The organism is Flavobacterium enshiense DK69 (genome assembly GCF_000498495.1).
In the GTDB taxonomy this organism is placed as follows: Bacteria; Bacteroidota; Bacteroidia; order Flavobacteriales; family Flavobacteriaceae; genus Flavobacterium; species Flavobacterium enshiense.
This window is the reverse complement of sequence record NZ_AVCS01000005.1, coordinates 1-57,671: the sequence shown is the minus strand read 5'-3', so window position 1 is coordinate 57,671 and position 57,671 is coordinate 1. Positions and strand designations below refer to the sequence as shown.

43 protein-coding genes and 1 pseudogene (1 of these 44 running past the window's edge) are annotated in these 57,671 nt (G+C 39.4%); 27 read left to right on the top strand and 17 right to left on the bottom strand.

What is annotated here, in order from left to right; all coding sequences use genetic code 11:
- Positions 1-1,362, bottom strand: the 5' portion of a protein-coding gene (gltX, locus tag FEDK69T_RS02745) for a glutamate--tRNA ligase (RefSeq protein WP_023572616.1). Its footprint begins 150 nt before the window's first position; only the first 1,362 of its 1,512 coding nucleotides appear in the window; it begins with the start codon at positions 1,360-1,362; its stop codon lies off the left edge, out of view.
- Positions 1,363-2,244: 882 nt separating this feature from the next.
- On the opposite strand from gltX, the gene FEDK69T_RS02740 reads away from it, so the two are divergent.
- The 6 genes from FEDK69T_RS02740 (at position 2,245) to FEDK69T_RS02715 (ending at position 12,061) form a co-directional block, all read left to right on the top strand.
- The gene (locus FEDK69T_RS02740) at positions 2,245-5,559 is read left to right on the top strand and encodes a DUF4175 family protein (protein WP_023572614.1); all 3,315 of its coding nucleotides are present in this window, start codon (positions 2,245-2,247) and stop codon (positions 5,557-5,559) included.
- A complete protein-coding gene (gene ybeY / locus FEDK69T_RS02735; protein ID WP_023572613.1) occupies positions 5,546-5,965 on the top strand; it encodes an rRNA maturation RNase YbeY in 420 nt (139 codons plus the stop codon). Before FEDK69T_RS02740 ends, ybeY begins: the two co-directional genes overlap by 14 nt.
- Before the next feature lie 50 nt (positions 5,966-6,015).
- Positions 6,016-7,893: a tRNA uridine-5-carboxymethylaminomethyl(34) synthesis enzyme MnmG gene (mnmG, locus tag FEDK69T_RS02730; RefSeq protein ID WP_023572612.1), complete on the top strand. Its 1,878-nt coding sequence runs from the start codon at positions 6,016-6,018 to the stop codon at positions 7,891-7,893.
- A gap of 143 nt (positions 7,894-8,036) precedes the next feature.
- Positions 8,037-8,885 (top strand): class I SAM-dependent methyltransferase, encoded by an 849-nt coding sequence (locus FEDK69T_RS02725; protein ID WP_023572611.1) that lies wholly within the window; start codon positions 8,037-8,039, stop codon positions 8,883-8,885.
- A gap of 257 nt (positions 8,886-9,142) precedes the next feature.
- Positions 9,143-9,709 carry an OmpH family outer membrane protein gene (locus FEDK69T_RS02720; RefSeq protein WP_023572610.1) on the top strand — a complete coding sequence of 189 codons (567 nt, stop codon included), beginning with the start codon at positions 9,143-9,145 and terminating at the stop codon, positions 9,707-9,709.
- A gap of 81 nt (positions 9,710-9,790) precedes the next feature.
- A complete protein-coding gene (locus FEDK69T_RS02715; RefSeq protein ID WP_023572609.1) occupies positions 9,791-12,061 on the top strand; it encodes a helix-turn-helix domain-containing protein in 2,271 nt (756 codons plus the stop codon).
- 20 nt (positions 12,062-12,081) lie between these two features.
- Here FEDK69T_RS02715 and FEDK69T_RS02710 read toward each other — a convergent pair whose 3' ends face one another.
- The 3 genes from FEDK69T_RS02710 to FEDK69T_RS02700 are packed head-to-tail and all read right to left on the bottom strand — an operon-like array spanning position 12,082 to position 15,976.
- On the bottom strand, positions 12,082-14,388 hold the full coding sequence (locus FEDK69T_RS02710; protein ID WP_023572608.1) for a hypothetical protein: 2,307 nt from the start codon (positions 14,386-14,388) through the stop codon (positions 12,082-12,084).
- A gap of 49 nt (positions 14,389-14,437) precedes the next feature.
- Positions 14,438-14,824: a hypothetical protein gene (locus tag FEDK69T_RS02705; RefSeq protein WP_023572607.1), complete on the bottom strand. Its 387-nt coding sequence runs from the start codon at positions 14,822-14,824 to the stop codon at positions 14,438-14,440.
- Positions 14,825-14,827: 3 nt separating this feature from the next.
- Complete coding sequence (locus tag FEDK69T_RS02700; protein ID WP_023572606.1) at positions 14,828-15,976, bottom strand: DNA polymerase III subunit; 1,149 nt, start codon at positions 15,974-15,976, stop codon at positions 14,828-14,830.
- A gap of 270 nt (positions 15,977-16,246) precedes the next feature.
- Between FEDK69T_RS02700 and FEDK69T_RS02695 the strand changes: the two genes are divergently transcribed.
- The 4 genes from FEDK69T_RS02695 to FEDK69T_RS02680 all read left to right on the top strand — a co-directional run bounded on the left by FEDK69T_RS02695 (position 16,247) and on the right by FEDK69T_RS02680 (position 20,891).
- A complete protein-coding gene (locus tag FEDK69T_RS02695) occupies positions 16,247-17,434 on the top strand; it encodes a phosphoglycerate kinase (RefSeq protein ID WP_023572605.1) in 1,188 nt (395 codons plus the stop codon).
- Positions 17,435-17,541: 107 nt separating this feature from the next.
- On the top strand, positions 17,542-19,422 hold the full coding sequence (locus FEDK69T_RS02690; RefSeq protein WP_117612562.1) for a LysM peptidoglycan-binding domain-containing protein: 1,881 nt from the start codon (positions 17,542-17,544) through the stop codon (positions 19,420-19,422).
- 30 nt (positions 19,423-19,452) lie between these two features.
- Positions 19,453-20,448, top strand: coding sequence for a DUF4837 family protein (locus FEDK69T_RS02685; protein ID WP_035630675.1), 996 nt, complete (start codon positions 19,453-19,455; stop codon positions 20,446-20,448).
- A complete protein-coding gene (locus FEDK69T_RS02680; protein WP_023572603.1) occupies positions 20,445-20,891 on the top strand; it encodes a GNAT family N-acetyltransferase in 447 nt (148 codons plus the stop codon). Before FEDK69T_RS02685 ends, FEDK69T_RS02680 begins: the two co-directional genes overlap by 4 nt.
- Here FEDK69T_RS02680 and FEDK69T_RS02675 read toward each other — a convergent pair.
- The 4 genes from FEDK69T_RS02675 to FEDK69T_RS02660 all read right to left on the bottom strand — a co-directional run bounded on the left by FEDK69T_RS02675 (position 20,888) and on the right by FEDK69T_RS02660 (position 26,303).
- Positions 20,888-21,781: an OmpA family protein gene (locus FEDK69T_RS02675; protein WP_023572602.1), complete on the bottom strand. Its 894-nt coding sequence runs from the start codon at positions 21,779-21,781 to the stop codon at positions 20,888-20,890. The two genes, FEDK69T_RS02680 and FEDK69T_RS02675, sit on opposite strands and share 4 nt — an antisense overlap.
- A 12-nt stretch (positions 21,782-21,793) precedes the next feature.
- Complete coding sequence (locus tag FEDK69T_RS02670; protein ID WP_023572601.1) at positions 21,794-22,606, bottom strand: OmpA family protein; 813 nt, start codon at positions 22,604-22,606, stop codon at positions 21,794-21,796.
- Position 22,607: 1 nt separating this feature from the next.
- Positions 22,608-24,593: a KUP/HAK/KT family potassium transporter gene (locus FEDK69T_RS02665; protein ID WP_035630676.1), complete on the bottom strand. Its 1,986-nt coding sequence runs from the start codon at positions 24,591-24,593 to the stop codon at positions 22,608-22,610.
- Positions 24,594-24,662: 69 nt separating this feature from the next.
- Positions 24,663-26,303, bottom strand: a complete 1,641-nt coding sequence (locus FEDK69T_RS02660; protein WP_035630677.1) for a S41 family peptidase — start codon at positions 26,301-26,303, stop codon at positions 24,663-24,665.
- Between the two features lie 242 nt (positions 26,304-26,545).
- On the opposite strand from FEDK69T_RS02660, the gene FEDK69T_RS02655 reads away from it, so the two are divergent.
- Positions 26,546-27,649 carry an acyltransferase family protein gene (locus FEDK69T_RS02655; RefSeq protein ID WP_023572598.1) on the top strand — a complete coding sequence of 368 codons (1,104 nt, stop codon included), beginning with the start codon at positions 26,546-26,548 and terminating at the stop codon, positions 27,647-27,649.
- A gap of 76 nt (positions 27,650-27,725) precedes the next feature.
- Here the strand turns inward: FEDK69T_RS02655 and FEDK69T_RS02650 are convergent, their stop codons facing one another.
- Entirely contained in the window at positions 27,726-28,595 is an 870-nt protein-coding gene (locus FEDK69T_RS02650; protein ID WP_023572597.1) for a DUF4349 domain-containing protein, read from the bottom strand.
- A gap of 62 nt (positions 28,596-28,657) precedes the next feature.
- Entirely contained in the window at positions 28,658-29,041 is a 384-nt protein-coding gene (rnpA, locus tag FEDK69T_RS02645) for a ribonuclease P protein component (protein ID WP_023572596.1), read from the bottom strand.
- 301 nt (positions 29,042-29,342) lie between these two features.
- On the opposite strand from rnpA, the gene FEDK69T_RS02635 reads away from it, so the two are divergent.
- The 4 genes and pseudogenes from FEDK69T_RS02635 to FEDK69T_RS02625 all read left to right on the top strand — a co-directional run bounded on the left by FEDK69T_RS02635 (position 29,343) and on the right by FEDK69T_RS02625 (position 30,798).
- On the top strand, positions 29,343-29,771 hold the full coding sequence (locus tag FEDK69T_RS02635) for a hypothetical protein (RefSeq protein WP_023572594.1): 429 nt from the start codon (positions 29,343-29,345) through the stop codon (positions 29,769-29,771).
- Between the two features lie 103 nt (positions 29,772-29,874).
- Positions 29,875-30,126 carry a hypothetical protein gene (locus tag FEDK69T_RS15340; RefSeq protein ID WP_051385057.1) on the top strand — a complete coding sequence of 84 codons (252 nt, stop codon included), beginning with the start codon at positions 29,875-29,877 and terminating at the stop codon, positions 30,124-30,126.
- A gap of 80 nt (positions 30,127-30,206) precedes the next feature.
- Positions 30,207-30,359: pseudogene (locus FEDK69T_RS15770) on the top strand (acyloxyacyl hydrolase); the annotation flags it as partial.
- Between the two features lie 220 nt (positions 30,360-30,579).
- A complete protein-coding gene (locus FEDK69T_RS02625) occupies positions 30,580-30,798 on the top strand; it encodes a hypothetical protein (protein WP_023572591.1) in 219 nt (72 codons plus the stop codon).
- A 27-nt stretch (positions 30,799-30,825) separates the two neighbouring features.
- Here the strand turns inward: FEDK69T_RS02625 and FEDK69T_RS02620 are convergent, their stop codons facing one another.
- The 4 genes from FEDK69T_RS02620 to FEDK69T_RS02605 all read right to left on the bottom strand — a co-directional run bounded on the left by FEDK69T_RS02620 (position 30,826) and on the right by FEDK69T_RS02605 (position 36,017).
- On the bottom strand, positions 30,826-32,697 hold the full coding sequence (locus FEDK69T_RS02620; RefSeq protein WP_023572590.1) for a M1 family metallopeptidase: 1,872 nt from the start codon (positions 32,695-32,697) through the stop codon (positions 30,826-30,828).
- A gap of 60 nt (positions 32,698-32,757) precedes the next feature.
- The gene (locus FEDK69T_RS02615; RefSeq protein WP_023572589.1) at positions 32,758-34,359 is read right to left on the bottom strand and encodes a S8 family peptidase; all 1,602 of its coding nucleotides are present in this window, start codon (positions 34,357-34,359) and stop codon (positions 32,758-32,760) included.
- 256 nt (positions 34,360-34,615) lie between these two features.
- On the bottom strand, positions 34,616-35,047 hold the full coding sequence (locus FEDK69T_RS02610; RefSeq protein ID WP_035630679.1) for a MarR family winged helix-turn-helix transcriptional regulator: 432 nt from the start codon (positions 35,045-35,047) through the stop codon (positions 34,616-34,618).
- Between the two features lie 109 nt (positions 35,048-35,156).
- Positions 35,157-36,017, bottom strand: a complete 861-nt coding sequence (locus FEDK69T_RS02605) for an MBL fold metallo-hydrolase (RefSeq protein ID WP_023572587.1) — start codon at positions 36,015-36,017, stop codon at positions 35,157-35,159.
- A gap of 176 nt (positions 36,018-36,193) precedes the next feature.
- On the opposite strand from FEDK69T_RS02605, the gene FEDK69T_RS02600 reads away from it, so the two are divergent.
- From FEDK69T_RS02600 to sufD, 4 genes are read left to right on the top strand one after another with little or no spacing between them, the layout of a single operon-like run.
- Positions 36,194-36,523, top strand: coding sequence for a HesB/IscA family protein (locus FEDK69T_RS02600; RefSeq protein WP_023572586.1), 330 nt, complete (start codon positions 36,194-36,196; stop codon positions 36,521-36,523).
- Positions 36,524-36,542: 19 nt separating this feature from the next.
- Complete coding sequence (gene sufB / locus FEDK69T_RS02595) at positions 36,543-37,991, top strand: Fe-S cluster assembly protein SufB (protein ID WP_023572585.1); 1,449 nt, start codon at positions 36,543-36,545, stop codon at positions 37,989-37,991.
- 30 nt (positions 37,992-38,021) lie between these two features.
- Complete coding sequence (gene sufC, locus FEDK69T_RS02590; RefSeq protein WP_023572584.1) at positions 38,022-38,774, top strand: Fe-S cluster assembly ATPase SufC; 753 nt, start codon at positions 38,022-38,024, stop codon at positions 38,772-38,774.
- 1 nt (position 38,775) lies between these two features.
- Positions 38,776-40,092 carry a Fe-S cluster assembly protein SufD gene (gene sufD / locus FEDK69T_RS02585; protein ID WP_023572583.1) on the top strand — a complete coding sequence of 439 codons (1,317 nt, stop codon included), beginning with the start codon at positions 38,776-38,778 and terminating at the stop codon, positions 40,090-40,092.
- A gap of 166 nt (positions 40,093-40,258) precedes the next feature.
- Here the strand turns inward: sufD and FEDK69T_RS02580 are convergent, their stop codons facing one another.
- Positions 40,259-42,361, bottom strand: a complete 2,103-nt coding sequence (locus tag FEDK69T_RS02580) for a patatin-like phospholipase family protein (protein ID WP_162147235.1) — start codon at positions 42,359-42,361, stop codon at positions 40,259-40,261.
- A gap of 208 nt (positions 42,362-42,569) precedes the next feature.
- The gene (locus FEDK69T_RS02575) at positions 42,570-43,991 is read right to left on the bottom strand and encodes a membrane dipeptidase (protein ID WP_023572581.1); all 1,422 of its coding nucleotides are present in this window, start codon (positions 43,989-43,991) and stop codon (positions 42,570-42,572) included.
- 207 nt (positions 43,992-44,198) lie between these two features.
- Between FEDK69T_RS02575 and FEDK69T_RS02570 the strand changes: the two genes are divergently transcribed.
- The 6 genes from FEDK69T_RS02570 (at position 44,199) to FEDK69T_RS02545 (ending at position 48,215) form a co-directional block, all read left to right on the top strand.
- Positions 44,199-45,413 carry an aminotransferase class V-fold PLP-dependent enzyme gene (locus FEDK69T_RS02570; protein WP_023572580.1) on the top strand — a complete coding sequence of 405 codons (1,215 nt, stop codon included), beginning with the start codon at positions 44,199-44,201 and terminating at the stop codon, positions 45,411-45,413.
- A gap of 12 nt (positions 45,414-45,425) precedes the next feature.
- Positions 45,426-45,908 carry a hypothetical protein gene (locus FEDK69T_RS02565; RefSeq protein ID WP_023572579.1) on the top strand — a complete coding sequence of 161 codons (483 nt, stop codon included), beginning with the start codon at positions 45,426-45,428 and terminating at the stop codon, positions 45,906-45,908.
- A 1-nt stretch (position 45,909) separates the two neighbouring features.
- Positions 45,910-46,329: a SufE family protein gene (locus FEDK69T_RS02560; protein ID WP_023572578.1), complete on the top strand. Its 420-nt coding sequence runs from the start codon at positions 45,910-45,912 to the stop codon at positions 46,327-46,329.
- A gap of 39 nt (positions 46,330-46,368) precedes the next feature.
- Complete coding sequence (locus tag FEDK69T_RS02555) at positions 46,369-46,692, top strand: SUF system Fe-S cluster assembly protein (RefSeq protein ID WP_023572577.1); 324 nt, start codon at positions 46,369-46,371, stop codon at positions 46,690-46,692.
- 69 nt (positions 46,693-46,761) lie between these two features.
- Complete coding sequence (locus FEDK69T_RS02550) at positions 46,762-47,265, top strand: DUF2480 family protein (protein ID WP_035630681.1); 504 nt, start codon at positions 46,762-46,764, stop codon at positions 47,263-47,265.
- Positions 47,266-47,342: 77 nt separating this feature from the next.
- Positions 47,343-48,215, top strand: coding sequence for a DUF3078 domain-containing protein (locus FEDK69T_RS02545; RefSeq protein ID WP_023572575.1), 873 nt, complete (start codon positions 47,343-47,345; stop codon positions 48,213-48,215).
- Between the two features lie 38 nt (positions 48,216-48,253).
- Here the strand turns inward: FEDK69T_RS02545 and hflX are convergent, their stop codons facing one another.
- The gene (gene hflX, locus FEDK69T_RS02540; protein WP_023572574.1) at positions 48,254-49,483 is read right to left on the bottom strand and encodes a GTPase HflX; all 1,230 of its coding nucleotides are present in this window, start codon (positions 49,481-49,483) and stop codon (positions 48,254-48,256) included.
- Between the two features lie 191 nt (positions 49,484-49,674).
- Here hflX and FEDK69T_RS02535 point away from each other — a divergent pair, with 191 nt between their 5' ends.
- Both FEDK69T_RS02535 and FEDK69T_RS02530 read left to right on the top strand, forming a co-directional pair.
- Entirely contained in the window at positions 49,675-57,027 is a 7,353-nt protein-coding gene (locus FEDK69T_RS02535; RefSeq protein WP_023572573.1) for a choice-of-anchor J domain-containing protein, read from the top strand.
- A 67-nt stretch (positions 57,028-57,094) separates the two neighbouring features.
- Positions 57,095-57,671, top strand: a 577-nt coding sequence (locus FEDK69T_RS02530) for a PorP/SprF family type IX secretion system membrane protein (RefSeq protein WP_035656293.1), incomplete at its 3' end; no start/stop codon positions are given.

Below are 57,671 nucleotides of genomic sequence, written 5' to 3'. Positions count from 1 at the left end.
CGTCATCCAGTCTTTTACAATCGTTTCGATATTTACCGAAGTGAAATCACCAATGTTTTCCAAAACCGAAATCAATTCCTGCATTAAATGCGGTGTTTCCTCTTTCCAGTTTTTAGAAGCTTTTTCATCATAAGAAGTTGGTGCCACAAAGAAGAAATCAGACAACTCATATAAATCGGTTACGAAAGTCGCTCGTTCTTTCACTGAAGCTACAACTTTAGTAACGTAATCAATATTGGTTTCAATTCCTTTTTCGGTTAAAATAGGCATGAATTTCTCCGCTAAAGAGGCATCCGACTGCAATTTAAGATAATGTTGATTGAACCATTTGTTTTTCTCAGGATCAAATTTCGCTCCGGCCTTGTGCACTCGGTTTAAGTCGAATTTCGCAACCAATTCTTCCAACGAAAACAATTCCTGATCTGTTCCGTCGTTCCATCCCAATAACGATAAGAAGTTAACAACTGCTCCCGGGAAAAATCCTTTTTCTCTATATCCTGATGATTTTTCACCCGAAGCAGGATCATTCCAATCCAACGGGAATACCGGGAATCCTAATTTATCTCCGTCGCGCTTCGATAATTTCCCATTGCCCACCGGTTTTAAAATCAGCGGTAAATGTGCGAATTCAGGCGCTTCCCAACCAAAAGCTTTGTACAATAATTCGTGTAATGGCAACGAAGGCAACCATTCTTCCCCACGAATCACATGCGATGTTTCCATCAAATGATCATCTACGATATTCGCCAGGTGATAGGTTGGCATCCCGTCACTTTTAAACAATACTTTATCGTCCAATAAATTCGTGTCAAATTTAATATCACCACGAATGATATCTTTCAGCTGTAACGTTTCGTTTACCGGGGTTTTAAATCGGATTACATATTCTTCTCCGTTGGCAATTCGCTCTGCTACTTTCTCGGCAGAATTTGTAAGCGAAGTATCCAAATGTTCACGAACAGTGTGGTTATAGATGAACGTTTTACCTTCTTCTTCTGCATTTTTACGCAACTGATCCAAATCTGCAGCCGAATCAAAGGCATAATAAGCCCAACCGCTGTTTATTAACTGATCAGCATATTGTTTGTACAATGGTTTACGCTCGCTCTGACGGTAAGGTCCGAATTTCTCGTTTTTGCCTACGGTTTCATCCGGAGCAATCCCCAACCATTCCAAAGCTTCCATAATATATTGTTCAGCTCCTGGAACAAAGCGGTTCTGATCGGTATCTTCCACACGTAAATAAAAGGTTCCGCCGTGTTTTTTAGCAAATAAATAGTTGAATAAAGCGGTACGGACACCACCTATGTGTAAAGGTCCTGTTGGACTGGGTGCAAAACGCACTCTTACCGGTTTTGACATTTTATATCTATTTTTGTTTTTATTTCACACTAAAGTTGTAGAAATGTGATGCAAAGATACTATTTCGATATGGCAATTGAAACGATAGTGAATTTGAAATATGATTAACACCTATATATTATTAAAAATAGATAATCCTGAGTGTTTAACTAAATAGGAAATGTTCATTAAAACGTATTGTTGCAGTAATAGCTTAATACTACGGTAATTATACAACCATTAGCTTTTTTTAGATTATCAAATACTTAATAAAATAGCTGATTTTCAGTTAATTATATAATCAATTAACAGCAGATATCAACATTGTTAATTAAAATTCAGTTATCGTTGAAAAACAAGCTTTTACCGATTAACAACATTTGTTGATAACTTCGAATAGAATTTTACAACTGTTTTTTGTTTGTATCGGGAATTTTTCTAATCAAAAACCGGAATGGAAAATCCTAATGAAGTTTTTATATTTTACTTTTTATTTATCAAGAGCAAATAACAAGTTATTAACAGGAAACCGTATTGTTAATTATTAAGATTATCGATAAAAAAATACATTTCAACGATTGTTAATAACCTAAAACTTACTTTTGATTTACAAAGCTTTAACTTGAAATAACACTGTTGATAACCCGGTATAAAAAAGGATAAACTTAAAACAAAGCCTTTAAAAGCAAAGTTATTCCAACTATTAACAGACTATAATAACAAATCATTTATTTAAATTTTAAAAAAATATTTTTTGTTGTTTTTAATATATGTTGACAACTTCGAATGAAGCTTTTCAAATTTTTAGAATGAAACATTTTGCTTTTCGATGTTTAACGTATTTTTTTGATTTTCGTTTTAATTTAAATTGTAGTTTTATCGGTTATATAGAAAGAAGTGATTTTGGAAAACAAAAATCTGATATTTCAAAAACTGGAAGCCTTCATTAAGAAGTTTTATACCAATGAGTTACTCAAAGGATCGTTGCTTTTTATTGGATTGGGTGTACTGTATTTTATAGGTACGCTCCTGGTGGAATATTTCCTTTGGTTGTCACCAAAAGGAAGAACTTTCCTATTCTGGTTGTTTGTTTCGGTTGAAATTTTCCTTTTGCTTCGTTTTATTCTGTTTCCGGTTTTTAAATTGTTCAAACTTCAGAAAGGAATTGATTATACAGAAGCTTCAAAAATTATTGGGAATCACTTTTCGGAAGTCAGTGATAAGCTTACCAATTTTCTTCAGCTTAATGATCAGTCGAATCCTTCCGAATTGTTATTGGCATCGATCGAGCAAAAGGCATCTTCATTGAAACCTATCCCTTTCGGGAATGCCATCAATTTTAAAAAGAATTTGAAATTTGTCCCTTATGCGGTAGTTCCGTTATTAATTCTGTTGCTGTTTTTCGTCAGCGGTAATTCCGGAATGATTACGCAGAGTTTTGACAGAATGGTGCATTTTAAAAAACAGTACACCCCTCCTGCCCCATTTGAATTCGAAATTTTAAATCCTTTATTAAAAGCTGAGCAAGGTCAGGATTTTCTGCTTCAGGTAAAAACCACCGGTAAAATTGTTCCCGAGAATGCTATGATTAACATTGGTGAGGAAAGTTATTATTTGGAATCGGTTAAACCCGGATTGTTTCAATACAAATTTGAAAAGCCTTATACAGATGTTGAATTTCAGCTATCAGCTAATGAGATTTATTCCAATTCGTTTGAATTACAGGTAGTTGCTGTTCCTACCATTGCCAGTTTTGAAATGATGGTTCATTTTCCTTCTTATTTGGGAAGAAAAGCGGAAGTTATTCAAGGTACTGGAAACGCTGTGGTCCCTGAAGGTTCCAAAGTGACTTGGAAGGTTAATGCATTGACTACAACCGAAGTATTATGGAAAAGCAATGAACAGTCTTTCCCTTTTACAAAAAATGAATCGTATTTCAGTTTATCTAAAAATATTGTACAAAATACTGATTATCAAATTTTTACTTCTAATATAGCGGTAAAAAACCACGAAAAACTGCATTATCAGATTACAACGCTTAAAGACCAATACCCTACGATTTCAATTGAGCAGGCTCCGGACAGTTTAAAACTGAAAGGGAACATGATTTTAGGTCAGGTTTCCGATGATTACGGATTATCGAAACTTCAGGTTATCTTTTATCCGAAGGATAATCCTAAACAGGCACGACGAGGCTATATTCCGGTTAAGCAGAGTTCCTTTGACCAGTTTGTTTACAGTTTTCCTTCGGGATTAACGTTGCAACAAGGTGTTGATTATGATTATTATTTTGAGATTTTTGATAATGACGCGTTGCATAATTATAAAAGCACTAAGTCTTCCGTATTCAGTCACCGTGAATTAACGGAGAATGAAAAACAAGAAGAAAGCCTTCAAGAACAGAATTCCAATATCAACAGTTTAGAAAAATCGATTAAAAATCAAGACAAGCAATTATCCGAATTGGACAAGCTCCAAAAAATGGGTAAAGAAAAAACAAACCTTGATTTTAAAGATCAGAAAAAAGTTCAGGATTTCATCAACCGCCAGAAACAGCAGGATGAGATGATGAAGGAATTCTCTAAAAAACTTGAAGATAATCTGAAAGATTTCAATGCAGAAAAGAAAGATGAATTCAAAGATGAATTATTGAAACGTCTGGAGAAGAATGAGAAGGAGATAGAGAAAAACGAAAAGCTTCTTAAGGAATTAGAAGAGCTGACCAATAAATTACAGGAAGAGGAACTTTTTGATAAAATTGACAAACTAAAACAAAATACCAAAGACCAAACTAAAAGTCTTGAACAATTGGTAGAAATGACCAAGCGTTTTTATGTTGAGAAGAAAGCCGAACAGATAGCTGAAAAATTAGATCAGCTTTCTAAAAAAGAGGATAAATTGTCTGATAGCAAAGACAATGATTCAAAAGAGCAGAATGAAATCAATAAAGAGTTTGACAAGATTCAGGATGAACTGAACGAACTTGATAAAGAGAATAAGGAATTAAAAGCTCCGATGGATATTCCTAATGATAAGCAGGAACAGCAAAGTATTGAAGAAGACTTAAAGAAAGCAGCGGATGAATTGCAGAAAAACAGTCCTTCGAAAGCGAAACCTAAACAAAAGTCTGCAGCACAAAAAATGCAACAGATGAGTCAGAAGATGCAACAGTCAATGGAAATGGGTGACATGGAGCAAATGGAGGAAGATGTTAAGATGTTACGTCAGATTTTAGATAACCTTCTGGCTTTTTCTTTCTCTCAGGAAGATGTTATGAAAGATTTTAAATCAAGTACGTCTCGTTCGATTGGATTTAATAAGCTTTTGAAAAAACAACAGGATTTGAAGAATCAGTTCAAACATGTTGACGACAGTTTATTTGCGATGTCGCTTCGCAATCCTAAAATATCTGAAATGATTACTAAAGAGGTTGGTAATGTTCAGTATAACATTGAAAAATCGATTGATAATTTATCCGATAATAATATACCAAAAGGAGTTTCGCATCAGCAGTACACAATAACCTCTGCTAATAAACTTGCCGATTTTCTTAGCGATGCCATGAATCAGATGCAGATGGAGTTGAGCATGCCGGCACAAGGTCAAGGTTCAGGCAAAGGAAAACCCAAACCTGGTCAAGGGCAAGGCGGCATGCAGTTACCCGACATTATCAAAAAACAGGAAGGTCTTTCGGAAAAGATGAAGCAAGGCATGCAGAAAGGACAAAAACCAGGAGAAGGACAACCCGATAAAAACGGTAATAAAGGCAGCAAGCAAGGTGAAGGTGGTCAGGATGGCGAAGGCAATGCCGGTGAAGTTCTTGAAATTTACAAAGAACAGCAACGTTTGCGCGAAGCTTTACAAAAGGCATTGGAAAAAGAAGGTATGGGAGGCATGGGTCAGAATGCCGCCAAACAAATGCAGGATATTGAAAAGCAATTATTAAATAAAGGCTTTAAAAATGAAACGCTGCAAAAGATGTTGAACCTTAAACACGAACTTTTAAAGTTAGATAAAGCGATTCAACAACAGGGTGAAGAAAACAAACGCCAATCCCAAACAAATAAGAAAGTATTTAATAATCAGGCAAATCAAATACCGCCGGCTTTGAAAGAATATTTAAACAGTGTTGAAATTTTAAATAGACAAAGCTTACCTTTGCGCCCAAATTTTAATCAGAAGGTGCAAACCTATTTCAAGAATAATGATAAACTTTAATTACGAAACCGACTTCCAATTAGACAATGAGGAAAAGTTCGAAAACTGGATTTCGCGCGTTATAGCCTCTGAAAGCAAAGAAGAAGGAGATATAAGTTACATCTTTTGTGACGACGAATACCTTCACAAAATCAACGTAGAGTACCTTAATCACGATGATTTAACCGATATCATCAGTTTTGATTATTCTGAGGGAAATTTATTACAAGGAGATATTTTTATTTCTGTGGAAAGAGTCCGCGATAACGCGAATGATTTCGGAGTTACTTTCGAGGATGAGCTAAAAAGAGTTATTATTCACGGCGTATTACACTACTGTGGCTATAAAGATAAAAGCGAAGCTGACGAACAGTTAATGCGCGCTAAAGAAGATGAAAAAGTTTTATTGTTCCACGTGGAACAATAATTAGAATACTAAAATTAATATTGAAACAATAAAATGTTTCACGTGGAACAATGAGTTTATTTCAAGATGTATATGATGTAATCGTGGTGGGTGCGGGTCACGCCGGATCCGAAGCTGCAGCCGCGGCTGCTAACATGGGTTCGAAAACACTGTTGATTACAATGAGTTTGCAGAACATTGCTCAGATGTCGTGCAATCCTGCCATGGGTGGAATTGCAAAAGGACAAATCGTCCGTGAGATTGATGCTTTGGGTGGGTATTCCGGAATTATATCGGATAAAACAGCCATCCAATTCAAAATGCTGAACAAATCGAAAGGGCCTGCCATGTGGTCACCGCGTGTGCAATCCGACCGTATGCGTTTCGCTGAAGAGTGGCGCATGATGTTGGAGCAGACTCCAAACCTGGATTTCTATCAGGAAATGGTCTCCGGAATTTTAACAGAGAATGGAAAAGTTACCGGAATCAGAACTTCGCTTGGAATTGAAATCAAAGCCAAGACGGTAGTGTTGACCAACGGGACTTTCCTGAACGGTTTAATCCATATCGGAGAAAAACAATTTGGAGGTGGTCGCGCTGGTGAAAGTGCTGCGTACGGAATTACCGAAGATTTGGTTAAACTTGGATTTGAATCAGGTCGTATGAAAACCGGTACCCCTCCCCGCGTGGATGGTCGTTCGTTGGATTATTCCAAAATGATCGTTCAGCCTGGTGATGAGAATCCGGATAAATTTTCTTTTTTGGAATCTATCAAACCGTTAACCGTTCAGAAGGATTGTTACATGACGTATACTTCAGAATTGGTTCATGATTTACTTCGTGAAGGTTTCGATCGTTCGCCTATGTTCAACGGTCGCATTAAAAGTTTAGGTCCGCGTTACTGCCCGTCCATAGAAGATAAAATCAATCGTTTTGCTGATAAGGATCGTCATCAGTTGTTTGTAGAACCAGAAGGGTGGAATACGGTAGAAGTATACGTAAACGGATTTTCAACTTCGCTTCCGGAAGATGTTCAGTTTAAAGCACTGCGTTCGGTTTCAGGATTTGAAAACGTGAAATTCTTCCGTCCTGGTTATGCTATCGAATATGATTACTTCCCTCCTACGCAATTACAACATACCTTAGAAACTAAATTAATTGAAGGTTTATATTTTGCTGGACAGATTAACGGTACCACCGGATATGAAGAAGCAGCTTCGCAAGGATTAATGGCCGGAATCAATGCGGCTTTAAAAGCTCAGGAACGTGATCCGTTTATTCTAAAACGAAACGAAGCGTATATTGGCGTTCTTGTAGATGACTTAATAACGAAAGGAACTGAAGAACCTTATCGTATGTTTACTTCCAGAGCGGAATACCGTACATTATTACGCCAAGATAATGCGGATGATCGTTTGACGCCTATGTCTTATGAAATTGGTTTAGCGAGTGAAGAGCGTATACGAAGAATGGAAAAAAAACGTGATCAGTCGGAAGCGTTTGTGAATTTCTTTAAAGAAACGAGTTTAAAACCAGAGGAAGCCAATCCTGTTTTGGAAAGTAAAGGATCCTCGCCTATGGTTCAACCCGATAAAATGTTTAAAGTTTTTTCAAGGCCACAATTGGATTTGGAAGACTTTGTAAAATTTAAAAAAGTAACAGATTATATCGAAGAACATAATCTGGATCGAGAAGTTATTGAACAGGCAGAAATTTTGGTAAAATATTCCGGCTACATCGAGAAGGAAAAAAATAATGCGGATAAACTTAACCGTTTGGAAGATTTAAAAATCCGTGATAATTTTGATTATGATTTAGTAAAATCGATTTCGTTTGAAGCGCGTGAGAAATTAAAAAAAATCCGTCCAATTACCATATCTCAGGCTTCCCGTATCAGCGGCGTCTCCCCTGCCGATATTTCTATTTTACTAATTCATATGGGTAGATAGTATACAGTTTACAGAAAGCAGATGGCAGAAATTATATTATGCAATCTGCTTTGTGCTGTCTGCTATCTGAATTTGTTCCACGTGAAACTACCCTGTCAACCCCTATAAACAAAGAGAACCCTTTAAAAAAAATATTTTTATAAATGAATTTTTCAAAAGATAACGTTTTTATCAGTGTAAAGGATTATTCTGTTTCCGGCGAAAATTTTAATTTGCTTTTGGACGAAGAATTACAACTTTTAAAAACAGATCCGCAACCGTCATTGGAATTACTTCCGAAGTATTACGAAAGTGAGGATTATATTTCCCATACCGATAACAAAAGGTCGTTATTTGAAAAAGCATACCATTTTATAAAAAGAAAAGCTATTCGCGATAAGGTTAAATTAATTACATCCTTGCAACCTAAAAAAGGAACGCTTTTGGATATTGGAGCAGGAACTGGAGATTTTCTTCAGGAAGCAAAAAATCAAAATTGGATATGTACGGGAATTGAGCCCAACGATAAAGCAAAGGCGATAGCCATCAGTAAAGGTGTTTCTTTTGAAAAAGGCTTAAGCTCGTTAGAAGAAGAATCATTCGATGTGATTACTATGTGGCATGTTTTGGAACATATACCCGATTTACAAAAACAGATAGTAGAATTAAAACGACTATTGAAACCTACAGGGACTATTATAATTGCTGTACCAAATTACAAATCGTACGATGCGCAGTATTACGGAAAATTTTGGGCAGCTTACGATGTACCCCGACACCTTTGGCATTTTTCAAAAACTTCTATTGAAAAATTATTTGCCATGGAAAATATGAAATTAAAAAAAGTGCTTCCGATGATTTTCGACAGTTTTTATGTCGCCCTTTTATCGGAAAAATACAAATCCGGAAAAATGAATTTCATCAAAGGTTTTTTTATCGGTTTGCAATCAAATTTAAAAGCTAAAGGTAATTTTGAGTATTCTTCGCACATTTATGTGATCGAAAACGAGTAATAATTCAAATAAAGCTCAATTTTAAACGAAATAAGGCTTTAATATCCGAAAACCTTCCCTTTTTTTGAAAGTGCCTTAGAAGCCTTTATATGAATCTGTTTTTAATAAAGGGGATTTATAACTGTTTTAAGCGTAATAAATTAAATTTATATTATAATTTTTAGATAAAATTCCTCTGATGATCATGAAATTTGCCATCTTTGGTACTTCAAATGGAATTATTACTTTTACATCAAATTTAAACTGACTAATAAAAAATGAAAAGACTGATTTTACTATCGATTGCTTCTTTGGCAATGATCTCTTGTAACAAAGAAACTCCTTCGGCTGAAAAAACAAAAACCGCTTATGTGGATATTTCAAAATTGTTGAAAGAAAATAAAGAAGCTAAAGACATAGAAGATAAATACAAAGTAAAATCGGAAGAAATGGGACGCGAACTTCGTGGTGAAGCTTCTCAATTCCAAAGTGAGGCTGCTTCTTTTCGTCAAAATGCACAGTTAAAAGGACCGGCATGGGCTCAGGCGAAAGGAGCTGAACTTCAAAAAAGAGAGCAGGAATTAGGCATGAAACAAGAATCTATTATCAGAACACTTCAGGAAGAAAGCGGAAAAGAAAATGACAGCCTGGTAACGAGAATCAAAGAGTATATCAAAGAATATGGGAAAAAGAACGGCTATGATTATATCTATGGAACTGGTGATATGTCTGCCACTGTACTTTACGCAAAAGATGGATATGATATTACCGGCATTCTTATTAAAGAGCTGAATGACAATTATAAAGGTCCGCAAACAACTAAAAAAGAAGAAGAAAAAAAATAATTAAGAGCCTCCGATTGGAGGCTTTTTTATTTGTTCACGGATTGATTTTTTACTACTTTCACCCTCCAAATTATACGCCAAATGAAGCAACTTTCTGCCGCAGCATCTTACACACTACGGTTTATCAACCAAACAAGTAAATCGATTTTCCTAACAGGTAAAGCCGGTACAGGAAAAACAACACTGCTTCGCGAAATAATTGCGACAACTCATAAAAATACAGTGGTTGTCGCACCAACAGGGATTGCCGCTTTGAATGCCGGCGGGGTTACGATTCATTCGATGTTTCAATTGCCTTTCGCCGCTTTTGTTCCCGATTCCAAGTCCCTCCCCCATTTTTCGGATACGGTAAAGTTTGAAACCCAGGCCTCGCTATCGCGCCATTTCAATATGGGTGCGCAAAAACGTGCTGTCATCAGAAATATGGAACTTTTGGTGATTGATGAAGTGAGTATGCTCCGTGCCGATACGCTGGATGCCATGGATTTTATGATGCGGAAAGTACGACGTAACGAGCGTCCTTTCGGTGGTGTCCAAGTATTATATATAGGAGATTTATTACAATTGCCTCCCGTTGTAAAAAATGAAGAATGGAATGTATTGCAAAAATATTACCGCGGAATGTTCTTTTTTCATTCGCATGTAATTCAGCAATTTCCGCCTTTGTACATTGAATTGGATAAAATTTTCCGTCAGACGGATGATGTGTTTATTTCCGTTTTGAATAACCTGAGAAATAATACGATTACGCAAAATGATATTGAGGTTTTAAACCAATTCGTGAAGCCTGATTTTGATGTTAAAAATAATAAAGGATATATTATTTTAACCACGCATAATGCCAAGGCAGATGGGATTAACAGCGAATCACTTGCGGCCTTATCCGGAAAACAATACACGTATAAACCCCTTATTGTGGATGATTTTCCGGAAAAAATTTATCCTGTGGATCCGAATCTTCAGCTAAAAGTTGGAGCGCAGATCATGTTTATTAAAAACGATTTGTCATTTGAAAAACAATTTTTCAATGGAAAAATGGGCATAATCAAATCGTTGGCCGAAAATGAAATTCTGGTGCATTTCCCCGATGAAAACAAAACCATTGAAGTGGAACGCTATGAATGGCAGAACATTAGATATAAAATCAACGAAAACACCAAGGAAGTCGAAGAGGAACTTTTAGGAACATTCACCCACTTCCCTATCAAATTGGCTTGGGCCATTACCGTACATAAGAGTCAGGGATTGACTTTCGACAAGGCTGTATTGGATGTATCGCAAGTTTTTGCTCCAGGGCAGGCCTATGTAGCCCTTTCGCGTTTACGTTCCTTAAAAGGGCTTATTTTGCTTTCTCCGCTTAGGATGAATGGCATTTCCTCGGATGAGGATGTTATTGAATATGCTTCCAACAAAGCTAATGAAGCAACATTAGCCGATTCGCTTTCCTCGGAAACTTCCCAATATTTGCGTAACACCTTGATTACCAGTTTCGATTTCAGACAATTGATACAGGAATGGCGCAATCACAGTTACAGTTACAAGCAGGAGGCTCCAAAATCGCCTAAATCCAAACACAAAAACTGGGCGCAATCGAATGTTGATAGTATGGAGCAGTTGGCTGACGCGTCGACTAAATTTCAGAGTCAGTTGTATCAATTGTTTTCTGCTGACCCTGTTGATATTGCCTTCATCAGACAACGTTGTGAAGCGGCTTATAATTATTTCTTTTCCCCTTTGGATACTGTGGTAGAATCTGTTTTGCTGAAAATAGAAGAAATCAGGCGTGTCAAAAAGGTAAAAGCATTCTACGATGAATTGTTGGTTTTGGAAGAACTTCAAATCAAAACCGTGCTGCAATTGAAAAAAGCATTGCAATTGCTAAAAATAATTGTGGAAGGCAAAGAGATTTCAAAACAGAATTTAATTTCTCAAGAAAGTAGTCAGTATAAAATCAATAAGTTAGTCATCGTGGCAGAACGATTCAGGTCGATGAGTGCGTCTTTGGTTGACGATGACGATGTTTCGTACTACGAACCAAAAGCCAAAAAAGAAAAACAGCCAAAGAAAGCGACCATTGAAGAAACCTTGGAATTGTGGAAACAAAACCATTCTATCCATGAAATAGCCAAGTTGCGCAAACTCACACCTGGTACTATTTTCAGCCATTTCACTAAGTTGATCCAGATGGAAGTGATTCAACTTTCCGATATTTTACCTGATGATAAAATTGCTGCCCTGCGTGAAGCATTCTATGATTTTAAAGGGGAAAGCCTTGGCGAACTGAAAGATATTCACGGCGATAAATTCACCTGGGACGAATTGCGGTTGTTTAAGTCCAGTATGAAGCCATAGCTTTAATTCTTTAACAGCATCTATTTTACTATTATTTCGCTAATCAAAACACCATCTTCGGATAAACCCTGAATGGAAAAAATGGTTTTTTGTGTTACATCAGTTTTAACTATTTTAAAAGCGCTCCGACCGTTATTATCTGTTGTTAAATTGGTTTTCCAATCCATTTCCATAAAACCTGAAGGTCGCTTGTGATTAAAAGCCGGAGTATAGTATTTTTTAGATCTGTCATAGGCGTTTGTTACTATAAATTCATCGAATAGTTCTACGATGTCGTTATTGTACCGCTCGTTTGTGAAAACCTGGTATTTAATATAATTTTTAAAAGGTTGTTTCATTACTGCTTCTACATCCTTCATTTTTAAAGACAAGGTACTCAATTCTGTTGCTGTAATTCGTCTTCCATTAACATATAAGGCGGCCTCTGTACCATAGGAAACTTCTAAATAATCCTCAATCCCTTTCCAATTCACCATGCGTATTCCTTGGTTCCGAAGGAAAAAGCTCATAAACAATTCGTTGTTTTTACGGGAATCTTCAGGCATTTCGATTTCGTAATACGCACCAATATCAAAAACTTTTGACCTGTATTTTTTTGCTAATTTGTCTAATCGGATGCTATTCTTACTTGATTTTTTACTTTTTATAGTGATTTCATTTAATCGGGTGCCGTAATAATACTTGTATTCTTCGTATTGCTTTTCAGTAAAGAGTTCTTTTTTAGGTGCGCTTATTTTATATCGATTTATTTTTGGAAAAGTGCTTTTTTCAACTGTATTCAAACGTATCTTTTCCGGTTGAAATGCCTCGTTTTCTGCTGATAAAAAGGAAATTTTTACAGCGTCGTTTCTATACAATAACAGCTTGTTAAATTCGAAGGAATTGCTGTTTTTTAAATATATTTTTTGAATTAAGGTATTGTTTTTAGCGATTAATCCTAGATAATTTGTGGCTAGCGGCGAAACAGTTCCTTTTAGTTTAAATCCCAATTCAAATTCATAAACAGGCTTTGGATTAAAAGCCGTTACCATCTCAGTAAATGAATATCGGACAAAACCCTGAGTCAGCAACAATAAATCCAGATGTTCAAGTCTTTTTGGATTTTTAGGATCGAAATAATATCCTGGGTTTTCAATATACCCGGTAACATAGGGCGTAAGTAAAAAAGCGCTTTTTATTGTTGTTGTTTCATTAAAATCAGCGGTGCTTTCAGGCAAAACACTTATGCTTAATCGCGATTTTAAGGGCTTGTCCTTGTTAAGGATCTTAAGGTTGCATACTATCGAATCGTTTTTCGAATTGTCTTTTTCCAGGCTTACCGACAATTCATCGAGTTGATTATCAATATAAAACTTCCTTTCCGCGATGGGTTCATAATTTTTGAACAATGTTATGGTATTAACCCCATTTTTTAATTGCTGCTTGTCGATTTCAATTTTTTTATTGATCATCGATTTTGGATCAATTTGAAAATAATCTATTATCGTGTGGTTCTGATGAAATAATAACGTGAAATTATGTTTATTAAGCTCTTGGACTAACTTTTCCGGTGCTTTCAGTTCTATTTCCAGTTGCTGATTGGAATTGTCAACGGCTAGTAAAAGCTCTCTTTTTTCACTTTCAGGGATTTTCAATTTGATTATCGTATCGTTCGTTTCAATTATTGCCTGGTAGGATTCTCCGGATGCATACTTAAATTTACAAGAACTCAGTCCTGAATATTTGTTTTTAAAACGTGTAATTTCCTGATTTTTACTGTTGATAATCCTGCCTGTGAAATCGGTTCCTTTACCATTTGTCAATAATTTTATGCCTAAAACATTCTCAGTATCATCCAATAAATAACCGCTTTCAGGAAAAAATTGAATATCGTATTCGTTTCTTATGGATTTATCTGTGACCGACGGTTCTTTAATGACATTAATTTCTTTAATGAAAAAATTAGCATCGCCGAAATTTCGCATGTTATTTGTATAGGCCTGAATAAAATACTGGCCGGAGCCATTGATATTGGCAATGTCAAACTCGCCCACGCCAATTCCGTTGGAAATGAAAATGTTTTTTGAAGCAATGACCTGTCCTCCTGAATCGGTCAGATTCACATATAAAAGAGTGGTTTTATTTGAAGGCAGATTGTTATTATCTGCAACGTAAGCTTGAAACCAAATTACATCATCGTCTAAATAGGTCGTTTTATTGGTATGGACAAAAGCCTTTTCAAAATATAAATTATTCTTTTGAAGCGGTTCGACTATTTTGTTTTTGAAATCTTCCTGAGCAAATGCTGAATACGCAAATAAAATAACACTAAAGCAAAATTTAGTCATATGACAATAGTTTTAATTCAGATGATATGAAGCAATTGGTTTGTGTTTACTACAACCAATACACAGCCAAAATTGCTGGAATATAATAAATGGCGATAGTCCGTGCTCCGTCATAATCTTTGGCCAATCGCTGACCGAAAAGCATCAGTAAAAGAGTAATACATGACATGACCGCACCATAATGGCCAATCGTTGTACTTCCATTGGAAATCAATTGAAAAATGCCCACCACGCACAATGCGCCGGCAATAACTTCGGTAATCCAAAGCAATCCCAAAGCAGCCGGTACATGATTTTTGAGGAAAGTTGCTTTGAAATGTTCTTTTAATCCCGTTACGGTTTCTTTCCAATCGGCTATTTTTTCGTAACCTGAATGTAAGAAAGTAAGAGCTAAAAAGGCAAGAATAAGCATACCGAAGACTTCTGTATTTGTCATGGCTTATTTTTTATGGATTAAACGGGTGAGCTTTATCGATAAATCTGTCAGAATGATTTTCGCATTTCCGTTGCGTTCGATGTGATAAATCGCATCGGAAAGCTCCGCAAAAATCTCGTTTATATTATTGCCGTTTACAAAAGGCGCAAAATTTTCCAACTTGAATTTATCTACGGTCGGCTCAATATACACTAGTGACGACGACTGATAATTCAGCAACAATGCCTGACGGAACATCTCCACGCAAAAATGCAAAAACTGTTTTTGTGCTTCACGTCCGATGCCGGCAATTTCCTCGCTCCAGCTGGTCAGATCTAAAATGGCGGCAGCATTACCTTTGGCACGGAAAGCGGCGCGTACCCATTGTACGAACCATTCTTCAAACGGAAATTCTGTGTCGTCTTTGTGCAGCAGATGGAGTGCTCTGTTATAATTTCCTTGGGATTGATGGGCGATTCGCAAAGCGAGTTTTTCCTCGATGTTTTCACGTGAAACCAAAGCTTCGGCAATAACTTTTTCGGGTAATCCTTTAAAATCCAATACCTGACAGCGCGATAAAATGGTCTGCATGATATCATCCTGATTTTCTGTCACCAAAAGGAAAACCGTTTTTTGCGGCGGTTCTTCAAGTAATTTCAAAAGTTTGTTGGAAGTAGCGGTGTTCATTTTGTCGGCCATCCAGATTATCATCACTTTGTAACCGCCTTCATAGGCTTTTAATGAAAGTGATTTCATGATTTCCTGGGCCTCGTCCACCCCTATCTGTCCCTGTTTATTCTGAATTCCAAGCGATTTCAGCCAATCGAACAGACTACCGTACGGGTTTTCGGTTACGAATTCCCGCCATTGCTTCATGAAATTGGCACTTACGGGATGGCTTTTAACTTCGTTGTTGGTCGCTACCGGAAAAACAAAATGCAGGTCTGGGTGTGAAAAATGTTCAAATTTCAGATTGCAGGCTTCGTTTCCGTTGGTGTTTTCCCCGGAAGTATTTGAACACAAAATATAGCGGGCATAGGCAATGGCCATCGATAAAGTCCCCGATCCTTCCGGTCCCACAAACAATTGGGCATGGGGAATACGGCCTGAATCGGCACTTTTTGTCAAATGACTTTTGATATGCTGTTGCCCTAAAATTTCTTGAAATAACATGTAGCAAAGATAACAGAAAGTTTAATCAGGGCAAGGAAAAATGGCGTGGTAAAAACCTGATTTTGTAACGTCTTTTCATTGCATGAATCAGCAATGGATGGTGGATTTACGGTTCAGCTTGTGCTTTCCTCTTTTGTGCAATTTGTTTAAAATTGTTACTTCATCTGAAAAATTGTGAATTCGTCTAAAAAGGCCTGCGCAAAAGAGCTAAAAAAAGAAAAATCGTATATTTGCTGATTATAGACTAAATAATTAATAAAAATATACAGAATGAAGACTCTTGCCGATTTTAATTTTGAAGGAAAAAAAGCCATAATCCGTGTCGATTTTAACGTTCCGTTGGATGAGAATTTTAACGTAACCGATGCGAACCGTATTGAAGCTGCTAAGCCTACTATTGATAAAATTTTAAAAGACGGCGGAAGTGTGGTTCTGATGTCGCATTTGGGAAGACCAAAAGGCGTTGAAGCAAAGTATTCATTGAAACATATCGTTGCAAAAACGGAAGAAGTACTTGGCGTTCCGGTAAAATTTGCTTCTGATTGTATCGGAGAAGTGGCTGAAAAAGCGGTGGCTGATTTACAAGCAGGAGAAGTCTTGTTGCTAGAGAACCTTCGTTTTTATGCCGAAGAAGAAAAAGGTGATTTGGCTTTTGCCGAGAAATTAGCGAAATTGGGAGATATCTATGTGAATGACGCTTTCGGTACGGCACACAGAGCGCACGCTTCAACTACCATCATTGCGCAGTTTTTCCCTGAAAATAAATGTTTCGGAACTTTGTTGGCGAAAGAAATCGAAAGCTTAAACAAAGTATTGAACAATTCCGTAAAACCCGTAACTGCGGTACTTGGAGGTTCAAAAGTATCTTCAAAAATTACGGTTATTGAAAACGTTCTGGATAAAATTGATCACATGATTATCGGAGGCGGAATGACGTTTACATTCATCAAAGCCTTGGGCGGAAACATTGGAAATTCGATTTGTGAAGACGATAAAATGACCTTGGCGCTTGAAATCCTTGAAAAAGCCAAAGCGAAAAACGTTCAGATTCACTTGCCTGTGGATGTTGTGGCTGCCGATGCGTTTTCGAACGAAGCCAATACTCAGGTGGTAGATGTTAACAACATACCGGCTGGATGGCAAGGTCTAGACGTAGGCCCGAAATCGTTAGAAGCTTTGGAAGACGTAATCAAAAATTCAAAAACGATTCTTTGGAACGGGCCATTAGGTGTTTTCGAATTGGAAAAATTTGCAGGAGGAACGATTACTTTAGGGAATTTCATTTCCGAAGCTACTCAAAATGGCGCTTTTTCTCTAGTAGGTGGCGGTGATTCGGTAGCTGCAGTAAAACAATTCGGATTAGAGCCAAAGATGAGCTATGTATCCACTGGTGGCGGGGCAATGTTGGAAATGTTAGAAGGAAAAACTTTACCTGGAATTGCAGCGATTGAAAATTAATTTTCAAGTTTTAACAATATTTTTTGAATTTCTCAGTTATTAGATATTATGTTTGCATCGCTTCTAAATGATTGAATAATAGTTGATTATAAAAAAAAAGTATGAAGATGACAAAGGTATTTTCACTAATTTTCGGGATCTGTTCCATGGCTGTAATGGCCCAGGAAACAGTGGAACAAGAGGTTGCTATTACTTCAGCTCCAAAACTTTCGTATCTTGATTCCATCAAGGCTACGTTCGCGCATCATGAAGCAGGTAAACACATCGACGAAATGTGGTTGAAAGAATTGAATAATCAGGAGCTTTTTGATGAAATGCAGGCAGCAGTTACTCAGGGAACCGCTGGCGAAGCCATTTCGTATAATTTGTCGACTGATCTTTTAAAAGAAAGACTGAAAAAATTGGATGAGAAAACCCCTTTTCATGTCGAGTACAACTCAACGATAGAAAACGTAATCAAATCGTTTTTGAAAAACCGTCCGCGCGCTTTCGAGCGTCTGATGGCACTTTCGGAATATTACTTCCCGATGTTTGAAAAGAGCTTGGAAAAATATGATCTTCCTTTGGAAATAAAATATTTAGCTATTGTTGAATCAGCTTTAAACCCATTAGCGAAATCCAGAGTGGGTGCCAGCGGTTTATGGCAGTTCATGTATGAGACCGGAAAACAATATAACCTTGAGGTGAATTCTTATGTGGATGAGCGTTATGATCCGTTGAAAGCAACGGAAGCAGCTTGTCAGTATTTCACCAACATGTATAAAATCTTTAATGACTGGGATTTGGTTTTAGCGTCGTATAACACCGGTCCTGGAAATATTGCCAAAGCGATTCGTCGTTCTGGCGGGCAAACGAATTACTGGAACATTCGTAAGTTCATGCATCCTGAAACTCAGGGATATTTACCTGCTTTTTATGCTACCATGTATGTGTATGAGTACAGAAAAGAACACGGAATTGTTCCGAAAAGAGCATCGGTGACTTATTTCGAAACGGATACCGTAATGGTTAAGAAGCAAATGACCTTCAAACAGATTGCTGATTTGTTGGACATGCCGGAAGAGCAGTTGCGATTTTTGAATCCGATTTATAAAAGAAATGTGGTGCCATTCGTTTCTGATAAAGCGCATTTCATTCGTTTGCCGAAAGATAAGTTAGCGATCTTTACATCGAACGAAGACAAGGTATACGCTTATGTCGATTATGAAGAAAGCAAAAGAGAAAAACAACAGTTCAAAGTGAAAAAACCGAGAACCATTGTTTCAGATTCTATTCAGACAGCGGTTGCTTCTAATAACAATGCCCCGGATTCTGAAGATGAAGAAGAAGTGGCAATGAAATCGGTTAAAAAGACTAAAATCAAATATTATACTGTAAAACGAGGCGATAATCTTTCGGAAATAGCAGAAAATAATAATGTTTCAACAGATGAGCTGAAAAAGTGGAATAAACTTAAAAAATCTTCGGTAAATGCAGGTCAGAAGTTGAAAATACAGTATGAAACGACTGTGGCTGTGGCCGATAAAACCGCGTTGAGAAAGAAAAAAGCAGATACGCTTAAAGTGGCTGATCCGGTGGTAAAAACGTCAGAACCTGCAATTGCAGTTGTCGCAAATGAAAAAGTTTATACTGTACTGCAAGGAGATAATCTTACCAAGATTGCCGCTAAAAACAACGTTACTGCTGCGCAGTTGAAAGAATGGAACAACCTTAACGATGAGGGAATCAGAGCCGGACAGGAATTAAAAATTCAGGCTTCAGATGATGCAGTTGCTTCTGTGGAAAAAGTTGTTGCTAAAGAAAACAAGAAATCTGTTAAAGAGAAGAAGCTTCAAGAGGAGCGTCTTTATGTGGTACAGAAGGGAGATTCATTACTTAGAATTTCGAAAAAAATGGGCACTACCGTAGCAGAGATCAAAAAACTCAACAATATTAAGGGTGATGGCGATGACATCAGACCCGGAATGAAACTCAAAATCAACGGATAATTTAGTAAATTCGCTTTTCAAAACAACACTGTGAGAAAAGCGAATTTTTTTTTCGGCCTGTTATTGTTTCTTTTCCTAACCGCTTGTGAGAAAACAGCAAAGCAGGGAGAATTTATTTTGCCTGCATCTACCGGGAATATAAATTCGGTTTCTGTTATTATCGATGATGTTTTATGGAATGGCGAAATCGGTGACGAACTAAGAAAAAAACTCGCTGCTCCCGTTGACGGTCTTCAGGAAGAAGAACCGCTTTTTACCCTCAATCAGTATTCACCTAAATTTTTAGGAGGTAATGTAAAACTCGGACGCAATATCGTTATCATTTCCAAAGCGCCCGGGCCCGAGTTTAAGCATGTAATGGATAAATATGCCGTTCCTCAAAACATCTTTTACATCAGCGGGCACAATTTGAACGAAATCATCGAAACCATCGAATTGCACGCGCCGGCTTTAACCAGCAGCATCAGTTATTCCGAAATCATCGAATATCAGAAAACTAACGCAAAAGCGTTGTTCGATGATAAGAAAATCAAGCAGAAATTCAATATCTCGCTACAGATTCCGAACAGCTTTTCGTATGCACTTATGAAGAATAAGTTCGTGTGGCTTAAGAAGGACATTCCATCGGGCAATTCCAGTTTGCTTATTTATCAGGTACCATTTTCTTCTTTCAAAAAAGGAGATGCGGTTCATAACACCATTCGTATACGAGATTCTATCGGGAGTAAATACATTCATGGTATGATGGACAAATCTAGTATGCAAACGGAAGAGAGTTACTATCCATATGTTTCGAAAACAACAATCGATGGTATGCCTGCCTTTGAGACGCGGGGAACTTGGGAACTGCAAAATAATTTCATGAATGGCCCTTTTTTGAATTATGTGATCAAAGACGTGAAAAATCATCGCTATATCATTGTGGAAGGATTTGTTTACAATCCGTCAAGTGCGAAAAGGGATCAGATTTTTGAATTGGAATCGATCATTAAATCCACTCAGTTTATAAATCCGAAAAGCAAATGAAACCAGAATTCAAAATAAAGCCTTTTAAGGCATTTTCTCCCGCCGAGATATATCAAGTGTTGCAATTGCGTTCAGAAGTGTTTGTAGTCGAACAAAATTGCGTTTATCAGGACATTGATGGAAAAGACGACAAAGCGTTGCACCTTCTTGGGATGTATGACGGAGTTTTGGTAGCCTATGCACGACTGTTTGCACCTGGGGATTATTTTGAAAATGCTTCTATAGGGCGTGTGATCGTAAAACCCGGTTTTCGCGACAAGAAATGGGGACATGATCTTATGAAGAAAGCCATTGCAGGAATTTCGGAGCACTATGGCGAATCTAAAATCACGATTTCGGCACAATTATACCTAAAGAAATTCTACGAAAGTCACGGTTTTGTCGCAACCAGCGAGGTTTATCTGGAAGACGATATTCCGCACATAGAGATGAAACGAGGTTAATCGATGCTGGTGATGCAGATTTCCACGCGTTTGTTGTTGCGCTCTTTCTCCCCTTCCAATGGATAATCACGGCCAAAACCTTTGTATGACATACGTTCTTCCGGGATTCCGTTGGCTTTCAGATAGGCGAAAATAGCTTTGGCCCTAGCCTCAGAGAGATTGTTTATCCCAGTGTCTTCGTCCACCGCATCACGAAAATATTCGGTATCTATACAGCAAACATGACCCTGGATCTGAAATTTAAAGTTCGGATTGTTTTTGAGTTCGTTCAAAAGTTTGTCAAGCTGTTTCTCTGATTTTCTTAGTAAAACAGCACGGCCGCCTTCGAAATACAAATCTTTCAATTTGATGATATCCCCTACTTTCAAAGGTTTTTCCTCAAAAGTTTTCAAACGAAGCTGTCGGTTTTCCACCTGGATTTTTGACGGAAGGGAATCTTTTGGCTTACTTAAATCGATAAAATCATTATGAAAATATTCCAGATAGATGTCTACCCTGCGGTTTAACTGACGCGTGGCATCCAATTCGTCATCACTGAGTTGAAGTTCAGTAATCCGTAAATCGATCTTTCCCTTCCCTTCCACGTTTTTCTGTTTGGAAGCTATTTCCTGAAGGATGTCGGAAACCGTTTTGGCGCGGCGTTGTGACAATCCCCTATTGTACTCGATACTTCCCCTATCGTCGCAAAAACCCTCCAATCCGATGGAAAGTATTACGATGTCACCCAGGCTTTTTACGTAATCGTTAAGCCTTTTATTTTCCTCATCGGTTAATTTGGATTTATCAAAGTCAAAAAAAACGGAGTATTTATCGGTTTTTACCTGAGTTAATTCCTGAGAATAACCCAATGTCAGACTGAACAAAAAAAGGAAAGTAAAAAGCTTCTTCATAGGCTAAAGCTGTTAGATTTTCGTAATAACAAATTCTACTCGTCTGTCCTGATCCGGACCATTTCCTAAAGGCCTTGTGTTGCCATAGCCTTTGAAGGTCATTCTGCTTTTTTCGATTCTTTTAAAAATAAGGTATTTATAAACGGCTTCTGCCCGGTTGATGGAAAGCATCCTTTTTCGGGTATCCTTATCGATGGCTTCCTTTTGAAAGGTTGGTGTACAACAGATGTGACCCTGAATTTCAAATTGTATGTTTTTGTACTTGTGAAGGATGCGCGCTATACGATCCAATTCCAGTTTGGATTTTGACGTAAGTTTACTGCTTCCATTGTCAAAAAAAATCTTTTCCAGATAGATGCGGTCGCCCACAATAAGATCCTTTTTGATGTCTTTGTAAACCCCAGGTATCGGTTTTGGTGGCACTGGTTTGAAGTTCATCACAACATCCACACGTCTGTTTTTCTGACGTACTTCAGGAAGGTTGTCGACGATATCATCATCAATCAAGATACGTCCTTTTCCTTCGATGGTTATGATAATCTTGTTCTTGATTCCTTTCTCGATCAGTTTGTTTTTAATCGTATTGGCCCTGTTGCTGGACAATTTGTAATTGTAGGCGTCTTTTCCTCTGTCGTCACAATAACCGTAAATCTGAACGCTTTCTATTCTCGACGTGTCAATTGCTTTTACGAAAGCGACCACTTCATTAGCCTGTTTGTCATCAAGGATGTATTTGTCAAATTCAAAATACACCGAATGCACGACTTCTTCCTGGGCATAGGCAAGTCGGGTAAACAACAACAAAAGGAAAACTACTTTTTTCATCTTAATGATGGCTACGGTCTTTTATTCGCTGTAAATTGATATCTGCCGGAGGATTAATCAAAATCGGGTATTGTTCCACTTTTACAGAACTGCTGTCCAATCCAAATGCTTCTTCTTCCGATAAACTGACTTTTTTCAATAAAAAGTATAGGTCCAAAATTATTCTCTGATACCAAGGGAAATCGTTATCATACGATATGAATTTCTCAATCAATACAAACTTAAAATCACCAATTACGTTGTTTCGTTGCAGCGATTCGTAGCGGCTGGTGATATCTACTTCCCCGTTTTTCACCATGTCCTGAACTACTTTTTTGAAAAGAAGGTTAATTCTCGGCGCCACACGGAAACCTAAATAGAAATCCACACGGATAATGTCGTCTTTAACCATTTCGCGTACGCGGTATTCCATTTCATACGGCTCATCGGTTACATTCACGTGGACAAACCAGTAGATATCGGCACGTTTCGGTCTTTTTTGTAAAATCGAATATACAATTTTTGATTCAATTTCATTGCTTATTTCTGCATTTGTTAAATAAATCAAATGCGTCGCATATTTTGGAATGGAGAGGTCATTACTCAAATCGGAAATCACTTTTTTAAAGTTTTCCAGTTTAACGAATTCCGTATACTCTTTTCTGATTTTCTTGGCTGTGAACCATACTACCATAACCAAGGCCAGTATACCGGCTATAAATACCGAAACGTAACCGCCGTGAGGGAATTTGCTGATATTTGCTGCAAAGAATGAAAGCTCAATCGATAAATACAGTGCTAGCACCGTAATGATGAAAACCGGATGATAACGTTTTAAAACCATGAAGAAACCTAACAGGATGGTGGTCATGATCATACAGAGTACAATGGCCAGACCGTAAGCCGCTTCCATGTTCCCGGATTCTTCAAAGTGCACAACTATGAACACGCAACCAACGAACAATAACCAGTTGATGGACGGAATGTATAATTGCCCCTTTAATTCGGTTGGATATTTAATTCGGGCTTTCGGCCATAAGTTCAGACGCATGGCTTCTGAAATCAGGGTAAAGGAACCACTGATCAAGGCCTGCGAGGCAATAACGGCTGCTGAAGTTGCAATCGCGATTCCGAATGGTAAAAACCAGTCCGGCATCACAAGATAGAACGGATTACCCGGATTGCTCGCGCTGCCGCTCAATTCGGTCAGTGTTTTTCCGCTGTGCGTAATCAGGTAAGCTCCTTGCCCGAAATAGTTGATTACCAACATGGTCTTTACGAAAATCCAGCTGATACGTATGTTTTTAATCCCGCAGTGTCCTAAGTCGCTATATAAAGCCTCTGCTCCTGTGGTACAAAGGAAAACGTATCCCAAAACATAAAAGCCTTCGTGATGTACCTGCAGCAAGTGAATGGCATAATACGGATTTAAGGCTTTAAGTACCGAGATGTTTCCAAAAAGGTGTATGGATCCCAAAACCCCTAACATTCCAAACCAAAGCAGCATCATAGGGCCGAAAAACTTTCCAACAAACTTACTTCCAAACCTCTGGATAAAGAAAAGCACAAACAGGATTGCAATTACAATTGGAATGGTATTAAGGTCGTGGTTGTATGTCTTTAATCCTTCAATGGCTGACGATACGGAAATGGGCGGCGTGATGATACCATCGGCTAAAAGGGCACTTCCTCCAATGATAGCAGGAACAATTAGCCATCTTTTCTTTAACTTTTTAACCAGGGTGTAAAGCGAGAAAATTCCCCCCTCCCCTTTGTTATCAGCTCGAAGTGTTAAGATTACGTATTTGAATGTGGTTTGTAAAGTCAACGTCCAGAAAATACAGGAAATGGCTCCGAGAACAACGTCCTGATCAATTGCCTGCTTGCCAATGATGGCTTTCATTACGTAAAGCGGAGAAGTACCGATATCTCCGTATATAATCCCTAGGGTTACAATTAAACCACCTAATGTTAGTTTATTCAGGTGGTTGCTACTGTGTGAACTCACTTTTAAAAAATTTAAATTAGCGCAAAATTATCATAAAAAAGTACAGCAAAACTAAAAAGGGTATGAAATTTAGTTTTTAAGAATTTTATTATACTCTGCGCTGTTATTCAAAATGGAAACTGCTTTCGAAATTTCAGTATTGCTTTTGGTGTAATATTGATATAAACCTTCCCTGTACTGGTAACGTTTTATAATTTCATCTAACAGCAAATCCTTTATTTCGGCTTTGTTTTTTTCCAATTCTTTTTCTTCGCTTCGTTGTAAGGCCAGCTGTAATTGCTGGTATTCCGCTGCTATGGATTCGTCTATTTTCTCTTTTTTGGCGGTAGCTAATGTGTTTTTCAAAGCAATTTCCGTTTCGGTATCCAACTGAAAGTTATCTTTTTTGAGAAAAGCCTTGAAAGCTGCAAAGTCGGCGTCTGTCAGCGTAGGGACTGTATTGCCCAGATTTGGGTTTTTATAGTAATACTCGGTCGCAAAATTAAAGATGCCATCGTTTTTCATTAAAGCAGCCGCGACGGTACTTTGCTTGGCTTCTGTTAATTCCACATCGGGCTGTATACCGCCTCCGTCATACACAGTTCTTCCTTTTCGGGTTTTAAAGGCGTTGTAGTTTTTCGATTCGGTGCGGATGGCTTTTCCTTCTTTGTCTTTATGAGTGTAATCCAAAGCCTGGATACAGCGTCCGGAAGGTGTGTAATATCTGGAAATAGTGACTTTTACCTGGGTTCCGTAAGTAAGATCCAGCGGACGTTGTACCAATCCTTTTCCGAAACTGCGCGCTCCCACAATTACGGCTCTGTCCAGATCCTGTAAGGCACCGGCCACGATTTCGGAAGCCGAGGCACTTTTTCCGTCCATCAAAACCACCAGCGGAATTTCTAAATCTACCGGTGTTCTTTGCGTTTTGTAGGTATTGTTGTGTTTTTCGTTTTTTGATTTTGTGGTTACAATCACTTCATTTTGCGGTACGAACAGGTTACAAATGTTTACTGCTTCATGCAATAAACCGCCTGGATTTCCGCGCAAATCGAGGATTAATTTGCTGGCGCCCTCCCCTTTCAGTTTGGTTAAGGCCTCTTTTACTTCAAAGGAAGCTTTGGTGTTGAATTGCGACAGCACAATATACCCAGTGGTTTTATCGGAAAGCAAAGAATAAAACGGAACGGCCTTCACCTCTACTTCATCGAGTAGGATTTGCGTGGTCATCATTTTGCCCTGGCGTTTGTACTTGATATCGACTTTAGTGTTTTTTGCCCCGCGTAAAAGGGTTCCGGCATCTTCTTTGAAATCTACCAGATTCACATCGCCTATTTGCACAATTTCGTCACCAGCTTTCAGACCGGCTTTATCGGCAGGGAAGTTTTTGTACGGTTCCACTACGATCAATCGCCCTTCTTTGCGGTTGATCATGGCGCCGATTCCTGTATACTCACCTGTAGAATTGATTTTGAAACGGGCCACATCCTGCTCGTTGAAATAGTTGGTGTACGGATCCAAATCGGCCAGCATGTTCTTGATGGCTTTGTCCATCAGTTCACCCGGATTCACTTCGTCTACGTAATTCTGATTTACGGTTTTGAAAAGTGTGGTAAAAATTTCGATTTGTTTTGCTATTTCAAAAAAATCTTGTTTGAAACTCGCGCCCACAAATAAAAATCCGCCCGCCAAAACTGGAAGGACGTATTTTCTCTTTAGCAATGCTATCATTTTTAAGTCGTTTTTCGTCAGGGATGACTTCGGATAAGGAAGAACCCTACTACGAAAATAAGGATAAAAGGGCAAACGTATGACATTCAGGTAAAGAAAGTTATAAGGTCATGAAATCTTTGTATTTTTTTGCTATACATGTCATCTAGAAAAGAAAGTATTTTAACGGTATTTTCTGACTTATATGCAAAACGAGTCTAGTTTTAAACTAAATTTGGTAAAGTCTTAGTTTAAAACAAGTTATGGATAATTTGTCTGAAAATAAAAGTGTAAGACTGGAATCGCTTGACTTTCTCCGTGGTCTTATCATGGTGCTTTTAGTATTGGACAGTACCGGATGCTATGAGTATATCCAAGAGGCAATTGCTAACAAGGAAAGTTTCGGATTTGCGATCATAAGTCAATTTTTTCACATACGCTGGCGGGGAATACATTTTTGGGATTTGGTCCAGCCTTTATTCATGTTCATGGCGGGAATTGCTATGACATATTCCCTATCGAAGCAGACTTTGCGGAAAGATAAATTCATTAAAATAGCGAAACGAAGTGCACTGTTATTATTCTTCGGACTATTCAAGAGAATACACAGTCCCGAGTGGCTGTCATTGGAGACTCTTGATGTAACGGATATCCTGACACAATTGGCTTTTACAACGCTTATCGCTTTTTTTCTTTTCGATTTAAAAATAAAGTACCAACTGTTCGTTTGCTTCTGTATTTTGCTTCTGACCGATTTTCTTTATCGTTTTTGTTCTGTTCCAGGATTTAATCAGGGATATACTGAATGGCAAAATTTCGGGAATTATGTCGACTGGCTTTTATTCGGGCAAAAACCAAATGAATATGTGTTTATAAACTGGCTGCCAACTGCCGTACATACCGTAGCGGGAACCGTCGTGGGTAAGATTATTATTGATGGAAACAGGCAATTGCGTTTTTTTTTACTGTCAGGAATAGCCTTATTGATTGTTGGTTACGGATTGGATTTTCTAAATGTGATCCCTATCATCAAACGAATTGCAACCGCTTCTTTTGTAACCGCCTCTATGGGATTTTGCTTTCTCTTTTTGTTACTGAGTTACTGGTGGATTGATGTACGCCTCCATAAAAAAGGCTTACTGTTCTTTCATGTGTTTGGGATGAACTCTATTTTTATTTATCTCTTCAGTGAGATTGTGGGCAGAAATTGGCTTAATGGTTATGTCACGATAATTGTAACACCGCTGTTTAAAATGTTCTGTGTAGCAGATTCCCTGATACTCGTTTTTGCTTCACTATGTGTATTTACTGTTGAATGGTATGTTTGTTTTATTCTCTATCAAAAGAGACTATTTTTCAAGTTGTGATATCCCGCTTTTCAATAATAATTAATGCAAAAAAATCCTCCCTTTTTAGTGGGAGGATTTTCCATGATGCTGTTTTTTAGGCTGTTTTTCGACGAAATCTCTTTTTGACTAAGAAGAACCCTGCTAAGAAAATAAGGATAAATGGCCAAAGGTATAGGGCTCCTAAGAAGAAAGTTGCGGCGTTATTGAAACCCTCTTTGGCAGCATTGCCCATCTTTCCGAAATAGGAAGCAGTAGCGCCGCTTTCGGATGGATTATTGGTATACATTTCCAGGTGAACCGTGCTCATGGAAACTTGGTTTTGAAGGTATTTCAGTCGGCCTTCCTTAGCTTCGATTTCTTCGCGAACTTCAGATAACGAATTTTCGATTTCAAGCATTTCCGAAACTTTGGTGGCTTTAGCCAACAGTTCAAAGTACCTTTTTTCAAGAACTCTCTTTGCATTGAGTCTGGCTTCCACATCGATGTACTCTTCGGTAACGTCTTCGGCAGAAATTTCCTTTCGGTCAAAATGATTCACGCCCTGGCTGATTTCTGCAATGAGATTGTCGAAGGCTTGGCTGGGTACACGAATGGTAATATTCCTGAAAACCAGTGCATCGTTTTTACCGGAAGCATCGTTCTGTACCGAGGCTTTGTGTTTGATGATAGCTGCCTTAACGGTGGTAAAAGATTGGTCTAGGTTGGAGGATTCAAAACACAGCGTGCCGGTTTTGATGATTTTGGGTTGATGGTTATCTTTTTTGACAATGTTAGCCGCTTCCATTTTCGCCTCTGAATATTCTCCAGGAGGAGGCGGAATGCTTGCTTCCATAACAACTTCTTCGGACGCTGCAGCTACCGTTTCATCATTATCAGAAACGACCATCATTTTGTCTTCCGAAACCGCTTTTTTGCAGGCTGCAGTAATCAGCAACAGCGATAAACATAAAAATAACGTTCTCATAAGTTTTTGGTTTTAAGAAAGTAACGCAAAAGCCTGAAGAAAAAGTGCGTTTTATCAAGAAATTATTTATCAACTGTTTTGGTCGCTTCGACAAACTTCTCAAAAAGCTGAACTGTTTTTTTGTTGATTTCCTGATAGGAGAGACGTTCTTTGCTCTGATAGAAAAACATAAAAGCATAGGGTTCTTGCATGTTGTCCAGAAGCAATGACTTGTTTAAGCGATAAGTTTCGCGCAGTACCCTTTTGAAATAGTTGCGGTCAACAGCTTTCTTGAAGTATTTTTTGGAAACGGAAACCCCCATTTTCAGCCGCAGGTCATTTTCCGCGGTAATCGGCACATATACAAGGCGCAACGGATACTTCGAAACCGACTTCCCTTCGGAAAACAGTGAATCGATAGTGGTTTTGCTTTTCAGCTTTTCGTGCTTTGGATACGTGTTTTTCATTTCAGGGGCAAAGATACGAACTTCAGCATGAAAGCCCGAGTAAGGTTTGTTTTTTTCTCTTGTCGGAAGGTTATGTTCTGTTGCCGATATTAACCTTTAAAAATCAAATGCATACTCGTTTTTTTGTAAATTTACGTGGCATTTCAAGTTTTCAGTTTGAGATGTACCCATTTCTGCTTCAGCGTGTTTCTGAATTTGTTGACCTTTAATGTTATGTTTCCGGCTTGTACTTTGCACTCTCTCTTCTGCTTGGAATTTTGCCGGAAAGTAAACACAATATTTTATTCTAATACAAAACATTATGAAGACAGCACAGCAATCAATTCAACAAACCGGCATCTGGATCGATTCTTCCAGAGCGATTTTGGTTACCCTTCAAGACGGCAAACAACAGATTACCGAAGTAGGTTCTGTTATGGAAAATCAGATTTATCACGATCATGGAGGGAATAGAGGCGCTTTTATGGGAAGACAGCATGTGAATGATGAGCATAAATATGAACATCGCAAAAAACACCAGCTTCATGGCTTTTTGGAAGATGTGGTAAATCATGCAAAGAACGCCGACGAACTTTATGTGTTTGGCCCGGCCGAAACAAAAAATGAGCTGCGAAAACTGATTCATGAAAACAGAATGCACATGCCGATGAGGCTGAAAGCGATAGAGTCTGCCGATAAGATGAGTCTCAATAAGATTGTAGCGAAAGTGAAAAAGTTTTATTTGCATTAAGGAACCAGATTTCAAGTACAGCAAACGCAACTTTTGGGTTGCGTTTTGTTTTTTGTCACTCAGGATGATTCCCGCAGCGATTTTAGTTTAAAACAAATGGTTTATGAGGAACGCATGCTTCTTTACTCTGGTTTTTCTGTTGCATTATTGCGCTGTTTATGGACAGTTGAAAAAAGACCGGTTCGTGTTTGGTTTTGCCTACGGAACAGGGGAGGAGCTTAAAAACAATGATTATACCTACACCAACAGTTTTTATAAGTTTCATGTTGGCTTTGAAGCCATCCTTCTGAAAGAAGTGCGCAATTATATTTTGAATATCGGCATTGTAGTACGGCACCGGTTTGTGAAGGCGTAAGTGTTTATGCTTTAGGTAGTATAGGGCCGATGATTACCGATACTGAAACCGAACATTTGTAGGACGGATTTGCTTTTTCCGATGTGATTGACTTTAGTGCATCTTTAAAAACCAATAAAATGTATTTTGATTTCCGTCAGAGTTTCCGCCATGTTTCCAATTCGGGGTTTCAGGGATTCAATTCCGGGATCAATACAATGAATTTTGAATTTCAGGTTTCGTTTGCGTTATAATCAATCCTAATCAGATGTATGTAAAACGTTATTTTTTCTTAATTGTGATTTTTTTAAATTCCTGTATGACAGGCAGTAAAAACAACAACGTGAAAACTGGTTGTATCTATCGAGTTATTGCGGCTGATGATTCTCTCGGAAAAATAAGGAACAGGGAATGTGAAACCCTTCCACTGAGTCAGACTATAGTAAATTATACGCAGGGAATGCAAAAATCAATATGCGTAACTGTCCTAAAACGTTCAGTAAAGCCTTTCAGGATCATGTTAATGCCTGGAATGCGATTCGGATCGTTACAGATCGCTATCCAGAGAAAAGAGGAGAGATGCACCTATTGTTCAAAGAACTTGAACAGAGCAAGGATTCAGTGGAATTTAAAAAATTGCAGGGAAATATTTGGGCTACTTGGACGGAAGTAGAAAGGGCTACAAAAAAATAAAGCTGCCTTTTCAGACAGCTTTTGTTGTTATTTGTTGTAAACATTATTCACTTTATCGAAATCGGCCATCAGTCCGCTCGGATCAATAACAATCGATTTGATGTTTGCTTTTTCTTTATTGATGGTGAATTCAAAAGTAGGGTAGGCCCAGTCCCAACCTTCTGTAACAGTTCGTTTTAACGAAGTTTGGTTTGGTTTGTTCCAACGCATTAAAGTCTGCGGTACGTAAAAACTTTCCTGAGTACCGTCTTGATAAGTTACCACAATATCTAAAGGCATTGGCATTCTTCCAAGGCGCTCCAGTGTCACTTTAGTGTTTTTTTTGTTTTCTTCCACCGATTTGATGCCGTAATCGATTGTATTTGTGGTTTTGGTCCATTCCATCAGATACCAGTCTAAATTAGCTCCTGAAACCTTTTCCGTAACGTGCTTGATATCGTTTGGAGTAGGGTGGGTCATCTTATATTCGGAATAATATCTCTTGATGGTTTTCATCAGATTTTCTTTTCCGATAAGGTATTCCAACTGGGATAAGAAAACATTCCCTTTACTGTATGCCTGAATGCTGTATGGACGGTTTTCGTCATAACGGTCGGCGTGTGTTGTTTGCGGCTGTTCTTTACCTGATTTTACAAGGTAATAATAGCCTTTATAGGAATCTTCTTGCGGGTTGTCGACTTTTTTGTCGGCGATTTCATTTAAACCGTAGTTTTCCAGCCAAGTGGTAAAACCTTCGTCCATCCAGCTGTTTTTAGCCTCGTTGGAAGCCAAAACGTGCTGGAACCATGAATGTGCCATTTCGTGCGCTGTAACGCCAACTAATCCTTCGAAAGTGCCTTCTCCGAGGATAAGGGTACACATTGCATATTCCATTCCGCCGTCGCCACCCTGAATAACCGAATATTGGTCATACGGATATTTACCTACGGTGCTGTTGTAGATTTCCATCAGTTTGACAGTAGCCGGTTGTAATTTTTTCCAGTTGTCGATAATTTTCGGATTGTTCTTGTAAAGGAAATGAATAGTGGCGCCACCTGGAACCTGAGCGATGTCATGCAGGTAATTCTTATCGGCAGCCCAAGTGAAATCATGTACATTCGGCGCGATAAAATGCCAGGTTAAATTTTTCTGTTTTTTTGGAATCGTCACAACTACGCCGTTATCCTGATAGCCGTGTCCGATTTCGTTTTTGTTCTGTAAATACCCAGTACCGCCCAAAACATAGTCTTTGTTGATGGTGATTTTTACATCAAAATTACCCCAAACACCGTGAAATTCCCTTCCGATGTAAGGGTCTGCCTGCCATCCTTCGAAATCATATTCCGCCATTTTCGGATACCATTGTGCCATCGAAAGTTCCACACCTTCTTTGTTATTGCGTCCGGAACGGCGTATCTGTACCGGCACCTGTCCGTTAAAATCCAGGGTAAAAGTGGTAGAGGCATGTGGCAATAACGGTTTCGCCAAATCCACTTCCATAATGGTTCCGACCACTTTGTTGTTGGCATTCATACCATCCTGTTTCAGGTTGTTGATTTTAAGATAGCCAATTTCGTTTGGTTTTAAAGCAGCAATGCGACTTTCTTTGATTTCTTTGTCTCCGACTTTTACTTTGTTTACCATACGGCCGTCAGGGTCTTTGATACTTTTTAGACGGGCATCCATGGCGCTGTTTGGTTGGAATGCATTGTTGAATAAATGATAATACACGCGACGTAAGGTGTCTGGTGAATTATTGGTATAAACCAATGTTTGCTTTCCTTTGTATTGGTAGGTTTTCACATCCATGGAAACCTCCATTTTGTAATCGGCGTGTTGTTGCCAGTATCCCGGGTTAGGGTTGTTCTGCGCGAATACTCCGCTGGTTACGAACAGCGATAGTAAAAGGTATTTTTTCATTTTCAATCAAATAAAAAGGAAGGGAAAAATCCCTTCCGATTGTACAATGTTCAAATATAATTATTTTTTTGCCATCTTGGATGCCATTAGTAAGGCGTTATAGGCATTTACTATTTTTCCGGATTTGGAAACCTCGTTAAACGGCTTTACGTCTCTTCCTTCTCCGACGTTAACTTTGTTGGTTAAAGTGGTTCCGGAGTCCATGATAATCTGTTTTACCTGAGCGGCAGTCAGACTCGGATAATAGGATCGGATCAGCGCTGCAACTCCGGCAACATTTGGAGATGCCATTGAAGTTCCCTGCAGGTATTGGTAAGTATTGCTTGGCGTAGTTGCATAGATTTTATCCCCAGGAGCGAAGATATCCACGCTTGTTTTTCCGTAGTTTGAGAAAACAGCCACCATTTCTGTACCGTACGTTGGTGCAGTAGCACCAATAATCAGTACGTTATTGGTAATTTCAGGTTGGTTGTTATATGAATCGGTTGGGTATTTGTTCATTGTATCCAAATCGTACGATTCGTTTCCTGCGGCAAAAACCACTAAAACATCTTTTGAAGCTGCATATTTAATGGCATCGTGTACCCATTCCGGATGCGTTGAATAATATTTCCCGAAGCTTCCGTTGATAACTTTAGCGCCATTGTCTACCGCATAGCGGATACCCAATGCGATGTCTTTATCGTACTCGTCGCCATCCGGCACGGCGCGAACGGCCATGATTTGCACATTGTTGCTTGCTACACCGTCTCCGCCTTTATTGTTACCGCGGGTTTGTGCAATAATTCCTGCCACGTGCGTTCCGTGTTTTGCGCCTTTTTTCTCAGGACCGATAACATTATTGTTGCCGTATTTTTTGTTATTAAGGTCTTCAGGATTGTCACCTACCGCTTTTCTTCCGTCAAATTGCAGGTTTAAATGGTAATTTACCTGTCCGTAAACATGATCTTTGAATTCTTCGATTTCTTTATCGAAATCTTCTTTGGAGCCGATTTGCCCTAAAACCTGAATCATCATTCCTTTGTATTGCAGCAAAGTCTGATCAGTCGTTTCTATCTTTTTAACGTCATCCAAAGTATAATCTTTCTTTTTCAGATGATCGGCAATGGCTTTGTCACCGGCCATGATGAAATCCACCTGCATTTTTTCCTGCATGGCTTCCTTCATTTCTTTTTCAAGTTCGGCTTTTGCTTTGCGGTATGTCGCTGAACCATCGTCTCCTTTTTTCACGATACGTACATATTCCATGTTTTCGTGTTCGGCGTCACCAAGAAAATTCCAGCCGTGAATGTCATCGATGTAACCATTGTTGTCATCGTCTTTTGCGTTACCGGCAATTTCTTTCGGATTGGTCCAGATAGCAGGTTTTAAGTCTTCGTGATCAATGTCGATACCGGAATCAACAACTGCGACAATTACTTTAGTACTTTTTTTACCTTTAAGCAATTCGGCGTAAGCTTTATCCACGCTCATTCCCGGGATAGTGTCCTTGGCCAAATCCAGATCACTCCAGCGTTTTAAGTCATTTTCAGCAATTTTGCCCGTTTTCATCGGCATTTTGTCAATGTTCTCAACAGGAGTAGAAACCATTTTTTGTGTTCCACAACTCGCCAAGGCTAAAGCTAATCCTGCGCACAGGTAATAGGATCTAAGTATATTCATAATTATTCTAGGTTTTTGAGATATGTCTTAAGTATTAGGAATTGTTACAAAATCGAAAAAGATTAACAGTTTTTTTGTATTGAGCAGCAAGTTACGGTTTTTTTGAAATCGAACCGAACGCAGTTAGGTAAAAAAAGAGCTACACTTAGATGAAAAGGTAGCTCACTGCTGTGATTACTATGGTAATCAGGAATAAAATAACCTTAATCATAACAGTTCGTTTTTGATTGATGATTCTTTTGTTTTTTGACTGATGTTATTGTTTGCAATTTGCAATTATCTTTCTCAATACCGCATCGGCTGTTTCCAGTTCTTTTTGGTTGATCCCGTTTAACGCTATGCTGCGGTTTTGCAATACTACTTCGTGAACGTTTCTTATGACTTCTTCGCCCTCTTTGGTAACATGCAGCATAAATTTTCTTCTGTCTTCCGGATTGGTTTCTTTTTCCAGATATCCGGCTTTTATCAGTAAGTCAATGATTCGCGTAACCGAGGCATTGTCCTTGAAAACCAACTCACTCAATTCGTGCTGTGTGATATCAGGGTTTTCAAGTATGCACTTGATTACCAGCCACTGATCGATGGTTATTTTAAAACCGTGTTCGCGCAGTTTTTTTTGGGCAAACATCCGATACAGTCGTATGCTGTGATCAATGTTGTAAAAGATGATATTAACTAACTTCTCCACTAATGATTTCTTTACCCAAAGTTAAGAAGGATTTTTAAATAATTGATATGTCAATTAAATTTTAGTATAAAATTAACGCCTTCAGTTAGTTGGAAGGCGTTTAATTATTTTATCCGATTATGTCTTCGCAGGTGAAAACCTCCTTCAGGCGTACGCCTTTTTCGGTTTGTTCCACAGTGATAATCTGGTTGTGGGCATCGTGTTCCAGGAATAGGTAATAGTTATTTTCCGCCGCCGTGTTCAAAAATTTTTCTTTTTCAGGAAGCGTTAACAGCGGCCGGGTATCATATCCCATTACATACGGTAACGGAAGGTGGCCCGCTGTTGGAAGTAAATCCGCCATGAAAACGATGGTTTTGTCCTGGTACTGAATATGCGGAATCATCATTTTTTCCGTATGCCCGTCTACGTATAAAATGCCTAAGTCCAATTCTTTTGAAATCCCGAAATCGGCTTGCGGGCGTTCAATAAATTTGAGTTGGCCGCTTTCCTGCATCGGCAGAATGTTTTCAGATAAAAAAGACGCTTTTTCCCTCGGATTCGGTTTCGTGGCCCAATCCCAATGGTTGTCGTTGGACCAGAAAACTGCATTTTTGAAAGCCGGCTGATAACCGGTGCGGTCTTTATTCCATTCAACGCTGCCGCCGCAGTGGTCGAAATGCAGGTGCGTCATAAATACATCGGTGATGTCGTCGCGGTGAAACCCGTATTTGGCTAAAGATTTGTCGATAGTATCGTCGCCCCAAAGCGAATAATAGCCGAAAAACTTTTCGGATTGTTTGTCGCCCATGCCTGTGTCAATTAAAATCAGGCGTTTGCCATCCTCAACTAAAAGACAACGTGCAGCTATATCGATAAGGTTATTTTCGTCTGCCGGATTGGTCTTGTTCCAGAGGGTTTTCGGCACTACGCCAAACATGGCACCGCCATCTAATTTAAAATTTCCAGCTTCTATCGGGTAAAGTTTCATGGTTTTCTGCTTAAAAATTGCGTCTGCAAATTAGTAAATCTTCAGAGAATCCGCAATCTAAATCCCTTTATAAGAAATGACTATGAGTGAATAAGTTATAAAAATGTTAGCAGTTAGGTATTAATCGTTTTATGTAATATCTTTGCACTAAATTAGAATTAATCCGTAGTAACGTTATGATTAAAGTTTCAGAAAGCGCAAAAAAGCGAATCGCATTTTTAATGGAAGATGACGGTTTTAACACTGCAACCGATTACGTTCGCGTGGGCGTGAAAAGTGGCGGGTGTTCGGGCTTGTCGTATGAATTAAAGTTTGACAAAACTTTAGGTGAAGATGATAAAGTGTTCGAGGACAACGATATAAAAATTGCCGTGGACAAAAAAAGTTTCCTTTATTTGGTGGGAACCATATTAGAATATTCAGGAGGCTTGAACGGAAAAGGATTTGTGTTTAACAACCCGAATGCACAAAGAACCTGCGGATGTGGCGAATCATTTTCGCTATAAAATTTAGTTACAAGAAATTATGTCAAAATACACTGAAGACGACTTAAAAGTCGAACTCGAAAACAAAGAATACGAATACGGTTTTTATACCGATATCGAATCGGAGACGTTTCCTGCGGGATTGAACGAGGATATTGTTCGTGCGATTTCCAAAAAGAAAAACGAACCGGAATGGATGACCGAGTGGCGTTTGGAATCATTTCGCGCCTGGGAAGAAATGACCGAGCCTCATTGGGCAAACGTACACTACGAAAAACCGGATTTTCAGGCGATTTCGTATTATTCGGCGCCTAAGAAAAAAGACAAATACGAAAGTTTGGATGAGGTAGATCCGGAATTACTGGAGACCTTCAAGAAACTGGGTATTTCTATCGATGAGCAAAAGAAACTGGCCGGTGTTGCGGTGGATATCGTAATGGACTCGGTTTCCGTAGCTACGACATTCAAGAAAACTTTGGCAGAAAAAGGGATCATCTTTTGTTCTATTTCAGAAGCGATTCAGGAACATCCGGAATTGGTTCGCCAATATATCGGAAGCGTAGTACCACAACGCGATAATTTTTATGCGGCGTTGAATTCGGCTGTTTTCTCAGACGGATCGTTCTGTTACATTCCGAAAGGCGTAAGATGTCCGATGGAATTGTCTACGTATTTCCGTATCAATCAAGGTGGAACAGGACAGTTCGAAAGAACGTTGGTAATTGCCGATGAAGGCAGTTACGTTTCTTATCTGGAAGGTTGTACTGCACCAAGCCGTGATGAAAATCAGTTACACGCTGCAGTAGTAGAGCTTATTGCACTTGACAACGCTGAAATCAAATATTCGACCGTTCAAAACTGGTACCCTGGAAACAAAGAGGGTAAGGGTGGGGTTTTCAACTTCGTGACCAAAAGAGGTTTGTGCGAGAAAAACGCAAAAATTTCGTGGACACAGGTAGAAACCGGTTCAGCCGTAACCTGGAAATATCCTTCATGCGTTTTGAAAGGGGATAATTCTATTGGTGAATTCTACTCTATTGCAGTAACCAACAATTTCCAACAAGCAGATACTGGAACCAAAATGATCCACTTGGGTAAGAACACCAAGTCAACCATTATTTCCAAAGGTATTTCTGCCGGTAAATCACAAAACAGTTACCGTGGTTTGGTACAGGTTTCATCAAGAGCAGACAATGCACGTAACTTCTCGCAATGTGACTCATTATTGATGGGTAACAATTGTGGGGCGCATACTTTCCCATATATCGAATCTAAAAACACCACGGCTCAGATCGAGCACGAGGCGACGACTTCAAAAATCGGAGAAGACCAAGTGTTCTACTGCAACCAACGTGGAATACCGACTGAAAAAGCCATTGCATTAATCGTAAACGGATTCAGTAGAGAAGTATTGAACAAGTTGCCGATGGAATTTGCCGTGGAAGCTCAGAAATTATTGGAAATTTCGTTGGAAGGTTCAGTAGGATAATCAGAATATAAAATAAAAGACACATATAGCATGTTAACTATAAAGAATTTACACGCTTCAGTAGAAGGTAAAGAAATATTAAGAGGGATTAACCTTGAAATCAAAGCAGGCGAAGTACATGCCATCATGGGACCTAACGGTGCCGGAAAAAGTACGCTTTCATCCATTATTGCCGGAAACGAAACTTACGAAGTAACCGAAGGGGAAATCGTTTTAGATGGTGAAGATTTATCAGAATTGGCTCCAGACGAAAGAGCACACAAAGGTGTGTTCTTATCATTCCAGTATCCTGTGGAAATCCCTGGAGTTTCGGTAACGAATTTCATCAAAACGGCTATCAACGAAAAACGCAAAGCCAATGGTCAGGAGGAAATGCCTGCCAATGAAATGCTGAAGCTGATCCGCGAGAAATCGGAATTACTGGAAATGGACCGTAAGTTCTTATCACGTTCGTTAAACGAAGGTTTTTCCGGAGGAGAGAAGAAACGTAACGAAATCTTCCAAATGGCGATGCTGGATCCTAAAATCGCGATTCTGGACGAAACGGATTCCGGTCTGGATATCGATGCATTGCGTATCGTGGCTAATGGTGTTAACAAACTTAAAAACGAGAATAACGCTGTGTTGGTAATTACACACTACCAACGTTTATTGGATTATATCATTCCTGATTTTGTACACGTTCTAATTGACGGGAAAATCGTGAAAACAGGCGGTGCTGATTTAGCATTGGAACTGGAAGAAAAAGGATACGACTGGATTAAACAAGAACAGGAAGCATAATATGGAATTGAGAGAAAAACTGCTTGCTTCTTTCATGGCCTTTGAAGAGAAAGTTGATGTGGCGGATGCGCTGCACAATGTTCGTACCGAAGCCTTAAAGAATTTTGAAGAAAAAGGGTTTCCGACCAAAAAAGAGGAAGCCTGGAAATATACTTCACTGAACGCGTTGTTGAAAAACGATTTCAGCATCTTTCCAAAAAAGGAAAATAACATCGATATCAAAGATGTAAAAAAATATTTTCTGAATGATTTAGATACTTATAAAGTAATCTTTGTAGACGGGATTTTCAATACGTTTTTATCTTCCACTACGCACGACGGATTGGATGTTTGCTTAATGTCTTCGGCACTGACCAAACCAAAATACAAAATGGTGATTGATACTTATTTCAATCAAGTGGCCAGCAGAGAAGAGAGCCTTACAACGTTGAACACCGCTTTTGCGTTTGAAGGTGCTTACATCAACATACCGAAAAGCAGGGTAGTAGATAAACCGATTGAAATCATTTATTTCTCAACCGGAAATGAAGCCGCATTGATGGTGCAGCCGAGAAATCTTGTGATAGTTGGGGAAAATGCACACGTGCAAATCGTGGAGCGTCATCAGAGTCTGAATGACAATCCGGTGCTGACCAATTCGGTTACCGAAATTTTCGCTCAGAAACGTGCTATTGTGGATTACTACAAGATACAGAACGATGTACAGACGGCGAACCTGATTGACAATACTTATATTTCACAAAAACAGGAAAGCCGTGTCGCTGTTCATACGTTCTCTTTCGGAGGAAACCTTACACGAAACAACCTGAATTTCTTCCACCACGGAGAAAGAATCGATTCTACGTTGAAAGGAATCACTATCATTGGCGATAAACAGCACGTAGATCACTATACTTTAGTGAACCACGAGCAGCCGAACTGCGAAAGCCACCAGAACTACAAAACCATTTTGGACGGACAGTCAACGGGTGTGTTCAACGGAAAAATTTTCGTGGAAAAAGAAGCGCAGAAAACAGATGCTTTCCAGCAGAACAACAACATTTTATTGAGCGACAAAGCAACGGTTAACGCAAAACCGCAATTGGAAATTTTTGCAGATGATGTGAAATGTTCTCACGGTTGTACGATCGGTCAGCTGGATGAAAACGCGATGTTCTACATGCAGCAGCGCGGGATCCCGAAAAAAGAGGCAAAAGCGCTTCTTATGTACGCGTTCACAAGCGAAGTGACCTCCAGTATCAAAATACCGGAATTAAAGGCTAAAATCGCAAAAATCATCGCTACCAAGCTTGGAGTGAACATGGGATTTGATTTGTAAGAGAGAAGGCCAATTTTAGATAAAAAGAAAACCGCTTTAACAGGCGGTTTTTTTTATTTCTGTAAAACTTGTAAGAGGTTGTTGTGTGTTTGTGTACGCAAATTCTTTGCTAAGAAGTATTGTTGATTCGAAACAAGACGACTTTTTTATTACAGAAAGAGCTATTTTATTTATTGTGATAGATCAATACGGAGTCCGGGTTGATACAATTTAAATTAAGCTTGATCCGGTTAAGATTATAGTCTGAAATTACCCAGTTCATGGGATATGGCGCACAATCATCTCTACCCGTGAGACAACGCTTGGATTTTGGGCTATCCATCGGTAAATTCAAAGTGTGGAAAGGCCTTTGTTTTGCACTTCTAGGCCAATTGTTGATGAATTTTTCCAATTTCTGGTTGCTGTTATTTGTTTGTTGACCGTTGATACCCACCACGGTGAGTAAGGGAGCTGCTAAGTCATTTATAAGAGGATGTAGTCTTTTTGTTTCCTGCTTACTGTTTTCGCCATTTGATATGTAGATGACCTTGAATTGCATCTTTTTGAGTAAAATGGCTAATGAGTCGTCTTTATTTTCTTTAATAAACTTGTCGATATATTCAAGTAATTCCAGAGTAATTCCCCCTCCGCTATTGTCGAAATAGCCGCCGTCTACAAAGTATTTTCCATTGATTTCACCAGCTGGTGACAAATAGGGAAATCGGGATCCCAAAACAACAGCCGTGCTTAATTTCATGCTTTTACCAATCTTGCCCTCACATGTACAGGGTATGGAATCCAACTGCTGAAGCACGTCCATCCTGTTTGTAAAATCCTTATTTATTTTAATATTGCTGATTACACCAGGAGTGCCTGTTTGAAGACTTGTCGTATTAATAAATAACAGTGGCAATTTAGCCTTGTTGTCAAAAATGGAATTAATAGTGTCTTTGAATGTATTGTTGATCAATTCACTTTCGGACAGTTTTTCCATTGATTCTTCAAGGGCAGCAGCCCTGTCATTGGTTCGGAGGAAAGGAAACAGGTGTTTGAACAGGTCGGATCCTAAATAATGAGCAAGGGTGTAACTTAAAAAATCACCTTCAAAAAAATTATCGGTTTCAAGACTGAAGTTTACATTTTTATCCTTTTTAAGCAGCGAATAAAATGCCGCGTTTCCTACGGAACCACCCGATGCTCCTGCTAAACTTAAAAGATGATCTGAGAACTTATCTCTTTTTTCAGAATCAGATTCTTCTAGCATGGACAGTACGGAAGCAACCCAATAACCTGATTTTGATGCACCACCATCAGCTAGTACGAGATATACTGGATAGGGTTTTAAGCTGTCAGATTGATTTATCATATCATACCTGGATTTGTTGGTCGCCCATTCGGTCAGATAAGTTTTGATATTTGGTCTTTCATTATATAAATTATCCCGAGGCGCTTCTAGTAATTCTACTTTATATGGGTTTCCAAAAAGACCAATGACAACTGCAACAATCAGAAAAGGAATGCCAAAACGGACTTTCCATTTTAAAGAGTAATATTTTACCAAGCAGATGATTCCAATCCAGATTCCTAAGGCCAGCAATAAGCAAGTTAGCGGGCCGCACCAATCTGCAAATTTTGGGAAAGTGATTATCAACAGATATATAAAAAAAGTCACTATCGCACATAAATTGTAAACTGTTTTCCACCATTTAGAATCCTTTTCGCTGATTTTTTTATTTTCGAGCCTTTTTCTTCTTTCCACTACAAAACATATAAATAATATTTGTAGAGTAAAGTATACCATAGACATGATGCACCAGATCCATACATGTTGTTTGTAGTCACCAAATCTTAAAAATCCGTCTTTCAAGTCACCATCAGAAAATAAAAAAGCATAGGCTATGAAAACAACATAAAGAACAGCTATTATTAAAGAAGTTATTTTTAGTTTTTTTTCTCTTGACTCAACCGTTTTGTCAAGTAAAAAGTAGTAAGCATTATGAGCAATAAACAATAAAAAAAATGTAAATGTCGACTTTCCAGAAAAATAGACAGTGGGCAAATTTAGAGTCGCCAATTGAAGTCCTACAAAAACGTTATAACCAATTAATCTGGGAGCATGGAGCAGGACAGAAGGACTGATGTATTTGCCGTTTTTTCGTGTATAGCAATCAGCTACCAATCTTGAGCTGAACCAAGCAAATAATGACCATAGAAGAACACTGATTGTTGACCATACAAAAGGCCCTCCATTTTCAACGGCCTGCATCAATATATCCTGACCTATTGACATGAAAACAATTATAAAGTAATATAAAAGCAGGAAAAAAATACCTGGGAAAAACAGATATAATGGGCGAAATAGAATCCCGATTTTCTCTAAAGCATTCCTCAAAGGCCTTGCTATTCTTTTAAGTTTCTTAAAAAAAGAGATTATGAACCTCTTAATTGACATAATTGTTTTCATAACGACATTTTTTGGGTTCGGTTTTTTAGGTAAATCAGTAATATCTTTTTATAAAGTTATAGGCATTGTCCCCCATCACTCTGTCTACAATTTCTTCGGGTTCAATTCGATTAATAACATTTAACTGAGATGATTTGGCTGTCATGTAGTTATGGGCCTGTTTTATTAAATAATCGGATAAAGTCGGGAAATCTTCGGCTGTCCAGTACCCGTTGATGGGATTGATGATGCCGTCATAATCGCTTCCGATGGTTTGAATTGACCAGGCAAACATGCCTTTTGAATCCAATAGTTCGGCGATATGCTGAATCTGCCTCCAAACCAAAACAGAGGAATGGTATAAGACCTTTCTGCGTAGAAGCCCATGGGATTTTCGTAATTCATAATCACCTGGAGCTGCTATCCTCCTTTCATCTAGTTGTATTCCAAAAATACCATTGGTTTGGGCTACTTTAAGAATCTCATCGTCGTAAAAATTAATGTCATCCTGCAGAAATAAATGTTTGTCTCTTTCATTTCCGATTACAGCACCATGGCTCACTATAACCGGAATGTCCTGACCCGCGTAATTTGTGTCCAATATGTCGAAATACTCCAATCTGGATTTACGGCTCATGTGTTTGATGTCAATTAGGATTCTTTTGTTGTCGGTATTGTCAAGCAGTCTTTCCACGGCTTTTTTCCCCAACGCCGTGAAACCTGAATTCACCCCATATTCTTGATTAACGGCAATTTTAATCGGTCCCGTGAGACTATGTGCGTGCCCGCATAATTCATTGTAAAAATGATGCGCCAGGGTAATGAAGAATGGGCGATGTTCCCAGTTTTTGATTTTGTCGATATTGCCAAGCACATAACTTTCCTGGGCAGGATGGTTCACAGGGTCAATACCCGTTCCAAAAACATGTCCGCCTTCAATTGTAACGATTACTGCGATACAGTTTGCGTTGAGATCATCTGTTGTATCCTGGTCAAGGGCAATTTCTACATCTGTTGCATTTCTTGCCAGGACATATTGATAATTAGCGCGATCGGCAAGTTTTATTGTTTTTCCGCTTAGCTGCTTAAGATACGCATACTCGTTTTCCAAATCTGGAAAATAGTCTGTGATGGACTGAATATAATCAATTCGTTTGTCGCCAACCGAGGTAACGAAATTTACTAAGATATCATTGAAGTCGCCCGTGCCGAATTTGTTGTCAAAGAAACCTCGTTCAAATGGATATAATGAAGCAAAAACAACCCCAGCGTTCCCAAAACCCGCTGCAGAAAGGCTGCTTTGGCGATATTTAACAAATCCTCCTAGTAAGTCGATAAGCTTTTTAAAAAAGTTTGGGGGATCGTAATACCAAATGCAATTTTTTTGGTTTAGACTTGTACTGTTTTCTTTTGCCGGGAAGCTATGACCGTAGGGTTTCATGGTTGGGTGACAGTGTATGTCAATAAAGTGTTTCATAATTGTATCTTTTTATTTTTTAATTTATCATGCTTGAACTGTAGGATATTAGCTAAAAATCTCATTTTAAAATTAGTAAGAAAAATTTTGGTTTTTAATTAGAGTGATATAAAATTCGATGAACAGTATTTTTAATCGATTTTATCATTTATTTATACCAATTTTAAATAAACAAGCTGTAAATTTGCAGAAATTAGATATAGTAAAATGTTTGATGTTCAAAAAGTAAGAGCACAATTCCCGATATTGTCCCAAACCGTAAACGGAAAACCACTGGTTTATTTTGATAACGGCGCTACTGCCCAAAAGCCTCAAGTGGTCATCGATGCGATTTCCCAATATTACAGCGAGATTAACGCCAACATCCATCGCGGTGTGCATACGTTGAGTCAGCTCGCAACGGATGCCTATGAAGTTTCCAGAAATACGATTCAGAAGCACCTCAACGCGAAACACAATCACGAAATCATCTTTACATCAGGTACAACCCAAGGGATTAATCTGGTAGCGAACGGTTTTGCATCAATCGTAAAAGCAGGGGATGAGGTGATGGTTTCCGCTTTAGAGCACCACAGCAACATTGTGCCGTGGCAGTTTATGTGTGAAAGAACCGGAGCCAAGCTCGTGGTAATCCCAATGAATGATAAAGGGGAATTGATTCTTTCTGAATTCGACAGATTGCTTTCTGAAAAAACGAAAATTGTAGCGGTTAACCATATTTCCAATGCCTTGGGAACGGTCAACCCTATTAAATATATTATCGATAAAGCACACAGTGTTGGTGCTGCGGTCTTAATTGACGGCGCCCAGGCCACGCCGCATTTGCGTCCCGATGTACAGGAGTTGGATTGTGATTTCTACGTGTTCTCGGGTCATAAAGTATGTGGGCCAACCGGAGTAGGGATCTTGTACGGAAAAGAAAGCTGGCTGAACCAACTGCCGCCTTATCAGGGTGGAGGGGAAATGATTAAAGAAGTTACCTTCGAGAAAACTACGTATGCCGAACTGCCTCACAAATTTGAAGCCGGAACACCAAATATTGAAGCGGGAATTGTTTTAGGAACCGCCATCGATTATCTGAACAGTGTCGGTTTCGATAACATTGCCAAATACGAAAAGGAATTGCTGGAATATGGTACGAAGCGTTTGCAGGAAATTGAAGGTTTGAAAATATACGGAACCGGTGAAAATAAGGCTTCGGTTATTTCGTTCAACATCGAGGGGATTCATCCATATGACATTGGCACGATTATAGATAAATTGGGCATAGCGGTGCGAACCGGCCATCACTGTACACAACCGATCATGAATTACTTCAATATTCCGGGCACGATACGAGCCAGTTTTGCGTTCTACAATACCAAAGAAGAAATTGATATCTTTGTCGAAGCGGTTAAAAAAGCACAGCGAATGTTATCTTAAAACCTGTAAATTATGAAAGGAATTACTCTTTTAGCGGCCCTGTCACTGACTATCGCAAGCTGCAACTGTCAAAAAAAAGCTGCCGAACAATCGAATGCAACTGAAATGAAAACAACGGATCAGCAAAATGTAATGCCGGTTATCGAATACACAGCGAATTCAAGAGGTTTTTTTCTTTTCGTAAGAGCTGAGAATCATAAATTGTACATCTCAAGAAACAGGGATGAAAATAAAATGTCACTGCCTGCAACTCCGGTAAGTGATACCGACTGGAAAGAAATAGAGAAACTTGCAAAAGCAGTGAATCTACAAACCGTGAATGATTTAAAATGGCCAACGGAAAAACGTTTTTACGATGGAGCGGCACATGCCAACATCACATTTCTTGTGGACAGTAACCGATATGAAACAAAAGGTTTCGATCATGGTTATCCGCCTGTAGAAATTGAAAAATTAGTGAATAAAATAGTTACTCTGGCCGAAAATAAACAATAAAATGACTATTAAGGAAATACAGAATGAGATTATTGACGAGTTCTCCATGTTTGATGATTGGGATGAACGTTTTCAATATGTCATTGACTTAGGAAAAGATCTTCCGTTGATTGATGAACAATTCAAGACGGATGAGAATACCATAAAAGGCTGCCAGTCTAAAGTGTGGGTTCACGCCGAAGAAAAAAACGGTAATATCATATTTACGGCTGATAGTGATGCGATCATCACCAAAGGAATCATCGCTATTTTAGTGCGTGCCTTTTCGAATCAGTCGCCGAAATCGATTTTGGAAGCTGATACGGATTTTATCGACGAAATCGGATTAAAAGAACATTTGTCGCCTACACGTGCCAACGGACTGGTGTCGATGATAAAACAAATTAAAATGTATGCTTTGGCCTTTCAGGCTAAGAATTAATTAACAGAAATTGCTTTGCGAATTCGCAATGAGATAAAGATGGAAGAATATAACGATACAATCAATTTAGGAGAGGATGTTGTAAAAGTATTAAAAGGCATTTACGACCCTGAAATCCCTGTGGATATTTACGAATTAGGATTGATTTACGATGTAATGATCAATGAAGATAACGAAGTGAAAATCCTGATGACCTTAACCTCGCCAAACTGCCCGGTGGCTGAAACATTGCCAATGGAGGTTGAAGAAAAAATTAAATCCATCGATGCTGTAAAATCATGCGAGGTGGAAATTACCTTTGATCCGCCTTGGAGCAAAGATTTAATGAGCGAAGAAGCTAAATTGGAATTAGGAATGCTATAATTAGTAAACAGGTTGCAGTCTCAGTGTTCGGTTTTTTCTGTGCTGCGACTGCAAACTGCAACTGAAAGTATGGACGAAATTGTAAACAGAGTCGCTAACAGCGCACTAGAGGTTTTTGATCTGGAGGATTATTTTCCGATGCAACCGATTGTAGAAATGGATATTTCACAATGGCTCTTTGGCGGTTTTATCCTAAAGGAAACCGAGTTTCGCGACCAGCTGAAAAACCACGATTGGGCTCAATATAAAGATGTGTATGTCGCGTTGTATTGTTCTCAGGATGCTATTCTGCCCGCTTGGGCTTATTCCCTTATTGCTGTTTTTTTACAGCCGCATACTTTAAAAGTTGTTAACGGAACCAAGAAAGAATTATTGCTGGCTGTATATCAGGAAACACTTGATTCTTTGGATTATGCCCCTTTTCGGGGAAAACCCTTAATTCTGAAAGGATGTTCCAAAAAGCCTGTTCCTCAGGAAGTATATGTATTGGCTGTCCAAAAATTGATGCCGTTTGTAAAAAGCATCATGTTTGGAGAAGCCTGTTCATCTGTTCCGCTTTACAAGAAAAAATAAAGTAATTAGCGAAACGTACTTTTTTTCTGAATTTTGCAGGATTTTTGCTATTTTAGTAATAGCAAAAAGTACTGGTTATGAAAAAAAGGATTACGCTTTTGTTATTTTTTATAGGGATAGTAAGCAGTTCTGCCCAGGAAATTGTTCCGGATACCCTCAAGCATTGGAAAACAAAAGGCAATGCTTCCCTGCTTTTCAACCAGTCCAGTTTTAATCATTGGGTTTCCGGAGGTGAAGACAGTTTTGCTGGAAATCTGGGTGTCAACTACGATTTTAATTATAAAAAGGATGATTGGACCTGGGATAATAAGATAATTGCTGCCTACGGATTGGTAAAAACAGCTAATTCCGCCTTCGAAAAGAAAACCGATGACCGTCTTGAAGTATACTCTATTTTAGGAAAAAAAGCAAAAGGTTATTGGTCGTATTCTTTCTTTGCCAACTTCAAGACACAATTTACCATTGGGTACATCTATGATAAAGATGCCAACGGTACTGAAATCAGAACCGAATACTCCGATTTCCTTTCTCCGGGATACCTTACGTTCGGACCCGGAATGCTTTGGAAAAAGAATGACAATATGAGGTTTAATATATCTCCGCTTACTTCTAAGCTTACTTTTGTTGATAGCGGTCACACTTTGCCCAACGAAGCTTATTTTGGCGTAAAAGAAGGGGAAAGCATGCGATACGAATTAGGTGCTTACGCTGCTGGATATTATAAGTTGATTATCATGGCCAATGTTTCAATTGAAAACATCGTGAGTTTATACTCTAATTATCTTGAAGATCCGCAGAATGTGGATCTGGATTACCAAATGAATGTTGTTATGAAAATTAATAAGTACCTGACAACCAATTTTGCATTTCAAACCATTTACGATGATAATGCTTTTCGAGGATTTCAGACCCGCCAGGTTTTTGGTCTAGCCGTAAACTTTGGTTTTTAAGAAATAAAAATCCCATCAGATAGTTGATGGGATTTTTTTTATTCGTCTTCCTTTTCAATAGCATCCTTGTAGTCAGGATAAAGGAATTTGTTGTACGGGAAACGGGTGATGTGAATTTCTCGCACTGCTTCATATACTTTTTCACGAAACTCTTCGAAATTCTCTTTTTTCTTGGCCGATATGAACAACGCATGTTTTTCACCAACTTTCGACATCCAAGTGTTTTTCCATTCCTCAAGAGTGTAGTGTTTGGTTGTTTTTTCGGTTATCAGATCGTCCTCTGCAATAGTCAGGTGCTTAAAGGAGTCAATTTTGTTGAAAACCATGATGGTTGGTTTGTCGGAGCTTTTGATATCCTGTAAAATCTGGTTTACCGAGGCGATATGATCCTCAAAGTCGGCATGTGAAATATCTACCACGTGTAGCAATAAATCGGCTTCACGCACTTCGTCCAAGGTGCTTTTGAATGATTCTACCAGCTGAGTAGGTAATTTACGTATGAATCCAACGGTATCAGACAATAGAAAAGGCAGGTTTTTGATAACCACTTTTCTAACGGTTGTGTCTAAGGTTGCGAACAATTTGTTTTCCACAAAAACATCGCTTTTCCCTATCGCATTCATCAAAGTGGATTTGCCCACATTGGTGTAGCCAACTAAAGCCACTCGCACCATAGCGCCGCGGTTGCTTCTTTGTATCGACATTTGTTTGTCGATGGTTTTTATTTTGTCTTTCAGCAAGGCAATACGGTCACGAACAATTCGACGGTCAGTTTCTATCTCGGTTTCCCCGGGACCACGCATACCGATACCTCCTCGTTGGCGTTCCAAGTGCGTCCACATTCCGGAAAGTCGGGGCAACAAATATTGACACTGAGCTAATTCTACCTGGGTTCGTGCGTAAGACGTTTCTGCCCGTTGCGCAAATATGTCAAGGATGAGGTTGGTTCGGTCCAGTACTTTGCAATCTAGAATTTTGGTTATGTTCTTCTGTTGTGCAGGAGTAAGTTCGTCGTCAAAAATAACGGTTGAGACCTCATTTTCTTTGATATATGTGTTAATGTCTTCTATTTTTCCCGTCCCCACAAAAGTTTTCGGATTGGGTTTGTCCATCTTCTGAGAAAATCGTTTTACGACCTCTCCTCCGGCAGTAAACGTTAGGAACTCCAATTCGTCCAGGTATTCGTTGAGTTTGTCTTCATTTTGTTGCTGTGTGACAATCCCTACAATAACTGTTTTCTCGAAGTTATGTGTTACTTTTTCTAGCATATTTCTGAATTGAACTGCAAAAATAAGTAATTAATGCAATAACAACCTATTTTACAAAAATGAGCCGGAATGTTAGATAAATAAAATCGGAACAAACAAATGTATTTTTGTGATTTTTAGGGCAGTGTGTTATAAAATAGTTATTTTTTTCTACATTTGGCCATTAAACTACAACAAACCAAATATTAGTTATGAAAAAAATTACTATTGTGATTTTCATGTTGCTAATTTCACTCCTCGGTTTTGCTCAACTTCCGGAAGGATTTGAGTCGGGGATACCGGCAACATGGAAGGTTATGGACAACAATGTAGGTACAGTGCAGAGCTGGGTGGGAACTAGTACCTCACCGTATCAGCCGGCTCATGGTGGTACGTGGCATGCCTACATTAACAGGGAGGCAGTTACGGCCGGACAGACTGCTGAAGATTGGTTGGTTACGCCTCTGGTGGCTGTTCCTGCGAACGGACAGTTGCGTTTCTGGACCAAAATGACCCTTCCGGGGGACAATGGAACGGTGTATCAAGTGCGCGTATCCACAACTTCACAATCTGATCGAACAACCTTTGTGCCGTTCCAAGAGTGGACGGAGACTCAACTGGAAACCGAAATGATAGCCGGGGGTGCTGCTGACTACAGTGCGTATGGTGAAATTGTGAAGAACCTGAGTGCCTATGCTGGACAAAGTGTTTATGTAGCATTCGTAAAGTCTCACACACCAACTGTTACTGGAGTTTCTGGAGACCGATGGTTGATCGATGATGTGAATATTACACAGCAATGTGCTAGTCCATCAAACTTAACTGCATCGGCAATTACTTTAACAACTGCGCAACTGGGCTGGACAAGTACAGGTCCGGCAACCTCTTGGGATATTGAAATGGTGCTTAGTGCAGGAACTCAAACAGGAGTCCCTACTGCAACCGGAGTTACAAACCCCGTTACGTATACTGGACTTACAGAAGGTACGCAATACAAATATTATGTAAGATCGAATTGTGGTGGCGGCAATACAAGTGTTTGGGTCGGGCCATATTATTTTAATACAATTCCGTATGGACAAACTTGTGCCGCTCCAATTGCTGTTACTACATTGCCGTATGCACATACAAGTAATACAGGAGTATATGGAGACGTGGTAGAGGGAAGTCCGGGATCTTCTTGTGGAATCACAGGTAACTATTTAAACGGAAACGATGTTTTCTATGCTTTTACACCTTCTTTTACAGGTGCTGTTGACATATCGATGACAACAACAGGAACTAATTCAGGTATTTTTGTTTATGCCAATTGTAATACAGTAGGAACAACTTGTTTGGCCGGGTCTGCAAATGCAGCTGCCGGGATCAGGAATATTCCGAATTTCACTGTTACGGCAGGAACTACCTATTATTTAGTTATTTCTTCAACTGGATCTCCTCAGATCATACCGTACACATTAAATATACAACAAATTTTCTGTGCGCAACCAACTGCTTTAACGACGACGGCTATTGCTCAGAACACGGCGACACTTGCTTGGACTAGTGCATTTAGCGCATTTCAATATGTAGTGCAGCCTGCAGGCACCGGTTTACCGCCGGGTGCCGGACTTGATATAGCAGGAAGTTCGGTTTCAGTATCAGGCTTATCACAGAATACACAATATGAGTTTTATGTAAGAGCAGATTGTGGTAACGGTCAGTTCAGTATTTGGTCAGGGCCTTATACGTTTAGAACACTATGTGGGCCTATTGCAATTCCTTTTACAGAAGGGTTTAACTCGAATTCTTCAACACAAGTTTGTTGGGCAGTAGCCAATGTTAATGGGGATGCCAATGCGTGGAATATGGATTATACTACTAATCCGCATGAAGGAGATCAGGCGGCTAGTATCGTTTCTAGTGCTTCAACCAATGATGACTGGTTAATGTCTCCGCAATTAATTTTGAACGGAAACCAACGTCTGCGATACAGATACAGAGTTGGATCTGCGACCTCACCATGTAATTTTGAAATTAGAGTTTCAACGACAGGTCCGATTCCTGCGAACTTTACAACTATAATTCTTCCTCAGGCCAGTTACAGCAACGTAACGTATGTTGAGAAGATTGTTAATATACCGCCGACAATTACAGGTAACGTGAATATCGGATGGCACGTGGCTCCTGGAGCTAACGGATCAAGAATATATATCGATCAGGTAATTGTTGAAGATATTCCGCCATGTCCTCAACCGATGGATATTGTAGCATCAGGAATTACACCTAACTCGGCTTCCATTAACTGGACTCCGGGAGGAACAGAAACTACTTGGCAGGTTGTAGTACAGCCGGCAAGTTTACCGGCACCTACTTCGCCAACACAAGGTACTACGGTAACAACACCTCCACCTTATGCAGCAACAGGACTTTTAGGTTCTACCACTTATAATGTTTACGTTTTGGCGAATTGTGGAGCTGATGGACCAAGCGTTTGGTCTGAGCCAATATCATTTACAACGTTGGTTGCACCACCGGTTTGTGGAGGAACATTTGTTGATGCGGGCGGATCAAACACAGATTATGCTAACAATTCAGATTTAACATGGACGATTTATCCGGCAACGCCAGGGGATGTTGTTACTGTAACTTTCTCATTTTTTAATACTGAGGCAAATTGGGATGGACTGTATGTTTACAATGGAAATTCAACAGCAGCACCTCAGATTCCGAGTACGAATGGTGCAGGGAACGGACCACTTACTTTGCCGGGAGCTTTTTGGGGAACTACAATCCCAGGCCCTTTCAGATCTTCTGCTGCAGATGGATCTTTAACGTTCCGATTCCGCTCTGATTCTGGTACAACTAGACCGGGGTGGGTTGCCAACGTAACATGCGCACTACCTCCAACTTGTGTAGAACCTTTAAGTATTACTCAGTCTGGAATTACTCATAACTCAGTTAACTTAGCTTGGACTGGAGGAAATGCTACAGCTTGGGAAGTAATCGCCGTGCCTTGTGGTTCGCCACGACCTACTGCAGCTACTGCAGGATGGGTTCCGGCACCAACGAATCCTTTTACTTTAACAGGTTTAAATGGTTCAACATGTTATGATTTTTATGTAAGAGGTGTTTGTACACCAACAGATTCGAGTTCTGTTACAGGACCTGTGTCAGCAACTACGCTTATGACACCACCGCAATGTGGAGGTGTTTTTACCGATGCAGGTGGATCTAACGCAGATTATGCAAACAGTTCAGATCTAACTTGGACAATTTATCCGACAACTCCAGGGGATGTTGTTACGGTAACGTTTACATCTTTTGATACAGAAGCTAACTGGGATGGATTGTATGTTTACAATGGAAATTCAACAGCAGCTCCTCAGATTCCGAGTACGAATGGTGCCGGAAGCGGACCACTTACTTTACCAGGAGCTTTTTGGGGGACTACAATCCCAGGCCCTTTCAGGTCTTCTGCCGCAGATGGATCTTTAACGTTCCGTTTCCGTTCTGACTCTGGTGGAACTAGACCGGGGTGGGTTGCCAACGTAACATGTGCACCAACTCCAACTTGTATAGAACCTGTAAGTATTACTCAGTCAGGAATTACAAATAATTCTGTGAATTTAGCCTGGACTGGCGGGAATGCTACAGCTTGGGAAGTAATAGCGCTTCCATGTGGTTCGCCAAGACCTACTGCAGCTACAGCAGGTTGGGTTCCGGCACCAACGAATCCTTTTACTTTAACCGGTTTAATTGGTTCAACATGTTATGATTTTTATGTAAGAGGAATTTGTTCTTCAGCCGACGCAAGTGAGGTGAGAGGTCCGGTGACAGCAACTACACAGATAACGCCACCAGTTTGTGGCGGAACTTTCACAGATGGAGGTGGCCCTTCATCGGATTATGCAAACAGTTCGAATCTAACTTGGACAATTTGTCCAACAACTCCAGGGGATGTTGTTACGGTTACATTCACTTCTTTTGATACAGAAGCTAATTGGGATGCTCTTTATGTTTTTGACGGAAACTCAATTAATGCGCCGCAAATTGCCAGTACAAACGGTGCTGGAAATGTACCGGGAGGATTGTCTGGAGGTTATTGGGGAACAACGGGCCCAGGGCAAATTACGTCTACTAGCCCTGATGGTTGTTTGACATTCAAATTCAGATCAGACGGTTTTGGAACAGAACCGGGATGGACAGCAAATGTAACGTGTGCACCACGACCAGCTTGTTCTAGACCGTCTCTTCCAACAGCAACACAAATCAGTTCTACATCCGCATTATTGGGTTGGGCTGAAAATGGAACAGCAACACAATGGCAGGTTTTAGTGCTTCCATTAGGTTCGCCGGCACCAACTCCGGGAACTTCTGGAACAATTGTAAACTCAAACCCGGCCTTGATTACTGGATTAAATTCAAGTACTCAGTATACTTTTTATGTAAGTGCTATATGTTCGCCAACTGAAATCAGTATCTGGTCTGTTGGTCATAATTTCACAACAGCGCCTGCAAATGATGAATGTGCTACTGCAACATTTGTTCCGGTAAACGGTGGTGGAGTTTGTGATCAAACCGTTATGGGTACGCTTTCATTGGCAACAGGATCAGCTGGAACACCAATTGCTCCGTGCGTTGGTACGCCTGATGACGATGTTTGGTACCAGTTTATTGCGACAAATTCTTATTTGAATGTTTCACTGCAAAATGTAGCAGGCTCAACGGACAACTTAAATTTTGCTGTATATTCAGGAACATGTAATGGTTTAACACAGATGTTCTGTAGTGCTGCTGATGAACTTACAGGCACACTTAATGGATTGACTGTGGGTCAGACGTATTACGTACGTGTATATTCTAATGAGGCTACACCTCAGACTACAACATTTAACTTATGTATTTCAACACCTTCAACTTGTAGTAATGCTTCAACAGCATGTGCTTCGAATAACTATGGAAGTACTACAGGAGTAACTGATTTAGGTGCGATCGGATGTTTATCTACATCTCCAAACCCTAGATATTTTGTTATTCAGGTTGGAACTTCAGGTCCAATTAATTTCTTATTGACACAATCTTCTCCAGGAAGCCCAACACCAGATCTTGATGTTGATTATGCAGCTTGGGGACCATTTACAAGCAGTACTGCAGGATGCGCAGCTGGTATTCCATTTATAGCGCCAGTAAACACGAATCCATCTGCTAATAATCCGCAAGATCATGGGTGTAGTTATAGTGCTGAGTCAACTGAGCAATTCAATATTCCGAATGCACAGGCAGGTGAATTCTATGTTATCTTGATTACCAACTATGCAGATGAAACTGGTATTATCAATTTCAATCAAATAAATGCTGGTACTCCGGGTGCGGGGTCAACATTCTGTTGTCAGGATGCGAATTTCAGCTATTCACCGACAACTTACTGTAAAGGCAGCAGTGCTAACCCGGTTGCAACGATTGCACAAGGTTCAGTGGCAGGAACATTCTCAAGCCCTAACAATGCTGTTGTTTTTGCTAATACGGCAACAGGGGAAATTGATTTAGCAGCAACACCAGCGGGTAATTATGTTATTAATAATACACTTGCGCCGACTGCATCATGTGGTGTGAAAACTTATTCTTTTGTAATCAGTATCGTGGCGCCACCGACTGCAACGATTAGTTATGCTGCTCCGACTTTCTGTAAAAGTTTAGCAGGAACGCAAGATATTACAGTTACGGGAACACCTGGAGGTAATTTTACAGTTGAACCGGTAGGATTGAATATCAATGCAATGACCGGAGCTATTACTCCTTCAGGAAGTGTTCCGGGTACATATACGGTATGGTACTATTTCCCTGCATCTACAGGTTGTAGTGGTACAAGATTCTCGACTACAGTAACAATAAATGCATTGCCTGCTGCTGCGCCTACTGTGGTACAGCCTACTTGTACAACACCAACGGGAACAATTACGGTCTTACCAACAGGTGCTTCGTATGAATATAGTATTGATGGAGGTTTAACGTATCTTCCAACAAATGTATTTAGTGATTTGGCGCCGAACAGCTATAACGTTGTAATACGTGATACTGCTTCAGGATGTACTTCGACTGCTATTGTTGCTACTGTCAATTCGACACCAACTGCACCAACTGCACCGACTGCAACAGCTACTTCGCCAACGACTTGTGCTGTACCTACAGGAAGTGTAACAGTTTCCGATCCGGTTGGTGCAAATTATGAATATAGCATTGACGGAACTACCTTCCAATCAGGTGTTACATTCTTGAATTTATTGCCAGGATCATATAATGTTGTCGTGCGTGATGTCACTAGCGGATGTGTTTCTACTGTTACGCCAGTAACTGTGAATCCGGCTCCGGGTGCTCCTGCAGCCCCAACGGCCAGCGTTACTGTACAACCGTCTTGTGTCACTACAACCGGTACAATCGTTGTAACAGCTCCTACAGGTGCAACACTGGAATATTCTTTAGATGGAACTACGTATCAGTCAGCGACTACTTTCGCCGGACTTACGCCAGGTAATTATAATGTGTCTGTTCGTGATACTGCTTCAGGATGTATTTCTAGCGCAATATCCCTTGTTGTGAATCCAATTCCTGCTAGTCCTGCAGTACCAACTGCTACGGCTACAGTTCAACCGACTTGTGCTGTGTCAACGGGTACAATCGAGGTGTCAGCTCCTCAGGGGTCTAATTACGAGTATAGCGTAAATGGAACAACTTATCAGCCTGGAGCTACGTTTAACGGATTAGTATCCGGAAGTTACAATGTTACAGTACGTGACATTACTACTGGTTGTGTATCTTCTGCGACGGTTGTAGTAATTGATCCTGCTCCGGCAATGCCTTCTGCTCCGTCAATAAATATTACGGTTCAGCCAACTTGTGATGTTCCTACGGCATCTATTGAAATTATTGCTCCTTTAGGCGCAGGTTATGAATATAGTGTTGATGCTTCGGCTTTCCAAAGTGGAACTGTTTTCACCGGATTAGCCATAGGAATGCATACTGTTTTTGTTCGTGATATAGCGGCTGGATGTACTTCACAGTCTCCGATAGAAATTATTGCTGCTGATATACCAAATACGCCTGAGTTAGCTGTAGTTAGTCAACCAGTTTGTTTTGATGGTAAAGGTAGTATTAAAGTGGATTCTCCGCTTGGTGCTGATTATGAGTATTCATTAAACGGAGGTGCATATCAGTCTAATCCTGTTTTCGCAGGCTTAAATGAAGCAATCTATACGATTACTGTTAAAGATGTGTTGACTGGATGTATTTCTTCGGCTGAATCAATAGATTTACAGGATTCAGGTTGTGAGATTCCAAAAGGTATTTCTCCAAATAATGATGGTGCTAATGATGAATTCGATTTATCTAGTTTAAATATCGCCAAACTGTCTATCTTCAACCGTTACGGAGTTGCAGCCTATACTTACGGAGCCGGTTATACCAAACAATGGCACGGTCAGTCTGACGCGGGTCAGGAGTTGCCGGACGGAACGTATTATTATGTAATTGATACGACTAATGGTCAGACTCGTACAGGATGGGTATATATCAACAGAGAGCAATAAAAGAGATGAACAAGATCACTGCTCCCTTAACCGGGGGCAGTGTTTTCTAAAAGGTAAACAATAGAATATGAAGAAAATTTATTTGACCGTTTTAGTAGCCTTAGCAGGCTTATTAGAAGTTCAGGCCCAGCAGGATCCTCACTACACTCAGTATATGTACAATCTGAGCGTTGTGAACCCGGCCTATGCGGGATCCAAGGATGCGCTATCGATGGGATTATTATATAGAAAACAATGGGTAGACATTGAGGATGCGCCAACTACGGGAACATTTTTCGGTCACAGCCCCGTTGGCAAGAACGTTGGTTTGGGTTTGTCTGTAATCAACGATAAGATCGGCCCTGTTGAGGAGACCAACTTTTACGGGGATTTCTCGTACACGCTTAATTTGGGCGAGGTACACAAATTGGCCTTCGGTATGAAAACGGGTGCTACTATGCATAAGGTTGGCTTGTACGATGATATCGGAAACGGCCACGTTCCTGATGATAGTGACCCTGCGTTTGCGGAGAATACGAACAATACGTTTTTCAACATCGGTGCGGGATTGTTTTTCTACACGGATAAATACTACATCGGTGCTTCGGTTCCGAACATGCTTAAATCGAAACACCTTGACTTTGACGGCAGGGAGTTCGGGTCGG

What these genes read in the sequence shown, in the direction of transcription:
- FEDK69T_RS02550 (WP_035630681.1), top strand. Translation starts at nt 46,762, where the DNA reads ATGGACGAAATTGTAAACAGAGTCGCTAACAGCGCACTAGAGGTTTTT.
- FEDK69T_RS02690 (WP_117612562.1), top strand. Translation starts at nt 17,542, where the DNA reads ATGACAAAGGTATTTTCACTAATTTTCGGGATCTGTTCCATGGCTGTA.
- FEDK69T_RS02710 (WP_023572608.1), bottom strand. Translation starts at nt 14,388, where the DNA reads ATGACTAAATTTTGCTTTAGTGTTATTTTATTTGCGTATTCAGCATTT.
- FEDK69T_RS02655 (WP_023572598.1), top strand. Translation starts at nt 26,546, where the DNA reads ATGGATAATTTGTCTGAAAATAAAAGTGTAAGACTGGAATCGCTTGAC.
- FEDK69T_RS02565 (WP_023572579.1), top strand. Translation starts at nt 45,426, where the DNA reads ATGAAAGGAATTACTCTTTTAGCGGCCCTGTCACTGACTATCGCAAGC.
- sufC (WP_023572584.1), top strand. Translation starts at nt 38,022, where the DNA reads ATGTTAACTATAAAGAATTTACACGCTTCAGTAGAAGGTAAAGAAATA.
- FEDK69T_RS02675 (WP_023572602.1), bottom strand. Translation starts at nt 21,781, where the DNA reads ATGAAGAAGCTTTTTACTTTCCTTTTTTTGTTCAGTCTGACATTGGGT.
- FEDK69T_RS02725 (WP_023572611.1), top strand. Translation starts at nt 8,037, where the DNA reads ATGAATTTTTCAAAAGATAACGTTTTTATCAGTGTAAAGGATTATTCT.
- FEDK69T_RS02615 (WP_023572589.1), bottom strand. Translation starts at nt 34,359, where the DNA reads ATGAATATACTTAGATCCTATTACCTGTGCGCAGGATTAGCTTTAGCC.
- FEDK69T_RS02680 (WP_023572603.1), top strand. Translation starts at nt 20,445, where the DNA reads ATGAAACCAGAATTCAAAATAAAGCCTTTTAAGGCATTTTCTCCCGCC.
- FEDK69T_RS02575 (WP_023572581.1), bottom strand. Translation starts at nt 43,991, where the DNA reads ATGAAACACTTTATTGACATACACTGTCACCCAACCATGAAACCCTAC.
- mnmG (WP_023572612.1), top strand. Translation starts at nt 6,016, where the DNA reads ATGAGTTTATTTCAAGATGTATATGATGTAATCGTGGTGGGTGCGGGT.
- FEDK69T_RS02600 (WP_023572586.1), top strand. Translation starts at nt 36,194, where the DNA reads ATGATTAAAGTTTCAGAAAGCGCAAAAAAGCGAATCGCATTTTTAATG.
- FEDK69T_RS02705 (WP_023572607.1), bottom strand. Translation starts at nt 14,824, where the DNA reads ATGACAAATACAGAAGTCTTCGGTATGCTTATTCTTGCCTTTTTAGCT.
- FEDK69T_RS02670 (WP_023572601.1), bottom strand. Translation starts at nt 22,606, where the DNA reads ATGAAAAAAGTAGTTTTCCTTTTGTTGTTGTTTACCCGACTTGCCTAT.
- FEDK69T_RS02660 (WP_035630677.1), bottom strand. Translation starts at nt 26,303, where the DNA reads ATGATAGCATTGCTAAAGAGAAAATACGTCCTTCCAGTTTTGGCGGGC.
- FEDK69T_RS02650 (WP_023572597.1), bottom strand. Translation starts at nt 28,595, where the DNA reads ATGAGAACGTTATTTTTATGTTTATCGCTGTTGCTGATTACTGCAGCC.
- FEDK69T_RS02720 (WP_023572610.1), top strand. Translation starts at nt 9,143, where the DNA reads ATGAAAAGACTGATTTTACTATCGATTGCTTCTTTGGCAATGATCTCT.
- FEDK69T_RS02695 (WP_023572605.1), top strand. Translation starts at nt 16,247, where the DNA reads ATGAAGACTCTTGCCGATTTTAATTTTGAAGGAAAAAAAGCCATAATC.
- FEDK69T_RS15340 (WP_051385057.1), top strand. Translation starts at nt 29,875, where the DNA reads ATGAGGAACGCATGCTTCTTTACTCTGGTTTTTCTGTTGCATTATTGC.
- FEDK69T_RS02555 (WP_023572577.1), top strand. Translation starts at nt 46,369, where the DNA reads ATGGAAGAATATAACGATACAATCAATTTAGGAGAGGATGTTGTAAAA.
- rnpA (WP_023572596.1), bottom strand. Translation starts at nt 29,041, where the DNA reads ATGAAAAACACGTATCCAAAGCACGAAAAGCTGAAAAGCAAAACCACT.
- FEDK69T_RS02700 (WP_023572606.1), bottom strand. Translation starts at nt 15,976, where the DNA reads ATGTTATTTCAAGAAATTTTAGGGCAACAGCATATCAAAAGTCATTTG.
- FEDK69T_RS02625 (WP_023572591.1), top strand. Translation starts at nt 30,580, where the DNA reads ATGCGTAACTGTCCTAAAACGTTCAGTAAAGCCTTTCAGGATCATGTT.
- sufD (WP_023572583.1), top strand. Translation starts at nt 38,776, where the DNA reads ATGGAATTGAGAGAAAAACTGCTTGCTTCTTTCATGGCCTTTGAAGAG.
- FEDK69T_RS02635 (WP_023572594.1), top strand. Translation starts at nt 29,343, where the DNA reads ATGAAGACAGCACAGCAATCAATTCAACAAACCGGCATCTGGATCGAT.
- FEDK69T_RS02715 (WP_023572609.1), top strand. Translation starts at nt 9,791, where the DNA reads ATGAAGCAACTTTCTGCCGCAGCATCTTACACACTACGGTTTATCAAC.
- FEDK69T_RS02620 (WP_023572590.1), bottom strand. Translation starts at nt 32,697, where the DNA reads ATGAAAAAATACCTTTTACTATCGCTGTTCGTAACCAGCGGAGTATTC.
- ybeY (WP_023572613.1), top strand. Translation starts at nt 5,546, where the DNA reads ATGATAAACTTTAATTACGAAACCGACTTCCAATTAGACAATGAGGAA.
- sufB (WP_023572585.1), top strand. Translation starts at nt 36,543, where the DNA reads ATGTCAAAATACACTGAAGACGACTTAAAAGTCGAACTCGAAAACAAA.
- FEDK69T_RS02605 (WP_023572587.1), bottom strand. Translation starts at nt 36,017, where the DNA reads ATGAAACTTTACCCGATAGAAGCTGGAAATTTTAAATTAGATGGCGGT.
- FEDK69T_RS02535 (WP_023572573.1), top strand. Translation starts at nt 49,675, where the DNA reads ATGAAAAAAATTACTATTGTGATTTTCATGTTGCTAATTTCACTCCTC.
- FEDK69T_RS02545 (WP_023572575.1), top strand. Translation starts at nt 47,343, where the DNA reads ATGAAAAAAAGGATTACGCTTTTGTTATTTTTTATAGGGATAGTAAGC.
- FEDK69T_RS02570 (WP_023572580.1), top strand. Translation starts at nt 44,199, where the DNA reads ATGTTTGATGTTCAAAAAGTAAGAGCACAATTCCCGATATTGTCCCAA.
- FEDK69T_RS02580 (WP_162147235.1), bottom strand. Translation starts at nt 42,361, where the DNA reads ATGTCAATAGGTCAGGATATATTGATGCAGGCCGTTGAAAATGGAGGG.
- FEDK69T_RS02560 (WP_023572578.1), top strand. Translation starts at nt 45,910, where the DNA reads ATGACTATTAAGGAAATACAGAATGAGATTATTGACGAGTTCTCCATG.
- hflX (WP_023572574.1), bottom strand. Translation starts at nt 49,483, where the DNA reads ATGCTAGAAAAAGTAACACATAACTTCGAGAAAACAGTTATTGTAGGG.